Consider the following 42,507-nt stretch of genomic DNA (forward strand, 5'->3'; position numbering starts at 1 on the left):
GAGTGGCTCATCGAGGGCCTTTCTGGCTTGGCGTGTCTTGTAGCGATTCACACCGAACCAGAAGGTCCTCTCCTCGTCTCAGCCCGACTCAGCTCGTGAGGTGTTCACAACCTCCCGAGACAGAACATCTAGGGCTCGGCAGGCTTCGTGACACGATCCCAGGCGGCTTCCAACTGAGGATATGGGTTCACATAAGCATGCAGTGCCTCACTTGTAAACCCTTGTGCCCGCTGCCCACCTGTGACTGGCGGTGATCGGTCGCAGGCGGGTACGATGCTCGGCTGTTGCTGAACTCCGTTACCGCTCGCGCGTTCGGGTCATGATCCGCCCGCCAATTCCTCGAATCGCTGAGCTTCACCGCGAGCCCGGCGCAACGGTCGCCCAAACGGTCCGGGCGCGGATAAGCTCGGTTTCCTTCGAACCAGCCCAGAGTAAGAGCCGCCCTTGTCCCCCTCATCCGTCTCGCGTCCCTCCCTCCTGACGCGAATCCGAACCTTCTCCGGCAGGGCCGCCTATTTCACTGTGTCGGCTGCGATCGCCGCCGTAGCCGCGATGGCCGTGTTCGGGCCTGACGGCAGCCTTGCATTCCCGATCTCCGCCGCGGCCGCGGGAACGGTGCTGGCGGTCTGGGCCTCACGCACCCGAGCCAAGCTCAGGAACGAACCATTGCGCTGGCCGGCGGCAATGGACCGCCCCGTCCCGCATACGGCCGTGCCGCCACAGCCCGGCAGCGTGGCCGCCGGCGAGGCTTCCACTACGGCGATCTCACCGCTCTACCAACTTTTCGCCGCGGCGGACGACCCCGAACGATCGCGCGCACTGCTGGACGAGGTCCTGGCATCGGATCCGTGGGCGCTGGTCGACTTCGACGGGGAGGTCAGGCGGTGGACCCGCTTCGACTTCAGCGACACCAGTATCGCCCGGCCCGGCGCGCCGCTGCCCGATACGCCGCTGGCACTGGCGCTGGCCTTGTGCTCCGCCAACGGGTTCCGCCGCGCCGAGGCCCTGCAGCGCCCCGGCCTCAATCGTCATCCGCGGCTCTTCCCGCTGGTGCTCGCACGCGCTGTCGAACCCGTCCGGCAGGTCCGGGAACTCGCGACAGGCCTCCTGCCTGCGCTGCTCGGCGATACTCGCAGCGGGCAATTCGCGCCGCTGCTCCAGGTCGCCTTCGCTCTGCGCGAGCGCGCGCACGCCGCGCCCATGGTCGCGATGGTCCTCGGCGCCCTCTCCCGATACTCCGATGAGGAGCTCCTCGAGATCCTTGCCGACCTCAACAGCCGTGCCGGACGCTGGATCGGACGGGGCCTCATCGCGGAAGGCCGACTCACCGTCCGCCAGCTCAGCGCGATCGCGCTGGGCCGGTATAACGACCAGCTGCAGAACGAGTGCGCGCAGGCGCTCTCGGAGCTGGCACGACGGGACGGTGCCTCGGCCATGTTGCGGCCCTTGCTCGACGCGCGCTCCAGCCGCGTCCGGGCCACGGCGCTCGACGGTATGGTCCAGCTCGGCGACACGTTCGGCCTCGAGCATTTCCTGGCCGACCGCAGCGCGGCCGTGCGCGCCACTGCCCAGTGGGGGATGCGCCGCAACGACCGTGACCCGGCCGCCGAATACTGCAGGCGCCTCAATGACAGTCCCGCGTCGCCCAGACCGCTCATCGCGGGCATCGGCGAGACCGGGACCGCCGCAGACGCGAACCTCGTCATGCCGTACCTGCACGATCACCGAGGCAAGACCAGGGCCGCAGCAGTGAAAGCGCTGGGGAGCCTCGGCTCCGATGCCGACCTCTCCGGGCTCCTTTGCGACGCCTCGCCGTCGGTGACCCGGGCAGTGGCCGCCCACCTGACCGAACGGCGGCTGCTGCCGCCCGCGGACGAGCTCCGGCGACTGACCGGCGCGCCAAAGGCGGACCACGTCCGGCGATCCGCCGCCGCACTGCTTCGTGAACACAATGTGTGGCAGCGGATCTGGGCCGACCTGTCACATCTGGAAGACCCGAACCCGAAGCTCGCCGGAACCGCCTCGTCCGATCTCGACAACCTCTGCCGGACACGCATCGCGTCGGTCACGGCACCGATCGACCCCCGATTGCGAGCCGAGCTGCGAACCCTCATGCGGGCGTCGGGGAAATCGCTGCCGCGCGACTACCAGCGGAGCCTCACATGGGTTGTGGAAACGGCTCGAGCAGCAACGTCATCCGCACCCGTCTCGACCCCCTGATCCTGCCGGCCTCGCAGCAGCGACGCAGAGCCTCCAGCAGCCATCGCCAAACCGTGGGTGCAAGCAGGCCTGAACCAGCACAGCGCTGACGCGGGCCTGGCCCCTACGCTTACGAGGTGCCCTATCAGGCTTGACGGCCTTCGCCCTCTCAATGCTCCAACAAGGTGGACCCATGACGGAATTCTCGCTCCAATGGAAGATGGGGACAGCAGGTAGCGCCGAACTCGTCCTCCAGCACGGGTCGGAGAGCGTCGAGGTGCACACCACGTATATAGGTGATGGCCTCGGGTCGCTGGTGGAATCCGCTGTCGACCTTCACCGGGGTTCAAGGTCGGCGTTCGCCTACCTGCCTTCGGAACCCTCCGGGACGTGCGTCTTCTTCGGCGGGGCGAGAAGCGACGTGTACGTGCAAATAGTCCAGTTCGCCGACATGGAGTCCGAGTTCACGCGCTGGAGCGGCGGCAGACTCCAGTGGCACGGCAGGGTCGATACCAGGGAATTCGTTCGCAACGTGGCACTCATGGCCGAAGACGTGCTGGTCCAGTGCGGCGACATCGAGGCTTACGCACGGGCCTGGGGCGGGATTCCCTTCCCGATCGGTGAGCTGGAAACGCTTCGGCAAAGCCTGCCAGCCTGACGCGAGGGGCCGGATTCCGGCCTGGTCAACATGCGGGTTCCTGTGACCGCGCTCGAAAGATCAAGCACGCGCCGCCAGTCCCGGCCAACAAAACCGAGCCGGCCCTGCTGAAACCCACAAGAGCGCGGTCCAGGCGGCGCGTCCCGCCGAGGTCTGGTGGTCCCGAGGGACCGCCCCAGGGATTCGCGCACACCCTCTGAAAACAGTGTTGGCCAGCCGATTGATCGACTAGCCAACAATGAAATAAATTCACATATTTATCTATATTGTCGGGTTGACAGGATTTGAACCTGCGACCCCCACCTCCGCTACCCGGGCAAGCTCTGGTTGGCCCTTGACATCCCGGAGCCCTTGCACCACATTCAGATCCGTGACCTTGACTCAGGATCTGCGCTACCCCACCCCGGTCAGTGACTACCTCCGCCGAAGCATGGTTGATCTCGAGCCGTATCAGACAACCTGGATGACTCAATGCACGAGTCACCCCGAGCTTGGCTGCGTGGAGGACAACAACACCCGAGATGCCGCTACCCGGTTCGGCCTGGCGATGGAATGGGCGATCAACTTCGACCTCGCACAGGAAGTCCCGTATCAGCCCGAACTCAACGCGTTCCGGGCCGACGGCGGCAACCGGGCCGCACAGCTTGTTGCAGCAGCTGGCTTCACGTCCGTCGGGAACTCAGATTCGGCAAGCGCCCCATGGTCAGACTGGACGCGAAGCCACCGCCCTTCGGACCGTCCTAACCACGAGGCAATGCCACTGTTGGCTGGCTGTTGGAGCGTTATCGAAATCATCGATGGCGGGGACGAAGTGCAAGCCGTCGTCGCGGACCGTGCCGTGCCCGATGAAATGGAAGACGCTCACCGCCTCGGGGCGCTTCTCATGGAGCGCAGCGAGGTGGATTGACTTGGCTTCGTCCATGCGGTGCACATCGAAACTGAACTGCTCGCCAAGCACCTGTGTCAGTTGGTCGGCGCGTTCCTTCGTGAACTCGAGCGTGTCGAAGGGCTCAGCGGACAGGGCGAGCGGCAGGTCGTCGCGGGGGTCGATCTTTCCCGCGGTGACGATCACGGCTCGCCGTCGCGTCATCGGCGACGCACCTCCAAAGCCTCGCAAGACGAGTGGACTTCAGGGTAGCGGGATTGGACATCGGGGTGGGGGACGGACAAGCAGGCGGGCACCGGCCGGGCCCGCGCGCCTTTTCGCACCATCGCAGTCGTCTACGACATCGCAGGTTTCACGACCGCGCTGGCTTCATGCGGGTGCGGGTCTCACGAGAGTGTGAACCTGATGAACCTCGGTTTGTAGATGTTCGGGTCGGCGTAGTCCGCGCCGTCGGTCGTGACTCGGTTGTCGAAGCTGTTCACGTTGTACGACAACGTGCCCGACCCGTCCACCTGGGAGACGCCCGATGCCGCGACCGTTACTGACACCGACCGATACGGGAAGTTCGAGGCGCAGGCCTGGGAGGGCCTGCATCCCTGGCTCAAACAGCGCTCGGCCTGGATCGACCACGACGAGACGCTGCCGGTCATCGAGGGCACCGTGATCCGCATCCAGTCCGAACGCCTGCCTCACACCGGCACACCCGAGCCGGTCTGGCTCTGGACCTCCGCGGGCGGCATCGACGACGAACTCCTCGACAGCCTGTGGTCGGCATGGCTGCGCCGCTTCGACATCGAGCACACATTCCGGTTCCTCAAGCAGACCCTGGGCTGGACCGTTCCCCAGGTCCGCGATCCTGAGGCCGCCGACCGCTGGACCTGGCTGGTGATCGCCGCCTTCACCCAACTGGCCGCCGCGAAGTCGCTCGCCGCCGACCTGCGCCTGCCCTGGGAAGCACCCGCGAAACCAGGCCGGCTCACCCTCGCCCGCGTCCGCCGGGCTTTCCCGGACCTCCACGCGACACTGCCCCGCCTCACCAGCGTCCCGAAACCCTCGAAACCAGGACGCGGACGCCAGCCAGGCCGCCACAACAGCCGCAAGGCGCCGATTTGCGACCTCGGCAAGAAAGCCAAGCGCGACAAGACCCTCGCACAACGACGAAACCGCCTGAGCCGCAATCAAAGCTTAAAAATCAAGCCTAAGCGATGTCCCGTAACTCGTTGAAGTGCTGGGGCTGGCTGTGTCGGCCAAGAAAATCAGTTGACTCACCTGACACTCTGGCACCAGAATGAACCGCGTGACCGACGCGATCATCCTTCTCAACCGTCTGCCCACCTCTGCAGAACATCGCCGACTCGCCGAAGCGGTCGGATGGACCGAGGCGTTCGACTGGGACACGATGCCCGCATCCCTAGCCGGATCTCTGGCCGGTGAGGTCGCCCTCGACGGCGACGATGTCGTCGGCATGGGCCGCCTGGTCGGAGACGGCGTCAAGTACTTCTATGTCCAGGACCTCGCCGTCCTACCCGAGTATCAGGGAGTCGGCATCGGGACGGCACTGCTGCAACGCCTGCTGGACCATGTGGCGAACACGGCGTCGTCCACGGCGTTCGTCGGCCTCTTCGGGACCGACGGCGCGATCCCTCTATACCGACGGCACGGATTCACTCATGGCGACATGACTGGCATGTTCCGCCTGGTCGAGCCCGCCAGCAGCTGAGGGTCGCAGGGCTCGGGTCCTCGCATGACCCTGGAAGCCCTCACGGATGCCCTTATCACCGTAGCAGTAGGACAGACCCACCACCGACCACGTGAACCGCCACACCACCAAGGACGCGGCTTCCCACGACGGGGATCCGCACGAGCGCAATGCCCTCGGCGACAGCCCTGACCCACGGGACGCTTGCCAGTTCTGGTCCGGGTGTTTGCTTCCCTCGCGGATCATGCCCTCGAACGCTCCCGAAGACATCGACTACGACCTCACGCCCTGGACCAGCTCTCGTTGAGCACCAAGCGATCCCGCGGCGAGCACAGCGAAGGGAACTCATACAAGATGAGTCCATCTCGCACGAGTTCCCTTGCCACACAATGAATATGAACCATATTCATACTCATATATATAGTTGTCGACCTAACACTCGCTTATTCGAACCCAAACCCCCAGCTAGACGGCCTCATGGAACGCCTATCCGGCCCGTTGCCCACCCGCGGCCCCGAAACCGGCCCGTTGGCCCCCGGCTCCCCCAACGAACCGCCCCTGGTCGCCTACCCGCCAGCACCCTCGCGGACCCTCGGCAAACGACTCTCCCCCACCGACCGCGACACCCTCATCGCCGCCTTCAACGCCGGCGCCAGCCAGCAACACCTCGCCACCCAATACGGCATCAGCATCCGCAGCGTCAAACGCCTCGTCCACGGCAACTCCAACCGACCCCAAGCAACCAAGAACCGCCTCACCCCCGACCAACGCCACACCATCGCCCACACCTACGCAACCACCGGCACCACCCAAGCCGAACTCGCCCGCGGCTTCGGCGTCGACATCAGCACCATCAAAAGAATCCTCCGCGATGCCCGAAACACCGAGCTGGGCGACACGTTCGCCTGAATCTGGGAAAGCACGGCCAGTGCCTCCTCCGCCGAGAGGTCCTCGGATGTCAGGCTCGCTCAATGACTTCCAACGAGAAACGCTTCCGCGTCATCGGGGAGCGGAGAGCAGCTCAACCTCCGCGCACTCGCCGACCTCCTCGTCGCTGCAGCCCAATCCGAGCCGCTGACCGACGAGGAGGCCCGCGGCCCGCACCCGCCTATCCCCCTCGAACGGCCCGCAAAGTGATGCCTGACGGACTGGCGACCAGATACTTGGTCAGTTGAGAGTCTCTTACACGCGGGATTGGTCGGGAGTAAGTCGATGGAGTCCTCGATGTCAGCGACCTTCTTCGCCGAGAGCAAGCTGGCGCCCAGGCGCAGCGCAATGCTGAGGGCGCCGTGAACGGCCTTCATCTCGCGTTCAACGGCGACTCTGGCGGCTTCGAGATCGTCGTCGGCGTGCTTCAAACCCTGGAGATTCGTGCGCGCCTTGATAATCACGGCGACCATGATCTCGCTGAGTGCGACGGGCTCATGGACGGGCCGCCCTGCGTCGCCAACGCCATGCGCGGCCTCATGCTCGGCCCCGATGCACTTCCCCACGGGCACACCGTCACCGGCGATGTCCTCTGGACGCTCGGCTGGTCCCTAGGACTGATCATCCTGTTCGCGCCGCTGGCAGCGCGAGCTTACAAGCGCGCCTGAATCTCCGAATCGATCACGGACGCTTTTGACTGCGCGGCAGCCGGTCTGGCCGAAATGCCGCAAGGCAACTCGCGGGACTTGAAAAAGCTTCACGTGAGTTGCCTTGCGGCACAATGAATATGATCCGTCTTCAAAAAACGCCTACGAGTCTCTGCCGAGAAGGAATATCCTCTTGATGGCGGATCGGTACACGCGGTTAAACAGAACGATCGCATCGCTTTCGCTAAGCGTGTACTTCCTGTATCGGAAATCTCCCGTCAAATCCTGCTGCAGCATCTTGACTTGAATCGCGGATGAAATCGTGAACGGTATCGAAGCCAGGATTCCGAAGGCAGCAAACTTTCCCAAAGGCTGAAACTCGATACTCAACACAGCCAGGGCTACCGACACGACAATCATCGCGATGGCAGTTCTGCCACAAGCCACCAGAGTTCTATATCGACCCCCGGCTTTGATCGAGGCTTCCACACTCTCAATGCGAGAATGATCATTCGTAGGTTGCGAATTCATTGTCGAGAATCACCTCTAAGATTCATCTGCGCCTTAAGATTGAGCTTGCCCGTGAAGGTCAATTTCACCAGCCGCACCAATAGACAAGTCTCCCTATACACGTCTTGCCCACTCCGAGGTCTACAGTCGCTGGAATGGGAATTTCTCCTGCGAAAGTACCTTCAAAGCCAGCTCCACCACCAGTACTGTAGGAGAAATTGCTGCCATCCAAAGTGACTGCGAGTTCTGCCAATACCACTCCACTTGCACCGGTCTCGAGACCGATGTATCCATCCCAGCCCGCCAATTCTGAGGCACTGGATGCACTCGAGAATACAATCGCGCCGCTAACCTCGAACCCCACGCCGGTGTTGAGATTTCCATGGATCCGGGTTGTTTCAACAGTGCCGTCCTCGAGCGTGTACATCTCGCAGGAGTCGAAGCCGCCTCCGAGGTAAACTTGGCCACTTGAGCTTCCGCAAACGCCGATCGACCCGAGCCCCATATACTCCAACAGGGGGGCGAGATATTTGTCTCGAAGCAGTTCGTCATTAATTACATAGTCAAACCATTCAATTGCTTCCTCGGCCGACATAGAAGATACATCTTCAAGATCGAACTCGTCATCACCGTCACCTCCCGAACCATTCGTGTCACCGTTCCCGTAGCTGCTTCCGGTCGTTTCAAGTTCAATCCCCGGAGCATCGTAGGTTGATTGCCCCCCATTTGAACATTCTCCAGGGTAGTAGAAGGTGCCTCCGGGTCCTGTCCAGCAGAGACCGGTGGGATCAGAAAAGGTGGCGGGTGAGTTGTTGGAGTAGGCGTACCCGTTGAGTTGCTGCGCGCTTGACAGGTCAGCGATGGGGTCGACAGAGAGGAAGCGTCCGGTCGTGGGATTGTAGTCGCGGGCGCCGATGTGGGTGTAACCGGTGGGATCGATGGTGCCTTTGATGTAGCCGTTGTGGCCGAGCCAATCGGGGTCGCCGCTAGCGGCGGTCGTGGCGGTGGCGAGGTTGTTGCCGTAGGGGTCGGAGTAGCGGCGTGTGACTTCTCCGGTGAAGCAGTCGAAGGCTACCGTTCCGGTGCCGTGGTGGTCAGCGAACTGGAATTGGGTAGTACCGCCCGCTTTCTCGATACGAGTGGCACCGCCTGGGAGATCGACGCTTCGTGTCGAGGACACTGTGCCTGCTGTCGTGTTTAGGCTGATCTCCACTCCTGCAACGTACAGGGTGGCTTCATCGGCCGTCGAGCGCATGATTCGGTTGCCGTCGGCATCGTAGAAGAACTGGATGCTGCCGTTACTGACGTCGCCGGTAACAGCGCCGTTGCTGGACAATGCGGCTCCGGTGGTCGTGATGGTCTCGACCTTGCCGTTGGCATCCCAGGTGATGTCTTGGGAGAACCCGCTGGAGGAGGTGACGCCGGTGGTGTTGCCGACTTGGTCGTATTCGAAGCCTGTCGACATATTCGCGGCTGTGTCGGTGACGGTCTCGAGGGCGTGGGCGGTCTGCTGGCCGTACGCGTAGGTCCAGCTTTGGTCCGTCCCTGTCCCCGTGGAGTCGCGAACAGTGAGGCCAGTGCGATTCCCGGCGGCGTCGAAGGTGTAGGACTGCCAATAGGCGGCGGCGCCGCCGGTGCCGGTGGTCTCGGGGCCGCCGCTGCAGGCGGTGGCATCGGTACCGGTCGCTGCGGTCGTCCAGGCTTCGGTCAGGCGGCGCAGGCCGTCGTAGTTGTAGCACTCAGCTTGACGCTTCATGTTTTGGGCGCTGGGTGCGTCGATGATGGAGAGGATGTTCCCAGCGTCGTCGTAGTCGTAGGTGGTGTTCGACAAAGTCCCCGCGGTGCTGAGGTTGCGGGTCCAGGTCTGGTCGAGGCGATTGGCCTCACCGTAGGCCCAGGTCTGCTGGAGAAGAGCGGCCGTGGTCGGATAATAGGCCTTGGAAATCTGCCCAGTGTGGTTGTACGTGATGTCTTGGGCGTAAGTGCCGTCGGCGCCTGCGACGTTGGTGATGCGGCCGAGCTTGTCGCGAGTGTAGGCGACCTGTTCGGCGTCGAGGCCGCCGAAGGCGGACCAGGTGCGGCCCTTGGTGGTGCCGTCGCGGTAGTAGTCGGTGCCGAACTTGTAGGTGCCGGCCAGAGTCCCGGCGGCGGTGCCGGAGATAGTCAGCTGCTGCGAGATCGGTTGGTAGTCCGGGGCGCGGGTGAGGGTGACGTTGGTGATCGTCATGCCGTCTTCGTAGGAGACGGAACCGGTCTCGTACCCCTTGTACAGGGAGTCCCAGATGCGGCGGGTCAGCTGGGTACCGGTTGCGGTGGTGGCGCCGCCGTCCCAGGTGGCGGTGATGCGGTTGAGGTTGTCGTAGACGGTCGTGATCGTCTGGCCGCGGGCGTCGACGGTGGTGGTGAGGTTGCCGACCTTGTCGTATCCGTAGGTGCTGATACCGGTGTCCGGGTCGATCGCTTTGGTCTTGCGGCCGCGCAGGTCGTACTCGAACGACCAGGTGTTGGCGTCGAAGTCGGTGACGGTCGCGAGATTCCCGGCCGGGGTGTACGTGTAGGTGGTGTTCTGCGCTTCGCCGACGGGTTCGTTGTCGAGGTACTGGTGCAGCGCAACGGTTTGGCCGCGGGCGTCGGTCACGGTGGTGGTGGCGGTGCCGCCTTCGGGCGCAGCGGCGATCGCCTGGTCGGCCCAGTACTGGGTGGTGGTGGACCAGAGTTCATCGCTGGCTTCGGCGGCGGTCACCTTGGTGGCGCGGCCGAGGTCGTCGTACTTGGTGAGGGTGCGCAGGTCGACGGCACCGGAGTCGACGACCAGAAGCGTGCCCGAGGGCGCACCGGCTGCTTCGTAGACGGCGTTTTCGACAGCGACGCGTCCGAGGAGGTCGTATTCGGTGTCGGTGACGAGTCGACTACTGTCGCTCGGACCGCTGGCCTGGGTCTGGCGTTCGCGCAGCAGCCCGTCATAGATCTGGATGCTCTTCGTGTACGTATTGTCCTCTTCGAGCACCTGGGTGGTGACGGCGATCGGCGCGGTGTCGGTGACCGAGTAGGAGAAGAGGTAGAACGCGCGGCTGGTGGAGACCGGTAGCCACACTTCGGTGAGGCGCCCAAGCGAGTCGTACAGCTTCGAAGCGGTCTTCGCGTTTGGGTCGGTCACCGCCGTGTCCAGATGCCGCAGAGCATCGAATGTGGTCGTCGTGACGTGGCCTGCGGCGTTGGTGACAGTCTGGCCGGTGTTGCGGCCACCCGAGTCGGTGTAGGTCGTGGTGGCGGTGGTGCGGTTTTCGGCGTCTTTGACCGACAGCGGCCTGCCGTAGTCGTCGTAAGTGGTCGTCGCCGTGGTGACGTAGCTGGCGGCGGTCCCGTCGTGGGAGGTGATCTCCTGGACGGCAGTGACCAGCCCTTCACTTGGTGCGGTGCCGTAGGCGGCGCCGTCGTAGAGCGTGCGGACGTCGCTGATGGTTTGCGTGGCTCGGTTCGGGCTGGTCGCGCACTTGACGGCGACGGTATCGACTCGATTCGCGTACTCGACGAGATGGGCGCTGGTGTTCTGAGCGTATTCGTAGCGGGTGCATCGGTCGTCGGCGCTGGTTGCCTCGTCGCCGAAGTCATCGGTGCGTGTGATCAGTCCATACTCAGGGTCGTAGTTCGAGTCGGTGCTGGTGTACCGCCACGTCCCGTCGGCTTTCAGAGAGGCGGTGCGGGAAATATCGGACCGGACGAACGCCGCTTCGATGTCACCCCAGGAGTGGGTATCGGTGGCGGTGATGTGCCGCCAGTAGCCGTTGGCGGTCTTGGCGACGATCTGCCCGTCGTTGTAGGTGACCTCGTCTAGGACCGAACCAGAGAGCTCGTCGTAGTCAGTGCGCGTCGCGCCCAGCGCGTCGGTGAGAGTCACGGAGGTCGTGCCGCCGTCACCGTTGTCGTCGCCGTGCATGCCCTGGTAGTAGTGGGTGACCGACTTGGTCTCCTGGTTCGTGCCGGGTGCGCTGGTGGCGGTGACGGTGCCGAAGCCGCGCCAGTCGGCCCAGGTGAGGCCCGTCCCGTCGCCGATACCTTGATCTTTGGTCTTGCGCCAGCCGGGGTTGGAGTACGAGTAGTAGGTGACCTGGTTGAGGCCCTCGCCGGTTCGGTCGGAAACGGTGATCTCGGAGACGACGTATTTATGGAACCAGTCGGTGATGACATCACCCGCGGAGGCAGGCCGCCAGATGACGGGGAAGCAGCGTCGCTCGTTCGACTTCGGTGTGGGCGTGTCGGTCGGGGTGCAGTCGGTGTCGGCGTAGGCGACGTCGACTTGGCCGCCGGTGTCGGTGTAGACCGTGGAGAGCCGGGGCCGGATGAGCGGTGAGATGGAGTCGCCGATCTTGTCGACGCGGTTCTCTTTCTGGATCGGCAGCAGCGTGGTTGCCGGGAGAGTGATGTCGGCGCCGGTGCCGGCTTTGCCGGTGCGGGTGATCGATTCGAGCCAGAGGGTGCGGGTCAGGTCGCCGTTGGAGACGAAGGAGTGTTTCAGCGCCCAGTGGTCGACGTCTTGGTAGGCGGCGCCATCCCAGGTCTGGGTGGTGATGCCGGTGAGGCGTTTGCGGGTCCAGAACGTCGGGCTGGTCTGGGTGGCTTCGCATTTGGTGCCCGAGGCGCAGTTGCGGTCCCAAGGAACGTCGGGCCAGTTCGCGGCGGTCGAATCGTTCAGTGACGAGCAGCTGACCGTCCCGTCGTAGGTGAGGCAGCGTTCGGCAACGGTGAACACGACCTGCGCAGGCGCGGTGGTGTACGCGTCGGCCGAGCGGAGCCCGTACTGGATGGACTTGAGGTAGCCGCCGCGGTGGTAGTTGTCGCCGTTGACGGTGGTGTCGCCGTGCCGGGCGTAGTAGTTGGTGTCCCTCATGTAGTAGTACGACATGGCGTTGCCGGTCGGGTCGACCACGAAGTCGAGGTTCCACCGCCATGCCTGGTCGCAGTAAGCGTCTTTGAACGTCGCGTTGTAGCACGGCTCTGAGGAGTCGTCGCCATAGACGGGGACAGTCCAGGTCGAACCGGTGGCGGTGTCGCCGGTGGCGTAGCCGGGGAGCTGGTGCTTACCGAAGAAGTACTGGGTGCCGTCGGTGGTGGTGACTTTCCAGTACTCGCCGTCGTTGTCGCCGTTGGCGGCCCCGGTCAGTCGTTCGACTTTCGAGCCGTCGTCGCTGGAGATTCGCCAGGTGTTGCCGTCTTTGACGAGGTCACCGGCCACGCCGCCGAGGACGATGGAGGCGTTGTCCCATGCCCAGCACTGGTCCCCCGCGCCGGCGACGTTCTTGTGGCCGTCATCGGAGCAGGACTGGTAGGACCGTTCGATGTAGCCCGGTTCGTAGGTGAAGCCCTCGCCGAGCCATGAGCCTTGGTTGTTCGTCGTCGAGGTGCGGCCGTCCGAAGACTGCGAGGAGTACGCGAGGGTGACGTCGGGGGCGAAGTCGCCGATCACGGGCGGGACTTGGATGCCGTAGGACCATTGGAACGCACCCGAAGCGCCGCCGTGCGACCATTCAGCGGAGGCGCTCAGTGCAGTGGCGGTGTAGTCGCCCTGGTCCGATGACTCCCCTGCCGCAACAGCGGTCACCGTCGTCGAAGTGTCGGACTGCGCCGAACCGAAAGTGCCGCCTGCGATCATGGCGTGGCCGGATGAGCCGGTGAGCATGGAAGAGCCGCGGAGGCCCGAGTCCGTGTCGACAGTAAACCTGATCGTCTGGTTCTCGCCGTCATTGGCGGCATCAATCGGCGCCGCGGATGCAGCGCAACCATCGTCGGTCCCCGCAGCACAGTCGGGCACCGCCCATGCCGCCAGGCGCGAACCGTAAGCGCCGCCGTAATAGGCCGCCATGGTGGCGTAGCCGAGCTCGACCTCGACGACGCCTCCGTCGGCGGCGACCGCGACGAGCACTCCAGAGACCCCCGCCGTTTCGGCGTCTTCGGACGGAAGCAGACCGATCTCCACCTCGTTCGGACTGTTCCCATCCACCTTGGAGACGGTGAACGGCAGACCGCCGAGTTCACCGGAGGCGGTCCCCTCGGCGAGGTCGAGTACCAGCGTGTCGGCCTCGGGCCAGGCGGCCTCGACCGGAGCCTCGGCGGCGAGGTCGTTCCCTTCGCGGGGCTCGACCTCGCCCTCACGGCCCTCGGCGAGGGCCTCGGCGCCGGGGGCGTCGGGCACCGATGCGAAGTACGGCAGCGGCATCCCAGCCACCGCGAATCCGGCCAGCAGCGCCAGGCCGGAGGTGGCGACGCCGAATCTGCGCCGGGCTTCGGCCAGGCGTGCGGAGGGCAGGAGCGGCCGCAGGGGGGAGGTAGCCATGTCCAGGTCTTCTCTCTAACGCGAGGGGTGGAGGTTAGATGTTGGGGCGGTCGTCATTGGTGGCCAAGGACAGCCGTGCGATCACCGAAGGATGCAGGACCCCTGCGTATCCGCGGACGTCGTCGATCGCGCCGGAGAAGTATTCGCCATAGCTGCCTCCGGTGAAGCCGCGGCCGATCTGCAGGTTCCCGCCGGCCTGCCACGAGGACAGGAACGGTGCGGTCAGCGGATCGGAGGCGGAACTGCCCACATACAGTCGGGCCTGGCCGGTGGTGCCGTCGAATACCGCGGTGAGCCACTGGCCCTGGGTGTCAGCGACCGGATCGACTTCGGTGTTTTCCACCGGCGGCAGGGTCACTGCAGGCTCACCATTGGCATCGGTGCTGTCACCGGTGCGCAACCGCAGCGCCCAGCACGGTGTTTGGGATTCCCCGCACTTCGGCTCGTACACGACCTCGATCGCCGAGGAATTGGTGCCGGGGATCGAGAGCACCGTCATTGTCTTATCGGCGGTGACCGTGGAGAGCCGGACCCGAGCCGAGATGGTGAACGACCGGGATGTGTCCACAATCGGGGACGCTACCGATGCGTAGTCATTGACGCCGTCCAGGATCATGTCCCCGGCCCCGACCAGCGGAATCGGTTCCGTCGTGACCGGGATGCCCTCAACGTACTCGGGTCCGAAGTTCAAGTACGCGCCGCCGAACAGCTTCGCGGACAGGCCGCCGTTGAATTCTGCGGTGCTGACTCCGTCGCTGGCCAGGTTGTTGAACTGCCACAAGCCCTTGCGTGTCGCCAGTTGCCAGCCGAGGTACTCGGCCTCACCGGCGACCACGACCCGGTCGAAGACCCGGACGTCAGCGATGGCGCCAGAGAAGTTGTCGCCCCAAGCTCCACCGAAGTTCGCTCGCCCGATCTGCACTGTGCCGTCGCCCCACCAGGTCGATTGCCGAAGAGCCGAACCAACTCGGGCGCCGTTGATGTAGAGGCTCATCTGGCTGGTCGCGTCGTTCCAGACGCCGATAAGGTGCACCCATTGGCTCTGGTTCGTGGTCGTGACTTGACCGCCAACGACTTCCCAGGCGGTGAATGCATCCATCGCCATATCCGGCATCGACACCACCCACTGGCCGGTCGTTGCCGAGGTTGAGCGGTAGCCGAGGATCATGCCAGCCTCGCCGAGGCCACCGTCGACCGAGGCGACGACCCCGTCCTTCGCCAGGTTGGTTACTTTCGCCCAGGCGGCGATCGACACGCCTTCTCCGGTCGAGGCCACACTGTAAGTGGTGGTATCGATGAAAGCGTTGGTGGTCCCGTTGAAGGTTGCTACCGTAGCGCCCGCTTTCGGCCCTGCTCCGCCGAGCGTCACACCGGACCCAACGGAACCAGGATTGTTCCCAATGCCGTTGGCCACGCTGGCGCTCCCTGCAGCGTCACCGAGCGACCACACGCCCACTGGTTCGGGCACCGAGGTGAGGAACGAGTAGGTCTTGGCCACCGAGTTGCCCGCGGCATCGGTCGCGGTGACCTCCAGGAGGTGGTCACCAGGGGTGGTCGGCATGAAGGTGCCAGTCGCCGATTTCGCACCCGCAAGCGGGATCGAGGTCGGCGTTGCCTCATCGAATGAGTAGCTGAAGGACTCGACATTCGTCTCGGTGGTGGCGATGGTGATCGAACCGAGCTCGCCGACCATCGGATCCGCGGTCTCAGCCGCTGTAGTGCCGAGCGTGAAGTCGCCACTGGTGACCGACGGCGCGCTCGGTTTGGTGTTGTCGTACACGAAATAGCAATACGGGGACAAGCTCGAAGAGGAGAGACCGTCGTAAACGATGGCCTGCCACTTGATCGTCGTTCCGGACGGAAGCGAGTTGACCGCGTCGATCGAGGCCAGCGGCAGCTGGAACTTCGAACCCGACGTCAGCGACGAGGAGAGTCCCGAGGTGTAGATGACCTGGTTGGAGGTGTTGGATAGCAACCACCTGACTCGGAGCTTTTCAGAAACGCCGCTGCCAGTGTCGGAACCCCATTCGTTCGTGTCCCCGTTGTCATCGTCGTAAGCTCGCGTGAACAGTGTCGGCCACTCGTTGACGTAAGCGTCAGCAGTGACCGACGACGGGCAGACTGCGCCAGGGTCAGTCCACAGGTTCGACCGTATTGGGGTATCCGGCGGGGTGTTGTACTTAACGCGCAGATGCCCGTTGTGGCAGAAGCGCATCCACTTGGTCGCATCGGACTCCGAGGCATTGCGGATACCAAAGGTCAGCGTGGAGGTGCCGTTACCTGCAGCGTTCTGCAACTCCGAGGTGACGTCCCATTCGGTGGCGTGTGCGCTCGAGTAGTCGCAGTTGGTGTATGAAGGCTCAGGGGTGGCCTTCGAATCAACCTTCGAACCCGACGGCTGATTGTTCCAGTCCGTCGAGGAGGAGATCCCCGAGCTCATCAAGTAGAGGTCGGCGACATCACCAGTCTTCTCGCCGTAATAGTTGTGGTACAGGGTCGCGCCGAACGTCGCCGACAGGACCGTCTTGCCCTGGTAGAACGAGGAGGAGACTCGGTAGAACAGGCGCTTCTTCTCGCAAGATCCGAGTCCAACGCAGTAGCCCACGCCCTGTTCCCCGGTCCAGTTCCAATACGACTCGTCAGGGTACTTGGAGGCGACCATGGCCTGTGCCGAGCGATACTCATCGCGATAGACCGGGTCGATGTACACCGGGTAGACCGTCTCCGCGCCATTCAACAAGTCGGTATCGGGGCTGAGCACAATCGACGAACCTGAACCGGAGATCCCCACCTCGGCCTGACGGCCAAAGTCTGCGGCCACCTGCATCGCCTTCACCGGGTCCGACAGATCAGTGCCGGCCAGATAGGGGACAGTCGCGACCGCCTCATCCACACCGGAAGAGTCCCACATGGTCGGCGAGTCCGCCGAGAGCCACGCATCCAGCGTGCCCTCATCGACCATCGCCACCCCGCCATCAGGGGTGGTCTCGACCGCAGTGCCGTCCAGTGTCACCGGCCACTCGATCCGCTGCAGCGCAGCGTTCGCGGCGGCCTCGGACGACTTGACGACCAGGGTGTGGGTGAATCCGCCGTCAAGCGCAGTCAGGTGTAGATCGACGCCAGGTAGGACCTCGGCATAGATCGCCGAGGAGCCGTCGACCGTAGGTTCGGGCAAGTCGCCGGCCCAGTCGAGCGTAAAGGTGTGGCCGTTGTTCGCCAGCGTCACCAGCGGCTGGTCGCCCCCGGCGGAGAACCGCATCTGCACCGTCGTCGCCTTCGGCGCGATCGTGCCATCCGCAGACACCACCAGAGTCGGATCGATGTCGGCCCAAACCCCGCCGATCATGGTCCGCACTGGTGCGGCGTATTCCGTCGCGATCAGCGATCCATCCGGCTCGGCCACCACATCCCGCAACTCGCTGCGCAGGTTGAGCACCTCGACGCTCGCGCCGGACGCTTCAGCCTCAGCGATAGCTTCGGCCTCGGTATCGGCGACGCCGTCGGTCTCGACGACCTGCTCTTCCTGCGCCTCGGCTTGAGGAAGGTCAGCCCGGTTCCACGGCCACGTGGCCAAGCTTGCGGTCAAGGCAAGCGTGAGGACACCGGTGCCGGCGATCTTCCAGACCCGCCTGGTTCGGGGCAGTTGCATCAGGGTTCTCGTCTTCTCGAGGGCTGGACGGCGTGCGGGGTTGTGGTTCAGTTGGGTGCTCATGCGAGGGACGCTCCAAACGAGACGACATCCGTATTGGACAGCCCGAATGTGGTCGGTGTGTAGGAGAGCACCGGGGCAGTGCCTGCGGCGACGATGTTGTCCCATGGCACGCCGTAGACCACCGGGTCCGTTCTACTGCTGACGGTGGCCCAGAGGTGTGTCCTGGTCGGGTACAGCGCCGATCCGATCGCGTTACCGTCCGCGACAGCCAGTCCCGCGTCTTCGAGGAGGCCACGCACGAGGTCGCCGCTGTTCGGCTCGGTTTCCGTCATCGAGAACAAGCCCACTTGACCGGCATCGCTCGTCTGGAGGTTGCCCTCGGTATCTTCAACGTCCTCACCGGGAGACCCGATGGCCAGCAACAGGGTGTCGGTCGTGGTGTTCTGCCCGGGGGTGCGGTTGACCATCGCAACCTCGATGCCGAACGCATCGCCTGGTTCGGTGCTGTCGCCGGTGTTCTTGTCGGCGTCCTGGGAGAGGTTCTTGTATTCGGTGAAACCGGTTCCTGGGCTCCAGATCACCGAGGACATCCCCGAGGAGGTGTCCGATCCGATCGCCTCGCCGGGTGCGCCGACCGCGATCATCATCCTCGTCGCACCACCACCGGTCGAGATGTAGTCGACCATGTCAAGCGCATAGCCGTACCTGTCGCCATGTTCATATCCGCCGCTGATACCCGGCGAGTCCTGGCCCCAGGCCGTAATCTGGGACGGAGCCACAGTGGCGTCGTTGTGACCAACCAGGAACACCGTGCCGACATGACGGACAGTCCCGGCACTGAGTTCGGCCGACTCACCTGGGACACCGATAACAAGCCCAGACTCCGAGGCCGCTACCGAGTAGCCGAACATGTCCCCGGCCTCGAAAGAATCGGAGTAGCCCGCGATGTTCTGGCTGATGGCGACCGCCTTGCCAGGACGGGCGTAGAAGACGTACCCGCCGTCATCACCCACGGCCGCGGCCTCACCGGGCGAGCCGACCACGAGGAAGGGCTTGCCCGCGGTGTCCAATCCTGCGGCGACGTCCCAGCCGAACCGGTCGCCGGCTTCGTTGATGTCAATGCCGGTGGCGCCATCCAAGCTGGACTGCGTCCAGTTCTTCGCCAGGGTCTTGTCCAGGCCCGCGGGCGATCCCGGGATGAAGACCACCGAGCCTGCTTCGAGGATCGTGTTGTTCGACAGGTGTTCATAGGGGTTGCCGATGATCAGGTCGGTGCAGCCGTCCTTGTTCCAGTCGACCGAGTCCAGCGCGAACCCGAACCGCTCCCCCGCACCGCTGTCGTACCCGGGGATATCGCCGCCCACGATCGTCTGCGTCGCGTCGTCACCGTAGGCGATGTGCACGCGCCCGGCCCGCAGGTTTCCCGACACCGTCGCATCCGGGTCACTGATCGCAAGGTCGACCTTGCCGTCGCCGTCGAAATCCGACCCGGCACCGGATGCACTCGAGACCGCAGTGGAACACGACTGCGCTTGGGCGGTGCCGGGAACCACCAGGAGCAGTCCCGCGAGCAGGGTAGGGACAGCGAGTCGGCGCAGCCAGCGGCTGCCCGAGCGGGTATCGGGCATGGAGGGATCTCCAGGGGTCAAAGCTCAAGGGGGTGAGCAAGGTGGGTGCAACCAGCGGAACCAGGATGGGGATGGTTCCACTGTCCACGGTCTGGAGTGGGGTTCCGCGCCGGGCTGGAGCAGAACCTATCCGACCCCAACACACCCTGTCAACACCCTGCTCACGCTCTGAAACTGGACATATTATTCAGTCACGCATCGTCATACTGAAATTGACAGCCCGCAACCAGACTTGAAACGACTCGGCCGGATCGAACTTTGGATACCGCTTCCCCAGTTCAGTCCCCGTGCGAGAAGGCGGTTTCCAGACAATCGTCCTCAATGGATTATATGAGTCAAATCACAATTCTCCGCAACCTCATTGGCACCCGAGCAACGATCGAACGCGTCGGATCAACTGGAATCCCGGAGTCGCATCCAAACACCCGCCTGAGCCGTACCCACCCGGCAAGATGTGCAACTCCGGCCTCGCCGACTGGCTTGCGCTCATCTGGAGCACCGGCAGATCTTAGATATGCCGACAGCTACAGGTGGTGCCCCGCTCGCCGCACCCGATACTGGCCGCGACCCTCGCCAAGACCGGCAACCCGGTAACGGCGCTCGCGCGATACGACCTGGAACGGCGAACGCACGCGCAGTGGGTAGCGAAGGCCGCCCATAAGAACGGCCACGACGCGCTCCTGGGCAGCACGCTGAGTCGGCGGCTCCTGTCGCTGATGTTGCGGATCATGTCGCCGACCGTGTTCGCCAAGGTCTCTGCGAAAGCGCTCGATCGCCTTTGGGGTTGGCAGCCTCCGTCCCTGCCCGGCCGCTAGCACCGGACCTTCGTAAATCCATACGTTTTCTTGACGCTTCCCCTCGACGGCGTATCCAAGCGTGCCGACCCCATCTAGCTGGCGGTTTAGGTCATCACGGTTCGCGCGTCAGGGGAAGGGCGGCCGAGCATAATCCTCGGTTGTGAGACGAGCTCTGCGACATCCGGCGCGACTGGTGCCCCTGGCCTTCCTAGCATTCATCCTGGCCGGGGCGGCGCTGCTCATGCTGCCGGTGTCCACCGAGACCCCGGAGGCCGCGCCGCCGTTGACGGCGCTGTTCACATCGGTGTCGGCGGTATGCGTGACCGGCCTGGTCGTCGTCGACACCTCGACCTACTGGTCCGGGTTCGGCGAAGCCGTCATCACGGTGCTGATCCAAGTCGGCGGTTTCGGCATCATCACGGCCGCGACCTTGTTGGGGATTCTGACGGTGGGGCGGATGCGGTTGAGCAACCGCCTACTGGCGGCGAGCGAGAACCAGGCGTTGAGCCTGGGCGACATCGGCGCGGTCGTGCGGCGAGTCGCAGTGATCACCGTGTCCGTCGAGGCGGTCGTGGCACTGGTGCTGTACCTGCGGTTCCGCTACTACTACGACTTCCCGGTCGGGGAGGCGCTCTGGTACGGGGTCTTCCATGCGGTCTCCTCGTTCAACAACGCCGGGTTCGGACTCGAGGCCGACAGCCTCATGCAGTGGGTGACCGACCCGTTCGTGACCGTTCCCGTGACCGCGGCATTGATCATCGGCGGTATCGGCTTCCCCGTGATCGTGGAGGTGCTGCGCAAGTCCCGCCTGACGCGGGCGATGCGCGGCGACCGGCGACGCCGCCCCAGCCCGGGCTGGTCCGTGCACACCAAGCTGACACTGCTGACCACCGCGGTCCTCCTAGCCGTGGGCTTCGCCGCCTATGCGGTCTTCGAGTGGACCAACCCGGCCACCCTCGGGCCGATGAACGTCGGCGACAAGCTCTGGGCGGCATTCGTCGCAGGCGCCATGCCTCGCACAGCGGGATTCAACAACCTCTCGATGGCCGACCTGACACATGAGACCTGGATGGTCACCGACGCGCTGATGTTCATCGGCGGCGGCTCCTCCAGCACCGCCGGCGGCATCAAGGTCACCACTTTCGTGCTGCTGGCAGTGGTCATCTGGTCGGAGATCCGAGGCGAACCCGACGTCGCGGTCTTCGGCCGCAAGATCCCCGGCTCGACACAGCGCCAGGCACTGACGGTCGCGCTCCTGGGCGTCGCGATCGTCGCGGTCGGTACCGCGCTGGTCATGATCGAGACTGAGTTCTCCCTCGATCAAGTGCTGTTCGAGTCGATCTCGGCGTTCGCGACCGTGGGCCTGTCGACCGGCATCACCGCCGCGCTGCCGCCGTTCAGCCAGCTGGTGATGATCGTCCTCATGTTCGCCGGCAGGGTCGGCATCGTCTCGCTCGCGACCGCGCTAGCGCTGCGCAGCCGGCACCGCCGCTACTCCTTCCCCGAAGAGCGCCCACTGGTCGGCTGAACGAGGGACCGACGCGCCAAGACCCCGGGACGCCCGGATTCAGTGCAGACGGGCGCGGAACTCGGACAGTTCCGGGCGATCGGATTGCGGGACCGCGGTGATCTCAGCAGTGAGGGTTTCCTGGTAGGTCTCCCCCGGGGTCAAGTGGATCGTCCGCCGGTACTCGGCCTTGCTCGCCTCGACGACCGTCTGCGAGCCGATCTGCTGCTGCGGCGCCACGACGCGGACCACCAGCTCGTGTTCGCCGGGTTGGAGCTGCAGCCACATCCGGGTCCAGCTCGCGCGCACCTGTTCGCCGTCGATGAACACCTCGGGCGCGGGAATCCATGGCCTGCAGACCGGCGATTCGGGTTCGCCGATACGAATCGCCCGCCAGCGCTGCATCACACTCGGGTTCCCACCCCCTGCGAGCGCCGCGATCGCGTCCGGGGAGTACTCGTCGATCATGAACCGCAGGTGGAGTCCGAGCCCGGCCCATCCCGGGGCGGGCGCGATCCGCTCAGGCGCATCGGCATCGAGGATGCGCGGTCCCTGCAGGTCCCGCTCTGCGGGCGGATCGGCCACCGTGACCCGGCGCTGTCGCGCCTGCTTGGCAAGCGATCCGACGATGACAGCGACGCCCACGCCGAGTCCAACAGCGATAGCGCCGATGACGGCCGTGTTGCCGATGGCGGCCGAGAAACCGGACGGGTTCGCGATCGCCGCGGCGGTCGCTGCGCCCATGACCGCCATGCCGCCCAGGACGAGCAGGAAGTACCAGCCGGTGCTGCCGATGCCGCCGCGCCGCTCGCGGAACCTGGTGAGGTCGTGCGCCTGGTTGCCGGCCTCGAAATGGCGGTGCGCGGTGGCGCCGAGGATGCTCGAGTAGTCGAGGTCGATCCGTTGGCCGCGTTCGAGATGCACGGTCTTGTAGCAGCGCGAATGACTGCTGGTGACAGCGATCAGGTGCTCACCGGGGGGCAACGTGAGCTTCGTGGTGCCCCAGCCCCACGAGGCCGGGACGCCGTCGACGCTCACGAGCGGCGCCAATGGCCGGGAGACCCGCAGGGACGGGCTCCATTCGCGTGAGTGCTGGTTCCCCCATGCCGTGCGGACCACGACCGTGGCATTCGCCGCGTCCGTGTCGCCGGGCGACAGGTCGATCCGGCGCCCGGCCCGGACCGCCACGGCCGCATCGGGATGCGGCCGGGCGGCCCAGGCCCGGAACGGCGGGAACGTCTTGAACCCGGCGAAGCGCCGCGTTCCCGGCAGCACCGGCCAGGAGACGAGCAGCGCGATGGCGAGCAGGCCGAAGACCAACCCGATGAGGTCGTCAGTGCTCATGCGCTACCGCTGCTCCCGTCACGTTCGTTCAGCCCCAGTCAGGGGCGTCGTCGTCGGCCCACTCGGGGGCTTCGATCGTGGGGATGAAGTCGAGGTTGCCCGGGTCCAGGCCGGTCTCGGCCCGAGGGTCGTTCTTGCCGTCGACGTTGCCGTCCTGGGCGAGGTCGTTGGCGTTGAGCCCAGAGTTGTAGGCGCCTTGGCCGCCCATGAACAGGTGAGCGAAACCGGGGGCGACGTGCTTGCCGCCCGAGGGCGCCAGCGCGTTCCGCAGTCCCAGCTGGGCGAGTCCTTGCGCCATGTTGAACGCGGTGGGGCCGACCAGGTCGAGGGGGTTGACCACGTTGCCCTGCGTGGCGAGGACCGTCCAGGAGAGGCCCATGCCCGCCCCGATCCCGGCGGCGAGGCCCTTGCCCAACACCGTGAGCGCAGTGTCGAGGGCCTTCAAGATGCCGAGCCCGGTAGCGGCGACGGTCATCGCCGCCGCCCGAACCGCCTGGGCGGCGGCCGCAGTGGGCGGGAACGCCTGGAGCGGCCAATACACCAGGGCCATGGCCATGAGGATCGTCGCGAGGGCGGTGTAGGCGGTGACCATGACCGCCAGCAGGGCGGCGATGGAGAACAGGCCGATGCCGACCTCGATCGCGAAGGTGGCGATGGTCCACAACTGCGCCTGCACTTTCCCGGACTGGTCGATGAAGGCCTGGCAGTCGTCCCCGTCCCAGGACTCGGCGTCCATCGCGTCGATCTCGTCCTGGAGTGCCTGAGCGGCGGTGATGTACTTCTCCGCGAGCTGGAACCAGTAGGCGCCGACCATCATGATCTGGCCGGGGTTGCACTGGTTCATGTAGATGATGCGGGCGATCTGCGTGCAGGAGGGGCCGAAGGTGAAGGCGGGCAGGACGATCTCGACCGCCGCGGCCGGGGCCATGACGGCGAAGGTGTCCATCATGCCCTGGAAGGACTCGGGTTCGGGTGCGCCGATTGACATCGTGCGGTTCCTTTGCGGTTCAGAGGGATGCGGTGGTCACTTGAAGTCGGCGGCGCCGGCGGCGTCGGCGTCCTCCCAAGCGGTGGCGCAGCCTTCGAGGTTGTCGTTCATGGTCTGGAAGCACTCGGCGGCGCCTTGGACCATCTCGTTCATGTAGCTCACGGCCGTGGTGTAGACCATGGCGAGCGAGGGGTCGACGGAGGTGTACAGCGCCTGGTCGATGCCGCGCAGGTTCGGGAGGAGCTCGTTGGCCTCCTCCAGGGTGGGGGTGACGTTGCTCTTGATGTTGGTGCCGAGCTGGCGGATCGTCTCGGGGTCTACTTTCGGCATGTCGTCCTCACTGTCCCCGAAGCCGGCGGATCTGGTCGTCGTGGTCTTGGCGCAGGAACGCCGCCTGCCCGATCGATTTGCGCGCGAACGCCCGCGCCTCATCGGGCATGCCGTCGACCTGGTCCATGGTCAGGGGGAGTCCCATGGCGTCGATGCCCGCACGCTGACGCTCCGCCAGGTCCTCTGCAGCGCGCGCGGTGGTCTCGTTGATCTCCTTGGCCAGGGCGTCCGGGCCGAGTTCGCGGGCGTGGATGCCAAGCAGGAGGCGGGCGATCGGATATTCACCGGTCGCCTCCACCGTCACGTCGCCTTCGGGGCTGGTGGCGGTGCCGATGGACTCGTCGGGTGCGGCCTCGGGTGTCTGGCCTCCCTGTACGCCTTGGAATCGTTCGAGCATCGCGATCGCCATGTCGAGGTTGCCGATGGGGTATTCGGAGCTGAGCGCTGACCGCGATTGGACCTGCGGGTCCTCGGGCGGCAGGTCGTCGTCGGCGCCGAACCGGGCTCGATTGCGCTCGATGACGGTGTTCAATCCGTTCTCCCGCAGTCCGTCACGCAGGTCCTTGAGTTCAGCCAGCGCATCGGCGGCCGAACCCGGGGACGAGTCTGTGGCGGCCTGCGCGGCCCGCGCCGCATCGGCGGCGTCCCGCGCGGTGTACGTGATGAGTTCGGCGAGGTCGCGTGCGGGCATGCGCACTGCCTCGGTTGTCAGTCGGACGGTCGGGGTCGGACTGTCGCCGTCCACGATGGTGACGTTGCCGCACCCGCTGGTGTAGGCGGGTGGTGCGGGGTCGGTGTCGGTCATCGATGCTCCGGTTTCATTCGGTGGTGGAGTGGGTGGTCGGTCGGCGGCGGGCGAGGAGTATCGGTTCAAGCACGGTCGGCTCGGGAGTCGACACGGTTCATCAGCACGTCGACCAGATCGGTGACCGTTTCGGGGCGTTCGTCTCCGGCGAGGTGACCGGCGCCCTCGATCACTTCGAGATCGACCCCGAGCTGCTCCCTGGCTGCCGGTCCGAGGCGTTCGGGAGGGAGGAACCGGTCATGGGCGCCGGTCGCAACGATCAGGGGTGAGTCGACGCGCCGTTGCAGCGTCTCGTCTGGCAGCGGCGGGGGCGCGAGCGTGGACCGGCAATGGGAGGCGACCAAGTACAGCCATCGCGCGACCGCCGCCGGTGGCACATTGCCGGGCGCGGTGAAGCCGTCCAGCATCGACTCGGTCCGCTCGAGTGTCGGTGCGACTAGCCACCGCAGCGAGGGCACCATCATGCACAAGTCGACATGCAGCGGGACGATGCCGGCCGGGGCGAGGAGGACCCGTCCGGCGATCCGATCGGAGTCGCACGCCAACAGCACCGAGCCGCCGAGCGAATGACCCAGTCCCACCACCGGTTCGGCATCGATCGCGTCGAGGGCCTCGGCGAGCTTGCCCCCGTACCAACCCCGATGCGCGGCGCGCGGGCGCTCGCCGCTGCCGAGGCCCGGCTGCCCGGGCAGGTCGACGAGGATGACACCCCAACGGCGCGCGAGAGCCTCGGCGATCGTGAGGCTGCTGGCGGCGTTGAAGTTCGTGCCGGGCACGAACAGGACGCGGAACGGTCCGGCACCGACGAAGGTCAGATGCACCCGGGCGTCAGCGACATCGACCGTTTCGCACCGGTGCGGCACGGCCCAGGCGTCGAGCCGGGAACGGCACCACCGTGCGACGACCTCACGGTCGGCCTTGGACCTGTAGAGAGTGCGCAAATGGGCTCCGATCGTCGGGCAGCGAACAACCACGCCGACCAGACTTCCCGGCACACCAACCCCGACACTACCGCAGCAAAACCACTCGACCGGCGGAGCCGACCGAGCGCCCGTGGGACCTTAGTTGAGGACCGAGCACTCGTCGCATTCGCCGCTACGCTGTGGACATGCCCACCCCCGCCCCCTGGCTGATCATCACGCTCGTGGCGATCGCATGCGCGCTCGCCGTGAGCGCGGCCAAACTCGCGACCACTCGTCTGCTGCTGCGCCACCGCTCCGCCAACGCCTCCCGCCTCATCGGGAAGGCCCTGCGCCCCGCCCAGCTGATGGCCGTCACCGGCGGCCTGCAGATCCTGCTCTCGGCCCAGCACGGGCAGCAGGGCTGGGGCGGCGACTGGAACGCCGTGCTGAGCCAGTCCCTCCTGTTCGGCACTGCCGCCTCGGGCGCGTGGCTCCTCTCCAATCTCCTCAGCGTCGCCAAAGAGCCGATCCACCGCCGCTGGGACGGGCTCGAACAAGACGATGTGGAAGGGCGGCGCCGTCGCACGCAGATGGTGATCCTCTACCGGCTCGCCTCGGTCATCGTCTGGACGGTCGCGATCGGGCTGGTGCTGTTCAACATCCCCGCGCTTCGCGAAGTCGGCATCTCAATGCTCGGCGCCGCCGGCGTCGCGGGCATCATCGCGGGCCTGGCCGCGCAGACCATGCTGCAGAACCTGTTCGCGGGCATCATGCTCGCCTTCGGCGACGCCCTTCGCCTCGACGACGTGGTGGTGATCGAGGGCGAACTGGGCACGATCGAGGAGATCACCCTGACCTACCTGGTGGTGCGCATCTGGGACGACCGGAGAATGGTGCTCCCCACCTCCTACTTCACGCAGCACCCATACGTCAACTGGACCAGGGACACGCCCGAAGTGCTCGGCTCGGTCGTCTTCGACGCGGGCCTGGCGCTGCCGGTCGCCGAGGTCCGCGAGGAGCTGAGCCGGTTCCTAGACGGCAATCCGCTTTGGGACGGACGCAAAGCGAGCGTTGCGGTACTCGACGCCACCGGCGGGGTGATTCGGGTGCGGCTCTTGGTCTCCGCGGCCAACCCCGGCGACCAGTGGGACCTGCGATGCGAGCTACGCGAGCACATGGCGGCCTGGCTGGCGAAGGAACACCCCGACTGCATCCCTGAACCGAGCTGAACCGGCGGCCGAGGACCGCGCCGCCCTCAGAGTCTCTTCGCGCACCTCAGTACCACCTGGCTTGGCTGTGACATCTCAAAAATTTCAATTATTATTGAAATATTTGACCATTAGGAGTACGGTCGAAGCCGCGATCGAAAGGAGACGCCATGAGCGGCGAACGCACCGGCAGGCACGAATACGCCGACGAAATCGGCCTCTACTTCGAAGGCTATGGCCTCCCCCGCATCCCCGGGCGCATCCTCGGCTGGCTCCTGGTCTGCGAGCCACCGCACCAGACGGCGGAAGAACTCGCCGAAGAACTGGACATCAGCCGCGGTTCGGTGAGCATGGCGATGAAGATGCTGTCGGCCAACAAGGCCGTCGTGCGCCACGCCGTCCCCGGATCGCGGCGTACCCACTGGCGGCTGCGCCCCGGCTTCTGGCTCGACGAGGCCGCCGAGAAGGCCAGGCAGGCCCGCGAGTGGATCAAACAGACCGAACGCGGCCTCGAACTCCTCGCCGACGCGCCCCCTGAGTCCCGCCGACGCCTCGAGGAAGCCAACGAGATGTACACCTTCCTCGCCGAGCAGTACGGACGCATCGAAACCCTCTGGCACGAACAGCGAAAGCAGTGACCCCGATGAGCCATGTCATCGACATCGAAGGCCTCACCTTCACCTACCCCAGTTCCCCGAGCCGGCAGTGCGCGGCATCGACTTCACCGTCGACGCCGGGGAGATCTTCGGCTTCCTCGGCCCCTCCGGCGCCGGCAAGTCCACCACCCAGAAGATCCTCACCGGGCTGCTGACGGGCCACGGCGGCTCGGTCGCGGTCTGGGGCAAGGACCCCGCCGCCTGGAAGTCCGAGTACTACGAGCGGATCGGCGTCTCCTTCGAACTGCCCAACCACTACCTCAAGCTCACCGGCCTGGAGAACCTCCAGTTCTTCGCCTCCCTTTACCAGGGCCCCACCGAGGACCCCATGGAACTGCTCGACCGGGTCGGGCTCGCCGACGCCGCCCACACCCGCGTCGCCAAGTACTCCAAGGGCATGCAGATGCGCCTGGTGTTCATCCGCGCCCTCCTGCACCGCCCGCAACTGCTGTTCCTCGACGAACCGACCTCCGGCATGGACCCCACCAACGCCCGCATCGTCAAGGACATCGTGAGCGAACTGCGAGCCGAGGGCCGCACCGTCTTCCTCACCACCCACGACATGACCACCGCCGACCAGCTGTGCGACCGGGTCGCCTTCGTCGTCGACGGCCGCATCACCGCCCTGGCCTCCCCCACCGAGCACAAGCTCTCCCGCAGCAGGCGCCAGGTCACCGTCACCTACCGCGCAGTCGGCTCAGACGACCTGGCCACCAAAGACTTCCCGCTCGACGGACTCGGCGAGGACGAGGCGTTCCGCTCGCTCCTGCAAGAGGCCGCGATCGAATCCGTGCATTCCCAGGAGGCCGACCTGGAGGACGTCTTCATCGACGTCACCGGGAGGAAGCTGTCATGACCGGCGTCCTCGCCCAAGCCCTGCGGCTCGAACTGCGCCTACAATGGCGGTACGGGTTCTTGTACGCGGCGGCGTTCTCGGCGCTGCTCTGGGAGGTCGTCGTCTACCTCATCCCCGCCCAGCTCAAGGCCGTCTCGATGACCTACATCATCTTCGGCGACCTAGCCCTGGTCGGGTTCTTCTTCATCGCCGGGGCCGTGTTCTTCGAACGCGGCGAGCGCACGCTCTTCGCGCTCCTGGTCTCCCCCTTGCGCTTCCGCGACTACTACACCGCGAAGCTCACCGCGCTCGCCGCACTGAGCCTGCTCTTGTCGGTGGTCATCGCGTTCTCGGGCGTCGGCCTCGACTTCGAGCCGCTCTCGTTCACGGCCGGGGTGGTGCTGTGCGCGCTGCTGTTCCTGACGTGCAGCTTCATCTCGGCGACGCCGTTCACCTCGATCAGCGAGTGGATCATCCCCTCCACACTGGTGCTCGCGGTCCTCAACGTCCCGCTCATCAACTACTCGGGCCTGTGGGAGCACCCGATCACCTACCTCATCCCGACGCAGGGGGTGCTCCTGCTCATGGGCCACTCGTTCGGCCAAGTCGACCTGACCGCCTGGCAATGGGCCTACGCCCTCGCCTACCCGGTCGCCGCGCTCGCCGTGCTCGGCCTCCTCTCCCGCAAGATGTTCGACCGGCACATCGCCGCCAGCGAAGGAGGCCGGTGACATGCCCGGCGCCATCGCGGCCTTCGGCCGCAACGACCTGCGCAACATCCGCCGCGACAGCCTGCTCGCCGGGATCGTCTTCGGCCCGTTCATCTACGCGGCCACGATGTGGCTGCTGCCCATGTTCACCCGCTACCTCGACCGCGACCACGGCTTCGACCTGGTCCCCTACCACGGACTCATCCTCAGCGCCTTCATCGTCATCGGACCCATCGCCGTCCTCGGCGCCGTCTGCGGGATGCTGCTCATGGACGACAAGGACCAGCGAACACTCGCGGCGCTACGGGTGACCCCCGCACCGCCGATGGGCTACCCGCTCTACCGCGCGGCGACCACCGTCGCCGCCACCGCAGTCTCGCTAGTGGCCGCGATGGCGCTGACCGGGCAGGTCCCGGCCGGAATCATCGCCGCCTCCGTCCCCATCACCGTCCTGTGCGGCCTCAACGCCACAATGGTCGGCTTCGGCCTGGCCGCCTTGGCCCGCAACAAGGTCGAAGGACTGGCGATCGTCCGCGCCATCGGCATGCTGCTGTTCGGGCTCCCCATGGTCCCGTTCTTCTTCGACCACCCCGCGATGCTCGGCTTCGGGCTCATCCCGACCTACTGGCCCGCCAAAGCCTTCTGGGAAGTCTGGGACGGCGGGAACCCATGGCCCTACCTGACGGCCGGCACGGTCTACGCAGGCGGAATCGGCTGGTGGCTGCTCAAACGACTCGCCTCGCAAAAGGCCTGAACGGAAAGGCTCCAACAGTGGTCACAACAACCGCACTCGACGGCACCAGCGTGCGCGCCTACGACGAAGGACAGGGCCCGGCGATCCTGCTCCTCCACGGCGGCATGGACGATGGCGCGTCATGGAAACTCGTCACCGCCCGCCTCAATCCACGATTCAGAACACTGCGACTGCACCGCCGGCAGTACCGGCCGGACCTCAAGACCGGCGGAAGATGCACAATGGCGGAGGAGGTCGAGCATGTCCGCGCCCTGACGAAGCTCATCGACCGGCCGACGCTGATCGTCGGGCACTCGTCCGGTGCGGTGCTGGCGCTGGAGGCACTGGCTGCGATGCCCGAGGCGTTCGCAGGCGCGGTGCTGTACGAACCACCCTGCGTGATCGGACCGCCGCTCGGCGGCGAGGTGCTGGCCAGGGCACAGGTCGCCATGGACGCCGGGAAGCCGGGAAGGGCGCTGGCGATCTTCATGCGCGACATCGTGGAGACCCCGGCATGGGCCGCCTGGATGTCGGCGGCCGCCATCCCGCTGGTTCCCCGCATGGGTCGGCTCGCCCAGCACCAACTCGACGATTGCGCGGCCATCGACGAGATCGGCCTCCGGCTGGAGGAGTACGCGCGAATCGATGTGCCCATCGTGCTGCTTGGCGGCGAGCGAAGCCCCGCGCACCTGGGCGCGCGGCTCGACGCGCTGGAACGCGCCATGCCGAACACCGAACGCGTGCTGATGCGCCACCAAGGCCACGCGGCGACCAGCCTCGCACCAGCCCGGGTTGCCGAGGTCATCGCCGGCTTGGGCGACAAAGAACTGAGAAAGCCGCCGCAATAGTTCCTGGTCGCACCCTGGATTCCTGCCCGCTTTAAAGTCGCCGCTCTACTCTTTTGCCCCGGGCGTCGCCGACCCTTCATGCAAAGTGGCTTGAATCACTAGACCAAGGTCTAGCCATTCCGAAGAGTCCCGCGCCATCATGGTTCATCCGAGCAACGAACGAGCAACAGGCATGGAAAAACCCGGCTCCCTCTTTCGAGGAAACCGGGTTTCACCTGGTATTTCGTGGTAGCGGGAGGCGGATTTGAACCACCGACCTCCAGGTTATGAGCCCGGCGTCCGAGGCTTCACAATGCCTCCGTTGGGGGCCACCACGCGTGGGACCAATCAAGGTCCTTCAAGACTGAATTGGCTATGTTCCACGGCTGCAGCACCTTGCATCAGGCAGTCCCTCAAGCGAAACCCAAATAGCTCGTGATCGAGATATATCCCAAGTCCAGTCCGCTTCTGTAGCAACGCATGTAGCCATGGGTCCTCAGGTGGTTTGCTCTCGAGTGACCCGGATCATAGAGCCAGGGAGTTCCGTGCCGGGGCGATCCGAGGCATCCTGGTTCATCGAGACAAGCGAATGACAAGCGAGAGCTACAGACGACAATGCCCCAGGCCTGGGACATTGTCCCTGACCTGGGGCTTCACTGTCGGGCTGACAGGACTTGAACCTGCGACCCCTTGACCCCCAGTCAAGTGCGCTACCAAGCTGCGCCACAGCCCGTTTTCCGCCGCGTTGTCCGCAGCGGTGACAACTTTAGCCTATAGCCCCTGGGGCCTCGGAGGCGAGGTCCCCGGTGTGAGTCTGGCTATTTGCGTTTGTCCTTCTTGCGGGATTCGCGGGGTTTGACCACCAGTTCGATGGGCGTTCCCACGAAGCCGAAGTCCTCGCGGAGCTTGCGCTGGATGAACTTCAGGTACTGCTTCTCGAACGGAGCGTTCGTGAAGAGGATGAAGCGCGGCGGTTCGGCGGCGGCCTGGGTCGCGTAGATGACCTTCGGGGCCTTGTTGGCGCGCACCGGGTGCGGCGTGGCGGCCTGGAGGTCGCTGATCCACTTGTTCAGCTCGCCGGTGCTGATGCGCTGGCCCCAGCCTTCGAGGGCTTCGCGCAGCGAGCGGGCGATCTTCTCGACGGCGCGGCCGGTCATGGCCGAGACGTTCACGCGCGGCGCCCAGGAGACCTGGCCCAGTTCGCGGTCGATCTCTTTTTCCAGGTAGTAGCGTCGATCCTCGTCCACCAGGTCCCATTTGTTGAACGCCAGGACCATCGCGCGGCCGGACTCGGTGACCTGCGTCAGGACCCGCTGGTCCTGCTCGCTGATCGGCTCGGAGGCGTCCAGCATGACCAGGGCGACCTCGGCGGCCTCGACAGCCGCCTCAGTGCGCAGCGAGGCGTAGTACTCGGTGCCCGAGGCGAACTTGACGCGCTTGCGCAGGCCCGCGGTGTCGACCAGGATCCAGTCCTCGCCATCGATCTCCACGACGGAGTCGACCGGGTCGACCGTGGTGCCCGCGACGTTGTCGACGACCGCGCGGTCCTCGCCGGCGATGCGGTTGAGCAGGCTCGACTTGCCGACGTTCGGGCGGCCGACGAGGGCCACCTTGCGGGGGCCGCGCTCCTTGAGCTGGCCCGTGGGCTGCTCCGGGAACGCCCAGATGATCTTGTCGAGCAGGTCGCCCGAGTTGCGGCCGTGGAGCGCCGAGATCGGGAACGGCTCGCCGAGACCCAGGCTCCACAGCTCGTGGACCTCGGCCTCCTGGCGCTCCGAGTCGGCCTTGTTGGCCACCAGGATGACCGGCTTGCGGGTCGAGCGCAGGATGCGCACGGCCGCCTCGTCGGCGTCGGTGGGGCCCACGCGGGAGTCGACCACGAACACGATCACGTCCGCGGTGCGCATCGCCAGCTCGGCCTGCATGGCGATGGACTTCGCCATGCCCTCGGCATCCGGGTCCCAGCCGCCGGTGTCGACCAGGCTGAACTCGCGCCCGGCCCACTCGGCGTCGTACGCCACGCGGTCGCGGGTCACGCCCGGCTCGTCCTGCACCACCGCGGCGCGGCGGCCCAGGATGCGGTTGACCAGTGTCGACTTGCCCACGTTGGGGCGGCCGACCACGGCCACCGTCGGGACCGGACCGCGTTCGTCGACGTCGTCGCTCTCGCTCCAACCGTCGTCGTCGGTCCAGGTCGCTTCGTCAGTCATCAATTTCCCTGTTGCTCAGCAAGGCCAGAATCTTGGCCACTACCTCCACGATCGGCAGCGTCGTGGAGTCGATCACCACGGCCCCCTCCGGAGCCTCCAGGGGCTTGGTGGTCTTCGAGTCGGCGGTGTCCCGCCGTTCGATGTCCTTCGCGGTGGTGTTCGCGTCGGCGCCGTTCTCGGCCGCGCGGCGCTTGGCGCGCTCGACCGGGTCGGCGGTCAGGTAGACCTTGACGTCGGCGTCGGGGGCGACGACCGAGACGATGTCGCGGCCTTCGACCACGATGCCCGCCTTGGCATCGGCGATGATCCGCCGCTGCTCGTCGATGAGGAACTTCCGCACCGACTTGTTCCCGGCCACCGCCGAGACCGCCTTCGTCACGTCGTCGCTGCGGATCGCCAGGTCGGCGTCCTCCCCGTCGACGCGGGTGAACGGGTCCTCGGGGGTGGTCCCGAACTCGAGCTTCGCGTTCTTCACGGTCTTGGTGACCTGCGCGGTCTGCGAGGGGTCGACGCCGGCGTTGAGGACCGCCAGCGTCGCGGCGCGGTACATGGCGCCGGTGTCGAGGTACGCGGCTTCGATCGCGGTCGCCAAAGTCTTGGCCACGGTCGACTTCCCGGCCCCGGACGGGCCGTCGATCGCGACGACCGGTCCGCTCTTCTGCTCAGGCACTGTCGCGCTCCGTTCTTCAACTGCAAACCAAGCAAACCTACATCATGCCCGGTTCTACCTGGTAACCCACGGCGAACGCCTGCGGAGCCGTGAATGCGTGCGAAATGGCCTCGCTATCGGGGACGCCGCGGATCAGCGGCGCTCGACCACCCGCGCGCCCATCGGCCACAGCGCCATCGGGATCATCTTCCAGTTCGCCACCGCCAGCGGGATGCCGATGATCGTGATCGCCTGCAGGAAACCGGTGACGAGGTGCGCCAGCGCGAGTTCCCAGCCGAAGAGGATCAGCCACAGGACGTTGCCCAGCAGCGAGAAGCACCCGGCGTTCCGGTCGTATACGACGGTGCGCCCGAAGGGCCACAGCACGTATCCGGCCAGCCGCATGTTCGCGATGCCGAACGGGATGGTGACGATGAAGATGCAGAAGAGCAGGCCCGTGAGGAAATAGCCGATGGCGAGCCAGAGCCCGGCCAGGACGAACCAGATCACGTTCAGAATGGTTGACATGCCCGAACCCTAATCGGGCCTTGCCCTTCCGTCAGTACAGCAGGCTAGAGTCCGACCTCGCGGAAGAGCTCCCCGACCTCGTTCGGGGTGAGCCTGCGGATCGTCCCCGGCTTGAGGTTCCGCAGCTTGACCGGCCCCATCTCGGTGCGGACGAGGCGCGAGACGTGGTGCCCGACCTCGTCCATGAGCCGCCTCACAATGTGCTTGCGGCCCTCGTGGATGGTGATCTCGATCAACGACTGACCGGCGTGCTCGTCGATGATCTTGAGCTTGTCGGCCTTGGCGAGGCCGTCCTCGAGCTCGACGCCCTTGAGCAGCTTGTTCCAGGTGTTGCGGTCCATGATCCCGGCGACCTGCGCCCGGTAGACCTTCGGCAGGCCGTGCGAGGGGTGCATGATGCGGTTGGCGAGCTCCCCGTCGTTGGTGAGCAGCAGCAGGCCCTCGGAGTCGGTGTCGAGCCGGCCGACGTGGAAGACGCGCTGGTCGATGCCCTTGGCGATCCCGGCGAGCGAGGGGCGGCCCTCGTCGTCCTCCATGGTCGAGATGATGCCGCGCGGCTTGTTGATCGCGAAGTACACCTTGTCGACGTCGGTCACGACCCGCTTGCCCGAGACGTGGATGATGTCCTTCGACGTGTCCACGCGCTGGCCGAGGTGGGCGCGCTCACCGTTGACCTTCACCTTGCCGCGGGAGATCAGGTCCTCTGCGGCACGGCGGGAGGCGATCCCGGCCTGCGACAGCACTTTCTGCAGGCGGATGCCCTCTTCGTCAGCGTTGTTCATCTTCCTCGATATCCGTCACGTCGTCCGGTAGGAACGGGGCCAGCTCTGGCAGCTGTTCGACCGTGTCCAGTCCGATTTTTTCCAAGAACAGGGTGGTGGTGCGGTAGAGCGTCGCCGTCGAGTCCGGGTCGGTCCCGCACTCCTCGACCAGGCCGCGCGACGCCAGCGTGCGCATGACGCCGTCGCAGTTGACCCCCCGGATGGCCGAGATGCGGCCGCGGGTGACCGGCTGGCGGTAGGCCACCACGGCGAGCGTCTCCAGCGCCGCCTTGGTGAGGCGGGCGGAGGCGCCGTCGGTGACGAACCGCTCCACGTAGCGGGCGTAATCGGCCCGGGTGTAGAAGCGCCAGCCTCCGGCTTGGCGACGCAGATCGAATCCGCGTCCGTCACCAGTGTATTCGGCGCTGAGTCGGCCGAGCTGCTCGCGCACCTGTGAACGTGGCCGCGCCAATACCGAGGAGAGGAACTCCTCGCTCAGGGGCTCTTCGGCGATCATGAGGATCGCCTCCAGGACCGCGCCGAGGTCGACGTCGTCGGGGACGGGGCTCGTGGCCGTGACCTCGGGTTCGTCGTCTTCGGGTTCGGTCCGGGCCTGGAGGGCGGCCGAGTACTCGTCGTCGTTCGCCGGTTCGTCGGCGGGCGTGTCGGGGCGCAGCGGCGCGGCCTCCTGGCGCGCGCCGGGCATCTTCCACGTCGCCAGGTCCTGTTCGAGGGACTCCCCCAGGTGCTCGGTCATGCGTTCTCCCCCGCTGGTGCTTCCGGTTCCGCGGGCGTGCCCGCGTATTCGTCGATGTCGATCTCGGTGTTGCCGGTGCCGCCGAGCCAGCGCACCGTGAGTTCCCCGAGCGCCTGCATCTGCTCGAACCCGACGAGGGCCTCCCGGTACAGCTCGAGGAGCGCGAGGAACCGGGCGACCACTTCGAGGTGGGACTCGCAGTCCGAGGTGAGGGCCCGGAAGGTCGCGGTATGGACGCGCTGGAGGCGGCGGGAGAGGATCACCGCGTGCTCGCGCACCGAGACGCGCTGCATGTGGATGTGGCCGGTGCCGACGGTGGGCGGCGGCTTGGGAACCATCGCCTTGCCCGCCAGGGCGGCCAGGTCTTCAGGGGTGAGGTCGAGGACGAGTTCGGGGAGGAGGCCTTTGTAGCGCTCTTCGAGGCCGACGTTGCGGGGGATGCGGGTGGCGGCGGACTCGACGAAGGTCGCGAGCGCTCCGGCGGCCTCCTTGTAGGCCTTGTACTGCAGGAGCCTTGCGAAGAGGAGGTCGCGGGCTTCGAGGAGCGCGAGGTCCTCCTCGTCGTCGACGACGGTGCCGGGCAGGAGCCGGGCGGTCTTGAGGTCGAGGAGGGTGGCCGCGATGAGGAGGAACTCGGAGGTCTCCTCGAGGTTCCAGGCGTCGTCGAGGCTGGTGACGTAGGTGATGAACTCGGAGGCGACCTGGTGGAGGGCGAGTTCGGTGACGTCGAGCTTGTGCTTGCCGATGAGCTGGAGCAGCAGGTCGAACGGGCCCTCGAAATTGGCGAGCCGGACGTGGAAGCCGCTCTCGGCCTCCTCCGGTTCGCCCTCCCGCTGGGTCGGGAGCTGGGGCGGCTGCTGGTCGGTCACGCACGCAAGCTTAGACGGGCGGGACGGGAACCACGTCGATATGTCGGCGTGGGAAGGAATTCGGGGTCAGCGGTCGTGCTCAGGGGCAGTCTGACGAGGGAGCCGCGGCTCAGATTGTTCCTGAGTGCGGGCGATGGCCCCATAACTTGTCTGTTGCGGCGATGAGCTCGCGGGCGAGTTGGCGGTAGGCGCGGGCGCCCGAGGAGGCGGGGGCCCAGGTGGTGATGGGCTCGCCCGCGACGGTGGTCTCGGGGAAGCGCACGGTGCGGGTGATGACGGTGGAGAACACCTTGTCGCCGAAGGCTTCTACGACGCGTTGGAGCACTTGGCGGGAGTGCGTGGTGCGCGAGTCGTACATGGTCGCGAGGATGCCGTCGAGTTCGAGGTCGTAGTTGAGGCGTTCGCGGACCTTGTCGACGGTGTCGAGGAGGAGGGCGACGCCGCGCAGCGAGAAGAACTCGCACTCGAGCGGGACGAGCACGGAGTGGGCGGCGGTGAGGGCGTTGATCGTCAAGAGCCCCAAGGAGGGCTGGCAGTCGATGAGGATGTAGTCGAAGTCGGGGATGACCGGCCGCAGGACGCGGGCGAGGGTCTGCTCGCGGGCGACCTCGTTGACGAGCTGGATCTCGGCGGCCGAGAGGTCGATGTTGGCCGGGAGGAGGCGCAGGCCCGCGACGTTCGTCTTGACCATGACGTCGTCGATGTCGACGTCGTCCTGCATGAGGAGGTTGTAGACGGTGAGGTCGAGCGTGTGGGGGTTGGTGCCGAAGCCGACCGAGAGCGCGCCCTGCGGGTCGAAGTCGACGAGGAGGACCTTCCGGCCGTATTCGGCAAGGGCCGCACCGAGGTTGATGGTCGTGGTGGTCTTGCCGACCCCGCCCTTCTGGTTGGCCATGGCGATGACGCGGGCCGGGCCGTGGCGCTCCAGCGGCTGGGGCTGCGGGATCTCGCGCTTGTTCGTGTAGGCCTCGGGGTCGGGCGAGGAGAGGTCCTCGGTTCCGTCAGCGGGAGGCATCTGCGCGGCACCGCGCAGGGCCGCCCATTTGTCGTTGCTGTCCACACTGCTCATTTCTTCGCGCCTCCGGGTGCGAGGTCGACACCGGGTGCCGGGCGTCTCACCATTGCCTGTCTTAGCGACTGTACGTCAGTGTATCGAGGCTGTCGACGGCTTGGGAGACTCCGAGGCACCCGGCGTGAGTTCGCCCGCTGCGCGGGGGGCGGCCCAGGTCCTGTCAGGACGTCAGTTCTCCGCGAGCACCTGCGCGATCGGCTTGAGCGGCAGATGGTGCGTGATCGCGACGGGTTCGTTGACCGCTTGCCCGGCATACGTGTTGAGGCCCCGCGCGAGGGCCGGGTCGGCCTTGAGCGCTTCGGCCCAGCCGAGGTTGGCGAGCTTCATGACGTACGGGAGCGTGGCGTTGGTGAGCGCGTACGTCGACGTGTTCGGCACGGCCCCGGGCATGTTCGCGACGCAGTAGAAGAGCTTGCCCGCGTGGGTGAACGTGGGGTCGTCGTGGGTCGTGGGCTTCGAGTGCGCGAAGCAGCCGCCCTGGTCGATGGCGATGTCGACGAGGACCGCGCCGTCCTTCATCTCGGCGAGCACTTCCTCGTCGACCACGGTGGGGGCCTTGGCCCCCGGGACGAGGACGGCGCCGATGACGAGGTCGGCCTCGGCGCACGCGCGCTTGACCTCGAAGCGGTTGGAGACGGTGGTGCGCAGGCGGCCCTGGTAGAGGTCGTCGGCGGCGTGGAGCTTGTCGATGTTGAGGTCGAGGAGCTCCACGTCGGCGCGCATCCCGACCGCGATGGCGGCGGCGTTCATGCCGGAGACGCCCGCGCCGATGATGACCACGCGCGCGGGCGCGGTCCCGGGGACGCCGCCCATGAGGGTGCCGCGGCCGCCCTCGGGCCGCTGCAGGTGGTACGCGCCGGCCTGGACGGCGAGGCGCCCGGCCACTTCGCTCATCGGCGCCAGGAGCGGGAGGCGCCCGTCTGCGGTCTGGACGGTCTCGTAGGCGATGCCGGTGACGTGGCGCTCGAGCAGCGCGTCGGTGCATTCGACGCTCGCGGCGAGGTGAAGGTAGGTGAAGAGGGTCTGGCCGGGCCGCATCCGGTGGAACTCGTCCTGGATCGGCTCCTTGACTTTGAGGACGAGATCGCCTGCGCCCCAAGTGGAATCGGCGTCGGGGTAAATGAGGGCCCCGGCCTCGCGGTAATCGTTGTCACTGATCGCGGAGCCGAGGCCGGCCCCGGTCTCGATCGCGACGTCGTGGCCGGCGGCGACGAGCTCGTGGGCCCCGGCGGGGGTGAGGGCGACGCGGTACTCGTTGTTCTTGATCTCGCGGGGGACGGCGACTTTCACGTGCGGGTTCCTTCCGAAGCGTTGTGCCAGTTCGGGGCCGGTCGGCATCCCGCACGGGCAGTCTAGGACGCCAGACGTCCAGGAGCCCGCATTCCTTGTGGGTTCAGCGGTTCGGACGGCGTCGTCGCCGTGATCGTAAAGCGGCCCGCCGCACCATGATGCGACGGGCCATGTGAGCGTGCGCCTTCGTTGTTAAGGGCTAGTTGCGGTCGAGGTGCAGTTTCGTAAGGGTCAGCGCCAGCGCGCAGACGCCGTTGCGGATCTCCCCGTCCGCGACGGCGGCGAGCGCCTTGTCGAGGTCCCACCACACGAGCTCGATGTGGGCCTCCTCGTCGGTGCGCTCATGGCGGTCGGCCTCGGGGACGAGCGAGATGCCGGTGGCGAGGTAGTAGTGGATGAGCTCGTCTGAGATGCCCGGGGTCGTGAAGTACTCCCCGAGCTTGACCAGCTCGGCCGCCTGCAGGTCGACCTCCTCGGCGAGCTCGCGGCGCGCGGCGACGGCCGGGTCCTCGTCCTCGATGTCGCGCAGGCCCGCCGGGAACTCCCACATGTGCTCCTTGGGCGGCACGCGGTACTGGCGGATGAGGCCGACGCGGCCCTCCTCGTCGATGGGCACGGTGACGACCGCGCCGACGTGCTTCAGGAATTCGCGCCTGGCGGTGCCGCCGCCGGGCATCGCGATGGTCTCGGCGGTCAGGTCGTAGGCCCAGCCGCGGTGGATGGTTTCGCTGTCGAGGACTCGGTACTCATGCACGAGGGCCACACTAGTCCGCTCAGGTTTCGGGATCACGGTTCTCCGGCGGCGTCCTTGAGCCGCTGCAGGATCGCGTCGACGGTCTCCTGGGACGGCAGCGGGGCGCCGGAGAGGGCCGAGAGGAACAGGCCGTCGCCGACGAGGCGCACGATCTCCGCGGTGATCGGATCCTCGATCTGCTCGCGCAGGAGCGCGGCCCAGCCTTCGAAGATGAAGAGCACGTCGGCCTGCGCGGTCTCGGAGAGCTGGTCCTTGCCGCGCATCGCGGTGAGCAGGGCCCACAGGCCCGCGGCGGACTCCGCCGACTCGATCTCGGAGACGCGCAGGAAGGTCTCGACCGCGCCCGCCTCCCGGGCCCGCGCGATGTTGGCCTCCTCCTGCTCGCGGAAGCGGCGGGCCAGGCCGTCGTACAAGTCGGGCTTGGATCTGAAGTGGTAGAGCAGGCCGCCTTTGGAGACACCGGCCTCGGCGGCGACCTTCTCCAAGGTCACGCCCGCGCTGCCCTCGTCGACGAGGAGCCGCTGGAGCGCATTCAGGATGCGGTCCCGGGTGGTGATCTCCGGCTCTTTCATGTTTCCTCCTGGTGCCAACTGTACCGTCCGGACGGTACAGTCGAGGGGTATGTCGGCCTCCGGCATACCCGGCGTCTGGGATGCCGCCTCGCGAGCCGTGCCGCGGCTCAAGTCTAGAAAGAGTGAAACCCATGGCCGCCACGCTTCGCGCACCGCAGGAGCCCCGCGCCCGCATCAGCGCCAAGCAGGGTTGGGCACTGGCGACGCTGGTGCTCCCGGTGCTGCTCATCTCCATCGACATGACGGTGCTCGGCTTCGCCGTGCCGTTCCTGTCCGAGGACCTCGCGCCCACCAGCTCCCAGCTGCTGTGGATCGTCGACGTCTACGGCTTCGTGCTCGCCGGACTCCTGGTCACCATGGGCACGCTCGGCGACCGCGTGGGCCGCCGCAGACTGCTCGTCATCGGCTCCGCCGCTTTCGCCGTCGCGAGCGTCCTCGCCGCCTACGCGCCCAGCGCGGAGGCACTCATCGCCGCTCGGGCGCTGCTCGGCCTCGCCGGGGCGACCCTCATGCCGACCACGCTGGCGCTCATGCGGAACCTGTTCCACGACGACCGCCAGCGCAAGTTCGCCATCGCGATCTGGGCTTCGGGCTTCTCGGCCGGGGCGGCGCTCGGGCCGATCCTCGGCGGCTGGCTGCTCGAGCACTTCTGGTGGGGCTCGGTCTTCCTCATGGCCGCTCCCGTCTCGCTCGCGGTCGTGCTGGCCGCGCCGTTCCTGCTGCCCGAGTCGAAGGACCCGAACCCGGGCCGGATCGACCTGCCGAGCGTCGCACTGTCGTTCCTGGCGATGTTCCCGTTCGTGTACGGGGTCAAGACCACCGCCGAGCACGGCATCACGGTGGCGGCGGTGGCCGCCGTCGCCGCGGGCGCGGTCGCGGGCGTGTGGTTCGTGCGGCGCCAGAAGCGCTTGGAGCACCCGCTGATCGACGTGGGCCTGTTCCGGCTGCGGCGCTTCAGCGCGTCGCTGGCCACGAACTTCACGATCGTGTTCGCGATGATCTCGGCGCTGTTCCTGCTGACGCAGTACCTGCAGCTGGTGCTGGGCTTCTCCCCCATGCAGGCCGGGCTGCTGCTTCTGCCGGGCATGGCCGTCTCGGTGGTGACCGGGCTGTTCGCGGTCCGCCTGTCCGAGCGGATCGGGATGGGGCGCACCATCATCGGGGGTCTGACGTTCGTCATCGCCGGGTTCGCCGCGATGACGCTCATCGGCGTCGACGCGGGCGCGGCGGTGGTCGCCGTGGCGTTCGCGCTCATCGGCGGCGGTTCCGGTCTGGCGCAGACGGTCACGAACGACGCGATCCTCGCGGCGGCTCCGGCCGACCGGGCCGGCGCGGCCTCGGCGATCTCCGAGACCGCGTACGAGCTCGGCGGCGCCATGGGCGTGGCGCTGCTCGGCTCGCTCGCGACCGGGATCTACCGGGCCGAGCTGGGCGACGCGCCCTCCGCGGCCGCGGAGACCCTGGGCGAGGCCGCGCACGTGGCCGCGACGCTCCCGGCGGAGGCCGGGGACGCGCTCATGGCTGCCGCGAAGACGGCGTTCACCGACGGCCTGCGGTCGGTGGCGGTCGTCGCGGCCGTGCTGGTGCTCGTCGCGACCGTGGCCGTGGGCCGGACCTTGCGTTCGAATGCCCGCGCGGGGCGCTGAATCCGGTCCGTTCCCGACGGTGGTGTCCTACGATCGCGCTGGGCGGCCCCGTTCGGGGCCGCTCAAGGCGATCGCTCCGCCGGAGCGGGGAAGGGGCACGCCATGAGTTGGTACATGACCGCCCTCAAGAAGTACGCGGTGTTCAGCGGCCGCTCTCGCCGTCGCGAGTTCTGGTGGTTCGTCCTGGTCAACGCCGTCATCGGCGCGATCCTCCAGTGCCTGGGCAACGACCAGAACGACCCGAACTTCTGGAACTTCCTGGGCTGGCTCTACGGCCTCGCGGTGCTCATCCCGAGCATCGCCGTGCAGGTGCGCCGACTCCACGACACCGGCCGCACCGGCTGGTGGTGGTGGATCGGGCTCGTGCCGCTTGTCGGCTGGATCGTCCTGCTCGTCTTCAACCTGTTCGACAGCGAGCCGGGACCGAACAGGTACGGACCCAATCCCAAAGGCGCGTAAGCGGATACGGCGAAGGCGGGGCCCTGGGGGCACCCAGGGCGCCAACCGGTACGGCCCCGACCCGAAGGCCGCTTGGTTCCGACGGCGAAAGGCGGGGCGCGCCCCGCGGGGGGGGGCCGCCCGGGGGGTGGGGGCGGGGGGAGGCCGCGGCGGGGGCGAGG

The 42,507-nt window shown here is 66.4% G+C and carries 35 protein-coding genes, 1 tRNA gene and 1 pseudogene; 16 read left to right on the forward strand and 21 right to left on the reverse strand.

All coding sequences use genetic code 11. The features are described from left to right. Positions 1 to 522 precede the first annotated feature (522 nt). Positions 523 to 2,220: a HEAT repeat domain-containing protein gene (locus O1R50_RS11555; protein ID WP_270110177.1), complete on the forward strand. Its 1,698-nt coding sequence runs from the start codon at positions 523 to 525 to the stop codon at positions 2,218 to 2,220. 172 nt (positions 2,221 to 2,392) lie between these two features. Then, a complete protein-coding gene (locus tag O1R50_RS11560) occupies positions 2,393 to 2,857 on the forward strand; it encodes a hypothetical protein (protein ID WP_270110178.1) in 465 nt (154 codons plus the stop codon). 703 nt (positions 2,858 to 3,560) lie between these two features. Here O1R50_RS11560 and O1R50_RS11565 read toward each other — a convergent pair. Further along, positions 3,561 to 3,929, reverse strand: a complete 369-nt coding sequence (locus O1R50_RS11565; protein ID WP_270110179.1) for a hypothetical protein — start codon at positions 3,927 to 3,929, stop codon at positions 3,561 to 3,563. A 297-nt stretch (positions 3,930 to 4,226) separates the two neighbouring features. Between O1R50_RS11565 and O1R50_RS11570 the strand changes: the two genes are divergently transcribed. The 4 genes from O1R50_RS11570 (at position 4,227) to O1R50_RS11585 (ending at position 7,037) form a co-directional block, all read left to right on the forward strand. Then, positions 4,227 to 4,967, forward strand: coding sequence for a hypothetical protein (locus O1R50_RS11570; protein ID WP_270110180.1), 741 nt, complete (start codon positions 4,227 to 4,229; stop codon positions 4,965 to 4,967). Between the two features lie 73 nt (positions 4,968 to 5,040). Continuing rightward, on the forward strand, positions 5,041 to 5,463 hold the full coding sequence (locus O1R50_RS11575; RefSeq protein WP_270110181.1) for a GNAT family N-acetyltransferase: 423 nt from the start codon (positions 5,041 to 5,043) through the stop codon (positions 5,461 to 5,463). Positions 5,464 to 5,919: 456 nt separating this feature from the next. Next, positions 5,920 to 6,351, forward strand: a complete 432-nt coding sequence (locus tag O1R50_RS11580; protein ID WP_270110182.1) for a hypothetical protein — start codon at positions 5,920 to 5,922, stop codon at positions 6,349 to 6,351. Between the two features lie 380 nt (positions 6,352 to 6,731). After that, the gene (locus O1R50_RS11585) at positions 6,732 to 7,037 is read left to right on the forward strand and encodes a hypothetical protein (RefSeq protein WP_270110183.1); all 306 of its coding nucleotides are present in this window, start codon (positions 6,732 to 6,734) and stop codon (positions 7,035 to 7,037) included. A gap of 141 nt (positions 7,038 to 7,178) precedes the next feature. Here O1R50_RS11585 and O1R50_RS11590 read toward each other — a convergent pair whose 3' ends face one another. From O1R50_RS11590 to O1R50_RS11605, 4 genes are all read right to left on the reverse strand, one after another. After that, on the reverse strand, positions 7,179 to 7,505 hold the full coding sequence (locus O1R50_RS11590; RefSeq protein ID WP_270110184.1) for a hypothetical protein: 327 nt from the start codon (positions 7,503 to 7,505) through the stop codon (positions 7,179 to 7,181). 106 nt (positions 7,506 to 7,611) lie between these two features. Continuing rightward, positions 7,612 to 13,857, reverse strand: a complete 6,246-nt coding sequence (locus O1R50_RS11595) for an RHS repeat-associated core domain-containing protein (RefSeq protein ID WP_270110185.1) — start codon at positions 13,855 to 13,857, stop codon at positions 7,612 to 7,614. Between the two features lie 34 nt (positions 13,858 to 13,891). After that, the gene (locus O1R50_RS11600) at positions 13,892 to 17,569 is read right to left on the reverse strand and encodes a LamG-like jellyroll fold domain-containing protein (protein ID WP_270110186.1); all 3,678 of its coding nucleotides are present in this window, start codon (positions 17,567 to 17,569) and stop codon (positions 13,892 to 13,894) included. Beyond that, on the reverse strand, positions 17,566 to 19,137 hold the full coding sequence (locus tag O1R50_RS11605) for a hypothetical protein (RefSeq protein ID WP_270110187.1): 1,572 nt from the start codon (positions 19,135 to 19,137) through the stop codon (positions 17,566 to 17,568). The genes O1R50_RS11600 and O1R50_RS11605 overlap by 4 nt, the downstream gene beginning before the upstream one ends. A 533-nt stretch (positions 19,138 to 19,670) precedes the next feature. Between O1R50_RS11605 and O1R50_RS11610 the strand changes: the two genes are divergently transcribed. Together O1R50_RS11610 and O1R50_RS11615 are read left to right on the forward strand one after the other, a co-directional pair. Next, entirely contained in the window at positions 19,671 to 19,952 is a 282-nt protein-coding gene (locus O1R50_RS11610; RefSeq protein WP_270110188.1) for a hypothetical protein, read from the forward strand. Between the two features lie 142 nt (positions 19,953 to 20,094). Next, the gene (locus O1R50_RS11615) at positions 20,095 to 21,462 is read left to right on the forward strand and encodes a TrkH family potassium uptake protein (RefSeq protein ID WP_270110189.1); all 1,368 of its coding nucleotides are present in this window, start codon (positions 20,095 to 20,097) and stop codon (positions 21,460 to 21,462) included. Between the two features lie 39 nt (positions 21,463 to 21,501). Here O1R50_RS11615 and O1R50_RS11620 read toward each other — a convergent pair whose 3' ends face one another. From O1R50_RS11620 to O1R50_RS11640, 5 genes are all read right to left on the reverse strand, one after another. After that, complete coding sequence (locus tag O1R50_RS11620) at positions 21,502 to 22,785, reverse strand: hypothetical protein (RefSeq protein ID WP_270110190.1); 1,284 nt, start codon at positions 22,783 to 22,785, stop codon at positions 21,502 to 21,504. Positions 22,786 to 22,813: 28 nt separating this feature from the next. Next, complete coding sequence (locus O1R50_RS11625; protein WP_270110191.1) at positions 22,814 to 23,773, reverse strand: hypothetical protein; 960 nt, start codon at positions 23,771 to 23,773, stop codon at positions 22,814 to 22,816. 36 nt (positions 23,774 to 23,809) lie between these two features. Continuing rightward, on the reverse strand, positions 23,810 to 24,103 hold the full coding sequence (locus O1R50_RS11630; RefSeq protein ID WP_270110192.1) for a hypothetical protein: 294 nt from the start codon (positions 24,101 to 24,103) through the stop codon (positions 23,810 to 23,812). A gap of 7 nt (positions 24,104 to 24,110) precedes the next feature. Next, a complete protein-coding gene (locus O1R50_RS11635) occupies positions 24,111 to 24,908 on the reverse strand; it encodes a hypothetical protein (RefSeq protein ID WP_270110194.1) in 798 nt (265 codons plus the stop codon). A 65-nt stretch (positions 24,909 to 24,973) separates the two neighbouring features. Beyond that, positions 24,974 to 25,903, reverse strand: coding sequence for an alpha/beta fold hydrolase (locus tag O1R50_RS11640; protein WP_270110195.1), 930 nt, complete (start codon positions 25,901 to 25,903; stop codon positions 24,974 to 24,976). Between the two features lie 113 nt (positions 25,904 to 26,016). On the opposite strand from O1R50_RS11640, the gene O1R50_RS11645 reads away from it, so the two are divergent. The 6 genes and pseudogenes from O1R50_RS11645 (at position 26,017) to O1R50_RS11670 (ending at position 30,800) form a co-directional block, all read left to right on the forward strand. Beyond that, the gene (locus O1R50_RS11645) at positions 26,017 to 27,039 is read left to right on the forward strand and encodes a mechanosensitive ion channel family protein (RefSeq protein WP_270110196.1); all 1,023 of its coding nucleotides are present in this window, start codon (positions 26,017 to 26,019) and stop codon (positions 27,037 to 27,039) included. A gap of 149 nt (positions 27,040 to 27,188) precedes the next feature. Continuing rightward, positions 27,189 to 27,656, forward strand: a complete 468-nt coding sequence (locus O1R50_RS11650) for a GbsR/MarR family transcriptional regulator (protein ID WP_270110197.1) — start codon at positions 27,189 to 27,191, stop codon at positions 27,654 to 27,656. 5 nt (positions 27,657 to 27,661) lie between these two features. Continuing rightward, positions 27,662 to 28,530 (forward strand): annotated as a pseudogene (locus tag O1R50_RS11655) (ABC transporter ATP-binding protein). After that, positions 28,527 to 29,240 carry a fluoroquinolone export ABC transporter permease subunit gene (locus O1R50_RS11660; protein WP_270110200.1) on the forward strand — a complete coding sequence of 238 codons (714 nt, stop codon included), beginning with the start codon at positions 28,527 to 28,529 and terminating at the stop codon, positions 29,238 to 29,240. The pseudogene O1R50_RS11655 and the gene O1R50_RS11660 overlap by 4 nt, the downstream one beginning before the upstream one ends. 1 nt (position 29,241) lies before the next feature. Further along, a complete protein-coding gene (locus O1R50_RS11665; RefSeq protein ID WP_208495596.1) occupies positions 29,242 to 29,973 on the forward strand; it encodes a hypothetical protein in 732 nt (243 codons plus the stop codon). A 17-nt stretch (positions 29,974 to 29,990) separates the two neighbouring features. Further along, positions 29,991 to 30,800, forward strand: coding sequence for an alpha/beta fold hydrolase (locus O1R50_RS11670; protein ID WP_208495597.1), 810 nt, complete (start codon positions 29,991 to 29,993; stop codon positions 30,798 to 30,800). A 638-nt stretch (positions 30,801 to 31,438) separates the two neighbouring features. Here O1R50_RS11670 and O1R50_RS11675 read toward each other — a convergent pair. The 11 genes from O1R50_RS11675 to O1R50_RS11725 form a co-directional block, all read right to left on the reverse strand. Continuing rightward, positions 31,439 to 31,512 (reverse strand) — tRNA-Pro (locus O1R50_RS11675). Between the two features lie 85 nt (positions 31,513 to 31,597). Next, on the reverse strand, positions 31,598 to 32,989 hold the full coding sequence (gene der, locus O1R50_RS11680; RefSeq protein ID WP_270110201.1) for a ribosome biogenesis GTPase Der: 1,392 nt from the start codon (positions 32,987 to 32,989) through the stop codon (positions 31,598 to 31,600). Next, positions 32,982 to 33,659, reverse strand: coding sequence for a (d)CMP kinase (gene cmk, locus O1R50_RS11685; RefSeq protein ID WP_270110202.1), 678 nt, complete (start codon positions 33,657 to 33,659; stop codon positions 32,982 to 32,984). The genes der and cmk overlap by 8 nt, the downstream gene beginning before the upstream one ends. 132 nt (positions 33,660 to 33,791) lie before the next feature. Further along, positions 33,792 to 34,166, reverse strand: a complete 375-nt coding sequence (locus O1R50_RS11690; RefSeq protein WP_270110203.1) for a YccF domain-containing protein — start codon at positions 34,164 to 34,166, stop codon at positions 33,792 to 33,794. A 44-nt stretch (positions 34,167 to 34,210) separates the two neighbouring features. Next, the gene (locus O1R50_RS11695; protein WP_270110204.1) at positions 34,211 to 34,948 is read right to left on the reverse strand and encodes a pseudouridine synthase; all 738 of its coding nucleotides are present in this window, start codon (positions 34,946 to 34,948) and stop codon (positions 34,211 to 34,213) included. Continuing rightward, positions 34,935 to 35,684: an SMC-Scp complex subunit ScpB gene (scpB, locus tag O1R50_RS11700; protein ID WP_270110205.1), complete on the reverse strand. Its 750-nt coding sequence runs from the start codon at positions 35,682 to 35,684 to the stop codon at positions 34,935 to 34,937. Before scpB ends, O1R50_RS11695 begins: the two co-directional genes overlap by 14 nt. Continuing rightward, the gene (locus O1R50_RS11705) at positions 35,681 to 36,553 is read right to left on the reverse strand and encodes a segregation and condensation protein A (protein WP_270110206.1); all 873 of its coding nucleotides are present in this window, start codon (positions 36,551 to 36,553) and stop codon (positions 35,681 to 35,683) included. Before O1R50_RS11705 ends, scpB begins: the two co-directional genes overlap by 4 nt. A gap of 109 nt (positions 36,554 to 36,662) precedes the next feature. Then, positions 36,663 to 37,568: a ParA family protein gene (locus O1R50_RS11710; protein WP_363535428.1), complete on the reverse strand. Its 906-nt coding sequence runs from the start codon at positions 37,566 to 37,568 to the stop codon at positions 36,663 to 36,665. A 225-nt stretch (positions 37,569 to 37,793) separates the two neighbouring features. Then, the gene (ald, locus tag O1R50_RS11715) at positions 37,794 to 38,915 is read right to left on the reverse strand and encodes an alanine dehydrogenase (protein WP_270110207.1); all 1,122 of its coding nucleotides are present in this window, start codon (positions 38,913 to 38,915) and stop codon (positions 37,794 to 37,796) included. A 199-nt stretch (positions 38,916 to 39,114) separates the two neighbouring features. Then, a complete protein-coding gene (locus O1R50_RS11720; RefSeq protein WP_270110208.1) occupies positions 39,115 to 39,669 on the reverse strand; it encodes an NUDIX domain-containing protein in 555 nt (184 codons plus the stop codon). 32 nt (positions 39,670 to 39,701) lie between these two features. Then, positions 39,702 to 40,241: a TetR/AcrR family transcriptional regulator gene (locus O1R50_RS11725; RefSeq protein WP_270110209.1), complete on the reverse strand. Its 540-nt coding sequence runs from the start codon at positions 40,239 to 40,241 to the stop codon at positions 39,702 to 39,704. A gap of 131 nt (positions 40,242 to 40,372) precedes the next feature. Here O1R50_RS11725 and O1R50_RS11730 point away from each other — a divergent pair, with 131 nt between their 5' ends. Next, positions 40,373 to 41,887, forward strand: a complete 1,515-nt coding sequence (locus tag O1R50_RS11730) for an MFS transporter (RefSeq protein WP_270110210.1) — start codon at positions 40,373 to 40,375, stop codon at positions 41,885 to 41,887. A 102-nt stretch (positions 41,888 to 41,989) separates the two neighbouring features. Continuing rightward, positions 41,990 to 42,346 carry a DUF805 domain-containing protein gene (locus O1R50_RS11735; RefSeq protein ID WP_270110211.1) on the forward strand — a complete coding sequence of 119 codons (357 nt, stop codon included), beginning with the start codon at positions 41,990 to 41,992 and terminating at the stop codon, positions 42,344 to 42,346. The last annotated feature ends 161 nt before the right edge of the window (positions 42,347 to 42,507 follow it).

Source organism: Glycomyces luteolus (assembly GCF_027622875.1).
Classification (GTDB): domain Bacteria; phylum Actinomycetota; class Actinomycetes; order Mycobacteriales; family Micromonosporaceae; genus Glycomyces; species Glycomyces luteolus.

Bases quoted from the DNA above. Each gene is read 5' to 3' on its own strand.
- O1R50_RS11560 (WP_270110178.1), top strand. From the start codon at position 2,393: ATGACGGAATTCTCGCTCCAATGGAAGATGGGGACAGCAGGTAGCGCC.
- O1R50_RS11580 (WP_270110182.1), top strand. From the start codon at position 5,920: ATGGAACGCCTATCCGGCCCGTTGCCCACCCGCGGCCCCGAAACCGGC.
- O1R50_RS11595 (WP_270110185.1), bottom strand. From the start codon at position 13,857: ATGGCTACCTCCCCCCTGCGGCCGCTCCTGCCCTCCGCACGCCTGGCC.
- O1R50_RS11600 (WP_270110186.1), bottom strand. From the start codon at position 17,569: ATGAGCACCCAACTGAACCACAACCCCGCACGCCGTCCAGCCCTCGAG.
- O1R50_RS11605 (WP_270110187.1), bottom strand. From the start codon at position 19,137: ATGCCCGATACCCGCTCGGGCAGCCGCTGGCTGCGCCGACTCGCTGTC.
- O1R50_RS11620 (WP_270110190.1), bottom strand. From the start codon at position 22,785: ATGAGCACTGACGACCTCATCGGGTTGGTCTTCGGCCTGCTCGCCATC.
- O1R50_RS11625 (WP_270110191.1), bottom strand. From the start codon at position 23,773: ATGTCAATCGGCGCACCCGAACCCGAGTCCTTCCAGGGCATGATGGAC.
- O1R50_RS11630 (WP_270110192.1), bottom strand. From the start codon at position 24,103: ATGCCGAAAGTAGACCCCGAGACGATCCGCCAGCTCGGCACCAACATC.
- O1R50_RS11635 (WP_270110194.1), bottom strand. From the start codon at position 24,908: ATGACCGACACCGACCCCGCACCACCCGCCTACACCAGCGGGTGCGGC.
- O1R50_RS11645 (WP_270110196.1), top strand. From the start codon at position 26,017: ATGCCCACCCCCGCCCCCTGGCTGATCATCACGCTCGTGGCGATCGCA.
- O1R50_RS11650 (WP_270110197.1), top strand. From the start codon at position 27,189: ATGAGCGGCGAACGCACCGGCAGGCACGAATACGCCGACGAAATCGGC.
- O1R50_RS11660 (WP_270110200.1), top strand. From the start codon at position 28,527: ATGACCGGCGTCCTCGCCCAAGCCCTGCGGCTCGAACTGCGCCTACAA.
- O1R50_RS11665 (WP_208495596.1), top strand. From the start codon at position 29,242: ATGCCCGGCGCCATCGCGGCCTTCGGCCGCAACGACCTGCGCAACATC.
- der (WP_270110201.1), bottom strand. From the start codon at position 32,989: ATGACTGACGAAGCGACCTGGACCGACGACGACGGTTGGAGCGAGAGC.
- O1R50_RS11690 (WP_270110203.1), bottom strand. From the start codon at position 34,166: ATGTCAACCATTCTGAACGTGATCTGGTTCGTCCTGGCCGGGCTCTGG.
- O1R50_RS11695 (WP_270110204.1), bottom strand. From the start codon at position 34,948: ATGAACAACGCTGACGAAGAGGGCATCCGCCTGCAGAAAGTGCTGTCG.
- scpB (WP_270110205.1), bottom strand. From the start codon at position 35,684: ATGACCGAGCACCTGGGGGAGTCCCTCGAACAGGACCTGGCGACGTGG.
- O1R50_RS11710 (WP_363535428.1), bottom strand. From the start codon at position 37,568: ATGCCTCCCGCTGACGGAACCGAGGACCTCTCCTCGCCCGACCCCGAG.
- O1R50_RS11725 (WP_270110209.1), bottom strand. From the start codon at position 40,241: ATGAAAGAGCCGGAGATCACCACCCGGGACCGCATCCTGAATGCGCTC.
- O1R50_RS11730 (WP_270110210.1), top strand. From the start codon at position 40,373: ATGGCCGCCACGCTTCGCGCACCGCAGGAGCCCCGCGCCCGCATCAGC.
- O1R50_RS11735 (WP_270110211.1), top strand. From the start codon at position 41,990: ATGAGTTGGTACATGACCGCCCTCAAGAAGTACGCGGTGTTCAGCGGC.